This is a genomic window from Sphingomonas ginkgonis, assembly GCF_003970925.1.
GTDB lineage: Bacteria > Pseudomonadota > Alphaproteobacteria > Sphingomonadales > Sphingomonadaceae > Sphingomicrobium > Sphingomicrobium ginkgonis.
Window position 1 is genome coordinate 1637700 of the sequence record NZ_RWJF01000001.1, and the last position, 56045, is coordinate 1693744.

At 67.5% G+C, this 56045-nt stretch carries 53 protein-coding genes and 1 pseudogene (2 of these 54 cut by a window edge); 36 read left to right on the forward strand and 18 right to left on the reverse strand.

The annotated features are described in order from the left end of the window. On the reverse strand, positions 1-1173 hold the 5' portion of the coding sequence (locus tag HMF7854_RS07975; protein ID WP_126718615.1) for a M28 family metallopeptidase. The gene continues 483 nt to the left of window position 1, outside the view; only the first 1173 of its 1656 coding nucleotides appear in the window; it begins with the start codon at positions 1171-1173; its stop codon lies off the left edge, out of view. A gap of 49 nt (positions 1174-1222) precedes the next feature. Then, the gene (locus tag HMF7854_RS07980; protein WP_126718616.1) at positions 1223-2656 is read right to left on the reverse strand and encodes a sigma-54-dependent transcriptional regulator; all 1434 of its coding nucleotides are present in this window, start codon (positions 2654-2656) and stop codon (positions 1223-1225) included. Positions 2657-2798: 142 nt separating this feature from the next. On the opposite strand from HMF7854_RS07980, the gene HMF7854_RS07985 reads away from it, so the two are divergent. Genes HMF7854_RS07985 through HMF7854_RS07995 form a run of 3 tightly spaced genes read left to right on the forward strand, consistent with a single transcriptional unit; the run spans position 2799 to position 5200 of the window. Further along, on the forward strand, positions 2799-2954 hold the full coding sequence (locus tag HMF7854_RS07985) for an aa3-type cytochrome c oxidase subunit IV (protein ID WP_126718617.1): 156 nt from the start codon (positions 2799-2801) through the stop codon (positions 2952-2954). Position 2955: 1 nt separating this feature from the next. After that, complete coding sequence (locus tag HMF7854_RS07990; RefSeq protein ID WP_126718618.1) at positions 2956-4080, forward strand: NAD(P) transhydrogenase subunit alpha; 1125 nt, start codon at positions 2956-2958, stop codon at positions 4078-4080. A 4-nt stretch (positions 4081-4084) separates the two neighbouring features. Continuing rightward, positions 4085-5200: an NAD(P)/FAD-dependent oxidoreductase gene (locus HMF7854_RS07995; RefSeq protein WP_126718619.1), complete on the forward strand. Its 1116-nt coding sequence runs from the start codon at positions 4085-4087 to the stop codon at positions 5198-5200. Here the strand turns inward: HMF7854_RS07995 and HMF7854_RS08000 are convergent. From HMF7854_RS08000 to HMF7854_RS08010, 3 genes and pseudogenes are all read right to left on the reverse strand, one after another. Further along, entirely contained in the window at positions 5177-5653 is a 477-nt protein-coding gene (locus HMF7854_RS08000) for a YbaK/EbsC family protein (protein WP_126718620.1), read from the reverse strand. The two genes, HMF7854_RS07995 and HMF7854_RS08000, sit on opposite strands and share 24 nt — an antisense overlap. Beyond that, positions 5650-6021: pseudogene (locus HMF7854_RS08005) on the reverse strand (secondary thiamine-phosphate synthase enzyme YjbQ); the annotation flags it as partial. The pseudogene HMF7854_RS08005 and the gene HMF7854_RS08000, both read right to left, overlap by 4 nt. Before the next feature lie 443 nt (positions 6022-6464). Next, entirely contained in the window at positions 6465-8780 is a 2316-nt protein-coding gene (locus tag HMF7854_RS08010; RefSeq protein WP_126718622.1) for an EAL domain-containing protein, read from the reverse strand. Between the two features lie 231 nt (positions 8781-9011). Here HMF7854_RS08010 and HMF7854_RS08015 point away from each other — a divergent pair, with 231 nt between their 5' ends. The 3 genes from HMF7854_RS08015 (at position 9012) to HMF7854_RS08025 (ending at position 11721) form a co-directional block, all read left to right on the forward strand. Beyond that, positions 9012-9314, forward strand: a complete 303-nt coding sequence (locus tag HMF7854_RS08015) for an NAD(P) transhydrogenase subunit alpha part 2 (RefSeq protein WP_126718623.1) — start codon at positions 9012-9014, stop codon at positions 9312-9314. Next, positions 9307-10749, forward strand: coding sequence for an NAD(P)(+) transhydrogenase (Re/Si-specific) subunit beta (locus HMF7854_RS08020; RefSeq protein WP_126718624.1), 1443 nt, complete (start codon positions 9307-9309; stop codon positions 10747-10749). Before HMF7854_RS08015 ends, HMF7854_RS08020 begins: the two co-directional genes overlap by 8 nt. A gap of 255 nt (positions 10750-11004) precedes the next feature. Then, positions 11005-11721 (forward strand): aspartate/glutamate racemase family protein, encoded by a 717-nt coding sequence (locus HMF7854_RS08025; protein WP_126718625.1) that lies wholly within the window; start codon positions 11005-11007, stop codon positions 11719-11721. Here the strand turns inward: HMF7854_RS08025 and HMF7854_RS08030 are convergent. Then, the gene (locus HMF7854_RS08030; protein WP_126718626.1) at positions 11718-12179 is read right to left on the reverse strand and encodes a GreA/GreB family elongation factor; all 462 of its coding nucleotides are present in this window, start codon (positions 12177-12179) and stop codon (positions 11718-11720) included. The two genes, HMF7854_RS08025 and HMF7854_RS08030, sit on opposite strands and share 4 nt — an antisense overlap. 213 nt (positions 12180-12392) lie before the next feature. Then, positions 12393-12935 carry a hypothetical protein gene (locus HMF7854_RS08035; RefSeq protein ID WP_126718627.1) on the reverse strand — a complete coding sequence of 181 codons (543 nt, stop codon included), beginning with the start codon at positions 12933-12935 and terminating at the stop codon, positions 12393-12395. Positions 12936-13149: 214 nt separating this feature from the next. On the opposite strand from HMF7854_RS08035, the gene uvrC reads away from it, so the two are divergent. The 7 genes from uvrC (at position 13150) to HMF7854_RS08070 (ending at position 20068) form a co-directional block, all read left to right on the forward strand. Further along, positions 13150-15090, forward strand: a complete 1941-nt coding sequence (gene uvrC / locus HMF7854_RS08040) for an excinuclease ABC subunit UvrC (RefSeq protein ID WP_126718628.1) — start codon at positions 13150-13152, stop codon at positions 15088-15090. Positions 15091-15099: 9 nt separating this feature from the next. After that, on the forward strand, positions 15100-15837 hold the full coding sequence (recO, locus tag HMF7854_RS08045; RefSeq protein ID WP_126718629.1) for a DNA repair protein RecO: 738 nt from the start codon (positions 15100-15102) through the stop codon (positions 15835-15837). 10 nt (positions 15838-15847) lie between these two features. Further along, complete coding sequence (gene apaG / locus HMF7854_RS08050; RefSeq protein WP_239016892.1) at positions 15848-16267, forward strand: Co2+/Mg2+ efflux protein ApaG; 420 nt, start codon at positions 15848-15850, stop codon at positions 16265-16267. Positions 16268-16385: 118 nt separating this feature from the next. After that, positions 16386-16775, forward strand: a complete 390-nt coding sequence (locus HMF7854_RS08055) for a hypothetical protein (RefSeq protein ID WP_185829206.1) — start codon at positions 16386-16388, stop codon at positions 16773-16775. Between the two features lie 90 nt (positions 16776-16865). Next, a complete protein-coding gene (gene guaB, locus HMF7854_RS08060) occupies positions 16866-18356 on the forward strand; it encodes an IMP dehydrogenase (protein WP_126718631.1) in 1491 nt (496 codons plus the stop codon). A 3-nt stretch (positions 18357-18359) separates the two neighbouring features. Beyond that, positions 18360-19535: an RsmB/NOP family class I SAM-dependent RNA methyltransferase gene (locus tag HMF7854_RS08065; RefSeq protein WP_126718632.1), complete on the forward strand. Its 1176-nt coding sequence runs from the start codon at positions 18360-18362 to the stop codon at positions 19533-19535. Between the two features lie 32 nt (positions 19536-19567). Next, positions 19568-20068 (forward strand): tetratricopeptide repeat protein, encoded by a 501-nt coding sequence (locus HMF7854_RS08070; RefSeq protein ID WP_126718633.1) that lies wholly within the window; start codon positions 19568-19570, stop codon positions 20066-20068. Here HMF7854_RS08070 and rsmA read toward each other — a convergent pair. The 5 genes from rsmA to HMF7854_RS08095 all read right to left on the reverse strand — a co-directional run bounded on the left by rsmA (position 20065) and on the right by HMF7854_RS08095 (position 26727). Further along, the gene (gene rsmA, locus HMF7854_RS08075; protein WP_126718634.1) at positions 20065-20886 is read right to left on the reverse strand and encodes a 16S rRNA (adenine(1518)-N(6)/adenine(1519)-N(6))-dimethyltransferase RsmA; all 822 of its coding nucleotides are present in this window, start codon (positions 20884-20886) and stop codon (positions 20065-20067) included. The two genes, HMF7854_RS08070 and rsmA, sit on opposite strands and share 4 nt — an antisense overlap. Then, positions 20883-21905, reverse strand: coding sequence for a 4-hydroxythreonine-4-phosphate dehydrogenase PdxA (pdxA, locus tag HMF7854_RS08080; RefSeq protein WP_239016893.1), 1023 nt, complete (start codon positions 21903-21905; stop codon positions 20883-20885). The genes rsmA and pdxA overlap by 4 nt, the downstream gene beginning before the upstream one ends. Next, positions 21902-23329 (reverse strand): peptidylprolyl isomerase, encoded by a 1428-nt coding sequence (locus tag HMF7854_RS08085; protein WP_239016894.1) that lies wholly within the window; start codon positions 23327-23329, stop codon positions 21902-21904. The genes pdxA and HMF7854_RS08085 overlap by 4 nt, the downstream gene beginning before the upstream one ends. Positions 23330-23438: 109 nt before the next feature. Then, positions 23439-25709, reverse strand: coding sequence for an LPS-assembly protein LptD (locus tag HMF7854_RS08090; RefSeq protein ID WP_239016895.1), 2271 nt, complete (start codon positions 25707-25709; stop codon positions 23439-23441). Positions 25710-25866: 157 nt separating this feature from the next. Next, complete coding sequence (locus HMF7854_RS08095; protein ID WP_126718636.1) at positions 25867-26727, reverse strand: hypothetical protein; 861 nt, start codon at positions 26725-26727, stop codon at positions 25867-25869. Positions 26728-26936: 209 nt separating this feature from the next. On the opposite strand from HMF7854_RS08095, the gene HMF7854_RS08100 reads away from it, so the two are divergent. The 3 genes from HMF7854_RS08100 (at position 26937) to ndk (ending at position 29358) form a co-directional block, all read left to right on the forward strand. Beyond that, the gene (locus tag HMF7854_RS08100; RefSeq protein ID WP_126718637.1) at positions 26937-28409 is read left to right on the forward strand and encodes a leucyl aminopeptidase; all 1473 of its coding nucleotides are present in this window, start codon (positions 26937-26939) and stop codon (positions 28407-28409) included. Positions 28410-28418: 9 nt separating this feature from the next. Continuing rightward, positions 28419-28862, forward strand: coding sequence for a DNA polymerase III subunit chi (locus HMF7854_RS08105; RefSeq protein WP_126718638.1), 444 nt, complete (start codon positions 28419-28421; stop codon positions 28860-28862). 73 nt (positions 28863-28935) lie between these two features. Further along, complete coding sequence (ndk, locus tag HMF7854_RS08110; RefSeq protein ID WP_126718639.1) at positions 28936-29358, forward strand: nucleoside-diphosphate kinase; 423 nt, start codon at positions 28936-28938, stop codon at positions 29356-29358. 3 nt (positions 29359-29361) lie between these two features. Here the strand turns inward: ndk and HMF7854_RS08115 are convergent, their stop codons facing one another. Then, a complete protein-coding gene (locus HMF7854_RS08115; protein ID WP_126718640.1) occupies positions 29362-29628 on the reverse strand; it encodes a PqqD family protein in 267 nt (88 codons plus the stop codon). Positions 29629-29710: 82 nt separating this feature from the next. Between HMF7854_RS08115 and HMF7854_RS08120 the strand changes: the two genes are divergently transcribed. The 7 genes from HMF7854_RS08120 (at position 29711) to asnB (ending at position 37292) form a co-directional block, all read left to right on the forward strand. Further along, positions 29711-30757, forward strand: a complete 1047-nt coding sequence (locus HMF7854_RS08120; protein WP_126718641.1) for an EpsG family protein — start codon at positions 29711-29713, stop codon at positions 30755-30757. A gap of 82 nt (positions 30758-30839) precedes the next feature. Beyond that, positions 30840-31718 carry a glucose-1-phosphate thymidylyltransferase RfbA gene (rfbA, locus tag HMF7854_RS08125; protein ID WP_126718642.1) on the forward strand — a complete coding sequence of 293 codons (879 nt, stop codon included), beginning with the start codon at positions 30840-30842 and terminating at the stop codon, positions 31716-31718. Then, positions 31711-32265, forward strand: coding sequence for a dTDP-4-dehydrorhamnose 3,5-epimerase (rfbC, locus tag HMF7854_RS08130; protein ID WP_126718643.1), 555 nt, complete (start codon positions 31711-31713; stop codon positions 32263-32265). The genes rfbA and rfbC overlap by 8 nt, the downstream gene beginning before the upstream one ends. A gap of 2 nt (positions 32266-32267) precedes the next feature. After that, positions 32268-33326, forward strand: a complete 1059-nt coding sequence (rfbB, locus tag HMF7854_RS08135; RefSeq protein ID WP_126720132.1) for a dTDP-glucose 4,6-dehydratase — start codon at positions 32268-32270, stop codon at positions 33324-33326. Further along, the gene (gene rfbD, locus HMF7854_RS08140) at positions 33263-34201 is read left to right on the forward strand and encodes a dTDP-4-dehydrorhamnose reductase (protein ID WP_275402003.1); all 939 of its coding nucleotides are present in this window, start codon (positions 33263-33265) and stop codon (positions 34199-34201) included. Before rfbB ends, rfbD begins: the two co-directional genes overlap by 64 nt. Next, positions 34201-35304, forward strand: coding sequence for a glycosyltransferase family 4 protein (locus tag HMF7854_RS08145; protein WP_185829207.1), 1104 nt, complete (start codon positions 34201-34203; stop codon positions 35302-35304). Before rfbD ends, HMF7854_RS08145 begins: the two co-directional genes overlap by 1 nt. After that, complete coding sequence (gene asnB / locus HMF7854_RS08150) at positions 35304-37292, forward strand: asparagine synthase (glutamine-hydrolyzing) (protein ID WP_126718646.1); 1989 nt, start codon at positions 35304-35306, stop codon at positions 37290-37292. The genes HMF7854_RS08145 and asnB overlap by 1 nt, the downstream gene beginning before the upstream one ends. Here asnB and HMF7854_RS08155 read toward each other — a convergent pair. Both HMF7854_RS08155 and HMF7854_RS08160 read right to left on the reverse strand, forming a co-directional pair. Then, entirely contained in the window at positions 37289-38965 is a 1677-nt protein-coding gene (locus HMF7854_RS08155) for an ABC transporter ATP-binding protein (protein WP_126718647.1), read from the reverse strand. The genes asnB and HMF7854_RS08155 overlap by 4 nt on opposite strands. Beyond that, positions 38962-39339 carry a hypothetical protein gene (locus tag HMF7854_RS08160; protein WP_126718648.1) on the reverse strand — a complete coding sequence of 126 codons (378 nt, stop codon included), beginning with the start codon at positions 39337-39339 and terminating at the stop codon, positions 38962-38964. The genes HMF7854_RS08155 and HMF7854_RS08160 overlap by 4 nt, the downstream gene beginning before the upstream one ends. 434 nt (positions 39340-39773) lie before the next feature. On the opposite strand from HMF7854_RS08160, the gene dksA reads away from it, so the two are divergent. After that, complete coding sequence (gene dksA, locus HMF7854_RS08165; protein ID WP_126718649.1) at positions 39774-40238, forward strand: RNA polymerase-binding protein DksA; 465 nt, start codon at positions 39774-39776, stop codon at positions 40236-40238. Between the two features lie 125 nt (positions 40239-40363). On the opposite strand, the gene HMF7854_RS08170 is transcribed toward dksA, so the two are convergent. Beyond that, positions 40364-40606, reverse strand: a complete 243-nt coding sequence (locus tag HMF7854_RS08170; RefSeq protein WP_239016899.1) for a YdcH family protein — start codon at positions 40604-40606, stop codon at positions 40364-40366. A gap of 71 nt (positions 40607-40677) precedes the next feature. Here HMF7854_RS08170 and HMF7854_RS08175 point away from each other — a divergent pair, with 71 nt between their 5' ends. From HMF7854_RS08175 to HMF7854_RS08210, 8 genes are all read left to right on the forward strand, one after another. Beyond that, positions 40678-40875, forward strand: a complete 198-nt coding sequence (locus HMF7854_RS08175; protein ID WP_126718650.1) for a DUF465 domain-containing protein — start codon at positions 40678-40680, stop codon at positions 40873-40875. Between the two features lie 91 nt (positions 40876-40966). Continuing rightward, positions 40967-41443 (forward strand): DUF1465 family protein, encoded by a 477-nt coding sequence (locus tag HMF7854_RS08180; protein ID WP_126718651.1) that lies wholly within the window; start codon positions 40967-40969, stop codon positions 41441-41443. A gap of 144 nt (positions 41444-41587) precedes the next feature. After that, positions 41588-43309, forward strand: a complete 1722-nt coding sequence (gene fliF / locus HMF7854_RS15740) for a flagellar basal-body MS-ring/collar protein FliF (RefSeq protein ID WP_239016900.1) — start codon at positions 41588-41590, stop codon at positions 43307-43309. 38 nt (positions 43310-43347) lie between these two features. Beyond that, positions 43348-43830, forward strand: coding sequence for an SsrA-binding protein SmpB (smpB, locus tag HMF7854_RS08190; RefSeq protein WP_126718652.1), 483 nt, complete (start codon positions 43348-43350; stop codon positions 43828-43830). Further along, the gene (locus tag HMF7854_RS08195) at positions 43830-44393 is read left to right on the forward strand and encodes a DUF2062 domain-containing protein (RefSeq protein WP_185829209.1); all 564 of its coding nucleotides are present in this window, start codon (positions 43830-43832) and stop codon (positions 44391-44393) included. The genes smpB and HMF7854_RS08195 overlap by 1 nt, the downstream gene beginning before the upstream one ends. 81 nt (positions 44394-44474) lie before the next feature. Beyond that, a complete protein-coding gene (locus HMF7854_RS08200; protein WP_126718654.1) occupies positions 44475-46556 on the forward strand; it encodes a M13 family metallopeptidase in 2082 nt (693 codons plus the stop codon). A 9-nt stretch (positions 46557-46565) separates the two neighbouring features. Next, a complete protein-coding gene (locus HMF7854_RS08205; RefSeq protein WP_126718655.1) occupies positions 46566-48947 on the forward strand; it encodes a response regulator in 2382 nt (793 codons plus the stop codon). Between the two features lie 52 nt (positions 48948-48999). Continuing rightward, positions 49000-49356, forward strand: coding sequence for a response regulator (locus HMF7854_RS08210; RefSeq protein WP_239016901.1), 357 nt, complete (start codon positions 49000-49002; stop codon positions 49354-49356). A gap of 3 nt (positions 49357-49359) precedes the next feature. Here HMF7854_RS08210 and tyrS read toward each other — a convergent pair whose 3' ends face one another. After that, positions 49360-50580: a tyrosine--tRNA ligase gene (gene tyrS, locus HMF7854_RS08215; protein ID WP_126718656.1), complete on the reverse strand. Its 1221-nt coding sequence runs from the start codon at positions 50578-50580 to the stop codon at positions 49360-49362. 84 nt (positions 50581-50664) lie between these two features. Between tyrS and HMF7854_RS08220 the strand changes: the two genes are divergently transcribed. From HMF7854_RS08220 to HMF7854_RS08230, 3 genes are read left to right on the forward strand one after another with little or no spacing between them, the layout of a single operon-like run. Then, positions 50665-51201: a DOMON-like domain-containing protein gene (locus HMF7854_RS08220; protein WP_126718657.1), complete on the forward strand. Its 537-nt coding sequence runs from the start codon at positions 50665-50667 to the stop codon at positions 51199-51201. Positions 51202-51210: 9 nt separating this feature from the next. Next, the gene (locus HMF7854_RS08225; protein WP_126718658.1) at positions 51211-52413 is read left to right on the forward strand and encodes an exo-beta-N-acetylmuramidase NamZ family protein; all 1203 of its coding nucleotides are present in this window, start codon (positions 51211-51213) and stop codon (positions 52411-52413) included. A 48-nt stretch (positions 52414-52461) separates the two neighbouring features. Further along, complete coding sequence (locus HMF7854_RS08230; protein WP_126718659.1) at positions 52462-54108, forward strand: DEAD/DEAH box helicase; 1647 nt, start codon at positions 52462-52464, stop codon at positions 54106-54108. A 4-nt stretch (positions 54109-54112) separates the two neighbouring features. Here the strand turns inward: HMF7854_RS08230 and HMF7854_RS08235 are convergent, their stop codons facing one another. Continuing rightward, on the reverse strand, positions 54113-55288 hold the full coding sequence (locus HMF7854_RS08235; RefSeq protein ID WP_126718660.1) for a vWA domain-containing protein: 1176 nt from the start codon (positions 55286-55288) through the stop codon (positions 54113-54115). A gap of 91 nt (positions 55289-55379) precedes the next feature. Here HMF7854_RS08235 and HMF7854_RS08240 point away from each other — a divergent pair, with 91 nt between their 5' ends. Then, positions 55380-56045, forward strand: partial view of a methyl-accepting chemotaxis protein gene (locus tag HMF7854_RS08240; protein ID WP_126718661.1) — the start only. The gene runs 732 nt beyond the window's last position; 666 of the gene's 1398 nt are visible here — the first part of the coding sequence; it begins with the start codon at positions 55380-55382; the stop codon falls past the right edge of the window.

Below are 56045 nucleotides of genomic sequence, written 5' to 3' on the forward strand. Positions count from 1 at the left end.
CTCGTGCGGGAAGAGCGGGTGACGGGCGTAGTATTCGCTGCCGAGCAGGCCGCGCTCCTCGCCAGTCCAGGCGGCGAACAGGACGGTGCGCTGCGGCCTGGGACCGGCTCTGAACATCCGGGCGATCTCGAGCATGCCGGCAAGGCCGAGCCCGTCGTCGGCGGCCCCGGGGCGGATCGTCCGGCCCTGCGCATCGGGCTTGCCGACGCCATAGGCATCCCAGTGGCCGCCATAACTGACCGTCTCCGCGGGGAAGCGGCTGCCGCGAATCTGGCCGAGCACGTTCTGGCTAGTGAGATGGGTGAGCTCGACCGCGCTGTCCGCGCTCAGCGTCGCGTGCAGGTCGATCGGCCGGAAGGCGGAAGTCCGCGCCTGCCGCTTTAGCGTGTCGTAATCGAGCCCGGCACGTCGGAACATCGCCTCCGCGACCGGGCGCTGGATCCAGCCCTGAAGCAGGACCGGTTGCTGCGCTCCTGCCGGCAGGACGATGTTGTAGTTCTCGCCGCCGCTGCTCTGGACGACGTTCCAGCCGTAGCCCGCGCCGCCGGTCTCGTGAACGATCAGGGCGCCGATCGCCCCGCGCCGTGCGGCTTCCTCATATTTGTAGGTCCAGCGGCCGTAGTAGGTCATCGTCGGACCGCCGAACTTGCCGGCCACCGGCTCGCCCGGCTTCGCTTCGTAGTCGGGGTCGTTGACGAGGATGACCGCGACCTTGCCGCGAAGGTCCGCGCCCTTGAAGTCGTCCCAGCCGCGCTCCGGCGCGCTCACGCCATAGCCGACGAAGACTAGCGGGGCGGCTGCGATCCGCGCCTGGTCTACCGCCTTCTGGGTGGAGACGTAGACATCGTCGGGAAAGCGCAGGGGAACGGTCTGGCCGTCCTGCGCGATGCTCATCCGGACATTCTGGAGCCGGGTGCGGATCATCGGCACCTTTTGGGTCCAACCGCCATTCTCGCCCGCGGGCTGGAGCCCCGCGGCGCGGAACTGTTCAATCAGATAGGGGATCGTCTTCGCTTCCCCCGGCGTCCCCGGCGCGCGGCCCTCGAACGCCTCGGAGGCGAGCGTCCGGGTGATCTCGGACATCCTGGCGGTGTTCACCGCGGGAGCGGCGGAGGGAGCAGCGGCGGCGGGGACCGATGCGGCGGCGAGAAGCAGAACCAGGGACTTGCGCATCGTTCCTCAGTGACGCGGGAGAGCGCCCGCGTCCAGCCGGAACCGCCGCTCAGGCTGCGCTGTCGATCCCCAGTTCGCTGAGCTTGCGGTACAGCGTCGAGCGACCGATCCCGAGCCGGCGCGCGACCTCGGTCATGCGGCCGCGGTAGTGGCCGATGGCGAGGCGGATGAGGTCGGCCTCGATTTCCTCCAGGCTGCGGAGATGGCCGTCGGCGCGGAACACGGTGATCGGCGAGGCGCCCAACGCCGCCTGGCTGGTGACCTTGCTCAATTCCGGAGCGAAATCGCCCGCCCGTCCGGAAAAACGGGACTGGATGGCGATGTGCGGGAAATCGTGCGCGGTGAGCGCCGACCCGGTGCATTGCAGCGCGGCGCGGAACAGCACGCCGGAGAGCTGCCGGACGTTGCCGGGCCAGCCGTAGCGCATCAGCACCGCAAGTCCGTCATTGCCGATCGACAGCTCGGTCATTCCCGGTTCGCTGGCGAAGCGGGCTAGGAAATGCCTGACCAGTGCGGGAATGTCCCCGCTCCGATCGCGCAGCGGCGGAACGGCGACGATCGTCGACTTGAGTCGCTCGGCAAGACCCGGGTCGAAGTCCGACGGCAGTTCTCCGCTGGCAGTGGCGATGACCCGGACGTCGACGCTGTTGCTGCCGTTGCAGCCGACCGGACGGACTTCGCCGGTCGCCAACACGCGGTCGAGGCGCTGCTGAGTTTCGAGCGGGAGGGAACCGACCTCGTCGAGGAGGAGCGTTCCGCCGTCGCACTGGACCAGCGCGCCGACCTTCTCGTCGAAGGCACCGGGGAAGGCGCCGGCGACATGCCCGAAGAGTTCCGAATCGATGATGTTGGGGGCGATCGCCTTGCAATCGACCTGGCGGACCGGACCACGGGCGCGGGGGCTGGCGGCATGTACCGCGCGCGCGATCGTCTCGCGGCCAGTACCTGCTTCGCCGACGATCAGCAGCGGGAGGCGGCTGCGCGCCGCCTTCGCGGCGACCGCGAGTGCGGCGCGGAAGTCCGGCGCGGCGCCGACCAGCTGCTCGAGCGGCAGCGGCGAGGAAATCTTCTCCGAGATCGGGACGAGCTCGCCGGCTGGCCGGCGGCGGTCCGAGTTGACGGTCAGCGCCTCCAGCAGCCGCTCCGGCGCGACCGGTCGGATCAGGAAGTCGGTGGCGCCCGCGCGCATCGCTTCGACCGCGCGCCCGACGCTGTTGCCGTCGGCAAGCACGATGATCGGGAGGTTGGGCCGAGTCGCGCGCAGGGCCGCGATGCTCCGCGGACCATCGTGCGGGTCCCATGCGCCGATGATGGCGGCACGGACATCCTGTCCCTGCGGGCCGCGCAGCAGCTCGGCCGCACTATCGGGGCAGGAGGCGCCCAGCGTGCTCCACCCCGCCCGGCTGGCGGTGGCGGACACGCGGCGGCGCTCGCCGGCGTCGGCGTCGAGCAGGAGCAGCGATCGAACGGTCTCAGGGCGCATGGAGTGTCCTTTCGGCGCAGGCAACCATAAGCGCGACGAGTGAAAAGGCGGTTAAAGCCTCCGGTGCGGTTGCGCAGGGCTTCCGCTCCCGCAGCTTTGCTTGCTAGGAAGCGGCAAAATTGCATCAACAGGAGGGCAGCCGATGGCAGCCGACACGCACAGCAGCACCACCGAACCCGCCTCGAGCGACATGAAGGCCCATGTCCGGAACTACGAGGGGTTCACCAAGGTCGTGAAATATGGCGCCATCATCGTTTTCGTGATTGCGATGGCTGTCGTCTTCATCATCGCGAACTGACATGAAGATCGCCGTTCTCAAGGAAAGCGGGGGCGAGCCGCGGGTCGCGGCCATCCCTGAGACGGTGAAGAAATTCGTCGGGCTTGGCGCCAGCGTCGTGATCGAGGCAGGGGCCGGACAGGGCGCCGCGATCAGCGACGCCGACTTCGAAGCGGCGGGCGCCAGCCTGGCGAGCCGCGCCGACGCATTGACCGGGGCCGACTTTATCCTAGGCATCAACGGGCCCGAGCCCGCCAGCCTTGCCGGGGCACGCAGCGGCACGCGGCTCGTCGCGGCGCTCGATCCGTTTCGCCGGCGCAGCGACATCGAGGCCTATTCTGCGGCCGGGCTGGAAGCTTTGGCGATGGAGTGGATGCCGCGCATCACCCGCGCCCAGTCGATGGATATCCTGTCCTCCCAGTCCAACCTCGCCGGCTACAAGGCGGTGGTCGACGGTGCCTCGCTCTACGGCAGGGCATTCCCGATGATGATGACCGCGGCAGGCACCGTCAGTCCGGCGCGGGTGTTCGTGATGGGGGTTGGCGTTGCCGGCCTGCAGGCCATCGCCACCGCCAAGCGGCTTGGCGCGCAGGTCAGCGCGACTGACGTACGCTCGGCCACCAAGGAGCAGATCCAGTCACTCGGTGCCAAGCCGATCTTCGTCGAGAATGCGGCGGGGATCGAAGGCGAGGGGCAGGGCGGCTACGCGGGCGAGACCAGCGAGGAATATCGCCGCGCCCAGGCCGAGCTCGTCTCCGGCCATCTCGCCAAGCAGGACATCGTCGTCACCACCGCGCTCATCCCGGGCAAGCCGGCGCCGCGGCTGATCAGCGATCAGCAGATCGCTTCGATGCGGCCGGGTTCGGTGATCGTCGATCTTGCGGCGAGCGCGGGCGGGAACGTCGAGGGCACGGTCGACGGGCAGACGGTCGAGCGGCACGGCGTCAAGATCGTCGGCGCGTCGAACCTCGCCGCGACGCTGGCGTCCGATGCGTCGGCGCTGTTCGCCCGCAACTTGTTCAACTTCCTGTCCGCCTATTGGGACAAGGAGCAGGGCGGCCCCGTCCTCCCCGACGAGGACGAGATCGTGAAGGCGATCCGGGTCACCCACGGCGGCAGGATCGTCAGCGAGCGGCTCGCCGCCTAGCGTCGTGACGGCCACCGCCGACATCCTGGTGGTCGGCGGCGGGATCGCCGGTGTCTCGGCTGCGGCCGAACTGGCGCGCGAGGCCAAAGTCATTCTGCTGGAAGGGGAAAACGCACTCGGCTTCCACAGCAGCGGTCGAAGCGCGGCGATGCTCCATTACGCGCTCGGCAATCCGCTCGTTCGCAAGCTCACGCAGGCGAGCCGCGACCATTTTGCCAGTCCGCCGGACGGATTCGAGAAGCTCGCGGAGCCGCGTGCGCTCCTGATCTTCGCGCGCGAAGACGAGCTCGACGGACTGGCCACGCTGCGGGCCGACCTGGCTCCTTTCGCCGAGATCGAGGATCTCGACGAGGCGGGATTGCACCAGTTGTGCCCAGCGCTCCGCATCGGTGGGGACGACGCGGTGGCGGGTTTTGCTGATCATGGCGCACTGCGGCTCGATCCCCACGCATTGCTGTATGGCTATGCCGGATGGCTTCGGCGTCGCAGCGGGACGATCGCCTCCGATGCCAGGGTCGCCACCATCGCGCGGCAGGGCAGCGGCTGGGTGGTGACGACCGAGCGGGGCGAGCGCTTCACGGCGCCCCTGCTCGTGAACGCTGGAGGGGCGTGGGCCGACCATATCGCTGCGCTGGCCGGTGTGCGGTCCATCAGGCTCGAGCCGAGGCGGCGAACGATCATCACCTTCGATCCGCCCGAGGGGCTCGACGGGCGCGATTGGCCGTTCGCCAAGACGGTCGGCGACGAACTCTACTTCGCGCCGGAGGGCGGCCGTCTGTTCGCGTCCCCGATCGACGAGGTTCCGACCGACGCCTGCGACTCGCAAGCCGACGAACATGAGGTGGCGCTCGCCGCGGCCCGGGTTGAGGAGCGAACCTTGCTGAAGGTGCAACGGGTGGTGCACCGCTGGGCTGGCCTGCGCAGCTTCTCGCCCGATCGCATGCCGGTCGTCGGGTTCGATCCCGACGATCCGGCCTTCCTGTGGCTGGCCGGGCAGGGCGGCTTCGGCATCCAGACCGCCCCGGTTATGGCGCGGATCGCGGCGGCGCTGGTCAGCGGCACCGGATGGCCCGTCGCGTCAGTGACGCCGGACGAGCTAAGGCCCGGACGCTTCCGGTAGCCGGCACACGTCCACCCAGCGCGCGCCAGCGATCTCGGCCAGTCGTTCCGGGGCGACCTCCACCGAGCTGGTTCGCGAGCCGGCGGCAGGGAACACGGTCGCGAATCTCCGCAGGCTGACGTCGCATAGGATCTCGAGCGCGCTCGCCAGCGCGAACGGGCAGACGCCGCCGACGGGGTGACCCGTGACCGCGTGGGTTTCCTCCGGGTCGAGCATGCGGGGCCGGGTCCCACAGATGTCCTTGAACTTGCGGTTGTCGAGCCGCGCGTCGCCGCGGGTCACGAGCAGGAGCACGCGCTCGCCCGCCCGCACCGCCAGGCTCTTGGCGACCCGCGCCGGTTCGATCCCCAGCGCCGCGGCGGCATCGTCGACCGTGGCGGTGCTGGCGTGGCCACCGATGATACGAAGCTCGGGCGCATGGATCCGCAGCCAGGCCGCGACCCGGTCGCTCATTCGCCGATTAGGTGGAGCGCCACCTGCCGTCGCTGCGGGCCGCGGCGGTGCTCGAACAGGTAGACGCCCTGCCATGTCCCGAGTGCCAGTTCGCCATCGATCACGGGGATGGCGAGGCTCGTCTGGGTTAGCATGGCCCGGAGATGCGCGGGCATGTCGTCGGGACCTTCGTCGTCATGCTCATAGCCATCGCCTTCCGGAGCCAGTCGGGCAAGGCCACGCTCAAGGTCGCGCCGGGCAGATGGGGAAGCATTCTCCTGGACGAGCAGAGAGGCGGAGGTGTGGCGGCAGAAGAGGGTAAGCAGCCCGGTACGGACGGCTTGCTGGCGGAGCCACTCGGTCACCGCGCCGGTGACGTCGTGAAGGCCGGGGCGGTGCGGCTACAGACACAGGAGGTGGACGGCTTGCCGCATGGGAGCGCCGTAGCAAGCTCCGTCACCGAGACAAGCAGGCGGTTGGCCACAAACGGAAACAGGCCGCGAAACGCTTCGCAGCCTGTCAACGGACGCGAGCCATGGCTCCGTCGATCTGAGCCGCGGGCCGCCGAAGCGGCCCACGGCGAGCCAATTAGGCGGTGCCGCCGGCGCCGCTGCCGCCCGAACCGATCAGCCAATTCCAGATGTTGAAGCGCTTCTTCATGACAAACCCCTGTCTCGGACGAATTCGTTTCGTCGGCGCTCATATTAACCCTAATCGATATGGTTATCAAACAATAACGACATTGCACCTCGGAGCGGAAACGACGCCAAAGCTTGCTAATTGGTTAACGGCTGCGCGACCAAACGAAACATGAAGCGGTCACGAGCAGCGCTTAGGCTGCGCGGCGGCGGCGTTCCCCGACGAGTCGCTGAATCAATTCTCGCGGCGCCATTGGTCGACCGACCACGAAGCCCTGGGCCATGTCACAGCCCAGTTCGCTCAACATCTCGAGCGTGGCTTGATCCTCGACGCCCTCGGCAAGCACCGTTCGGCCGAGCGAGTGAGCTAGACTGATCGTCGATTGAACCATGAGGCGGTCGCTTCGGGAAAGGCGCATGGCTTTGATGAAGCTCTGGTCGATCTTCAGCTCAGTCGCCGGGATCTTCTTGAGATAATCTAGCGTGGACAATCCGGTGCCATAATCATCGATGGCCAAGCGAACGCCAAGCGCCCTCAGCGTGTCCAGCACGGCGAGATCGCGGCCATTTTCGTCGAGCGCAGCCGTTTCGGTCAGCTCGAGCGTTAGTCGTTGAGGTGGCAAGCCGTGCCGGCGCAGCACTTCTTCGATCATGCGCGGCAGGTCAGGGTCGGCCAGCATGCGTGCCGACAGGTTTACCGCGATGCCGAAGTGAATGCCGCGCTGATTGACAGAGGCGGCAAGGGCTACGGACCGGTTGAGAACGAATAGCGTCAGCTTCGCAATACGATCCTGCTGTTCCGCAGCGGCGATGAACTCGCTGGGGGAGATCGGACCCTTATCAGGGTGGGTCCAGCGGGCCAGCGCCTCAGCGCCAAGTGTGTCCCCGCCGTTGATTCGAACTTGGGGCTGGAAGGCCACCCAGACCTCGCCATTGTCGATCGCCGCATCGAGCTGGCTCAGCAGGGAGAGGCGCCAAGTTGCCTCCTCCTGTCGGGCAGGATCGTGATACTTCCAGCGTAGTCCCTCGGCCCAAGCCTCATCGGCAGCGACCAAGGCACTGCCGAAGCGATTGGTTAGGGCGCGTCCACTGCCCAGTTCGACACCGAAGCTGATTGCAACGTCAAACGACCCGCCGCCTGCGTTCACCGGCTGGCGAAACAGGGAATGGAGCGCTTCCAGATGGTTGCCAACCGGAGCGCCGCTGTCGGTGAACCAGCCGAAGATGCCTTCATCGCCTTGGAAGATCTGGCGTTCCTCATGTCCGACCGTCAGGCGCTTGATGATCTGCGTGATGAATTCCATCTCGGCTTCCCGCGGCATGGCGGACACCACTTCCGCGAAATTCTGCACGCGCGCGGCGATCATGGGCCGCGCTTGATCCTGAGGACTGGCGCGGAGTGCCTCCAGATTTGGGAGGCCGGTGCGGATGTTCGTCAGGCCACGTTCGCGGAACTTCCGCCACGCAAACCAGGCGGAGCAGACAGTCAGCAAGAACAAGGCGGGGACGATCTCGGCCGCAACGGCGAGCCGGTCGAGTAGGAAGCCGCCGCCGATCACGCCGGCGAAGCCCGCCGGGATCAACCAGGCGATGCGTCGCGGCCTGAGGAGCGCAGCAGCGATTACGAGCGATGCCAAAAGCCACGCCGGCAGCCAGCCAACGGCGGCCGGCGGGCCCTTCAGCAGTGTCTCGGCACCGAGAATGTGGACGAGGGCTCCCGGCATGCGGTCGTGACCGGGGATCAGATAGGAGTCGCCGATGCGTTCGGCAGCCGGACCGATAATGGCAACGCGGTTCCTGAAGAAGTCGGCACGCACTCGACCGGAAAGGACGTCGCTCGCGGAAACCGTGGGGATCGTCGCAGGATCGATCGAATAATCCACGCGATAGGGCGGTCCGTCCCCGAGCCTGCCGCTCATGGCCGCTGAGAAACTCGGCACCCGTTCGCCGTTCACCAAGGCGGAGCGATCGATCGACCAGACGGCACCGAGGAAATCATACTCGACCCAGATCCAGCCAGTTTTCGCGTATCGCCGGAACTCCTTGTACGGGAGTGCAAGGGTCTTGGTGCCGCTTTGGTGATCGGAGGAGTATCGTGCGGGAAGCCAAATCTTGCCGGACTTCTTCAGCGCATTGCTGAACGCGAGATCATCCTGCGCGGTGCTGGGACCGATCGGCATTACATCCTGGAAGATCCTCGCGGGCCCGAGGTCATCGACTTTCGACAGCAGGCGGGCCTGAAGCCTCCGCGACCAAGGCCAAGCCCCTTCGTCCGAGAGACTTTTGTCGTCGATCGCCACAAACACGAACTGTCCGCTGGCCGGCTGCTGGCGGACGTAGTTCCGAAGTCCCCAAAGGCCGACTTCGAGCGGGTAACCAATCTGCAGGGCGCCAAACGCCAGGCTCAGCAGCACCATCCACGCGAAATTGCGCAGCGGGAAGCGCCGCTTGGGCAGGGTCGACGAAGATGGCTCCGAGCGCATTCCATCCTTTCTTTCGGCCTGCCGCATTAACCGTCAAAAGGTTAGGAATTCGGAAACCGCGCTCCCGTTGACGAGGCTTTACGAACCCGGAATGAAAACATTTGACGGCTGTCCTTGGCCGCAACTTGTGCCAAGGTGGTGTTGTGTGCGGGGGATCGGCCAAGCCGACGCGATGACGACGGCGGCACGCTGGCCTTCGTACCGGTGCGACGGGTCGCGACGGATCATCCGTCCGAAACGCCGGAGGGAAGGGCGCTGATGGATTTCATCTCGATTTTGTCGATCTTCGTGCTGGCCTGCTTTGTCGGCTATTACGTGGTCTGGTCGGTGACCCCGGCGCTCCATACCCCGTTGATGGCCGTCACCAACGCCATCTCGTCGGTCATCATCGTCGGCGCCCTGATCGCGGCGGCGGCGAGCGGAAGCGCGTCGGCCAAGTGGCTCGGCCTGCTCGCGGTGACGCTCGCCTCGGTGAACATCTTCGGCGGCTTCGCCGTCACCCAGCGCATGCTGGCGATGTACAAGAAGAAGGATCGCTCGGGGGACAAGGCCCATGGCTGAGGCCGCCGCGCACGCCCAGCCGTCCTGGGTCCTTCTCGCCTATCTGATTGCGGGCGTCTGCTTCATCCTCGCGCTGCGCGGTCTTTCGAGCCCGGAGAGCAGCCAGCGCGGCAACCGTCTCGGCATGATCGGCATGGCGATCGCGGTCGGGACGACGCTCGCCGTCCATCAGATCACCTCGCTGCCGGAAATCGCAATCGCGATCGCCATCGGCGCCGCGATCGGCCTCGTCACTGCGCGGCGGATCCAGATGACGGCGATGCCGCAGCTCGTCGCCGCCTTCCACAGCCTCGTCGGCCTGGCCGCCGTCCTTGTCGGCGCCGCCGCCTTCCTCAACCCCGAGGCGTTCGGGATCGCGGTCCGCATCACGCCCATCGCCAGCCCGTCCTTCATCTCGATCCTGCCCGTCAGCCGGATTGAGATGGGCCTCGGCGTCGCGATCGGCGCGATCACCTTCTCGGGCTCGGTGATCGCCTTCCTAAAATTGAACGGCAACATGAGCGGATCGCCGATCCTGCTGCCGGGACGGCACATCATCAACCTCGGCACGCTCGCCGCCATCGTCGGGCTGATCGCCTACTTCACCCAAGACCAGGCGCCGTGGGTGTTCTTCACCGTCATGGCGCTCTCCTTCGCGATCGGCTTCCTGCTGATCATCCCGATTGGCGGGGCCGACATGCCGGTCGTGGTGTCGATGCTGAACAGCTATTCCGGCTGGGCCGCGGCGGCGATGGGGTTCACGCTGCACAATTCGGCGATGATCATCACCGGCGCGCTGGTCGGAAGCTCGGGCGCGATCCTCAGCTACATCATGTGTCGGGCGATGAACCGAAGCTTCATTTCGGTGATCGCCGGCGGGTTCGGCGCGGTCTCGGGGCCGAGCGGCGGCGGCGAGGCGATCGACCGTCCCTACAAGCGCGGCTCGGCCGAAGACGCCGCCTTCCTGATGAGCCAGGCCGACCAGGTCATCATCGTTCCGGGCTACGGCATGGCGGTGGCCCAGGCGCAGCATGCCCTGAGGGAGATGGGCGACCTCCTCAAGAAGGAAGGGGTGCGGGTCAAATATGCCATCCACCCCGTCGCCGGCCGGATGCCGGGACATATGAACGTGCTGCTGGCCGAGGCCAACGTCCCCTACGACGAGGTCTTCGAGCTGGAGGACATCAACTCGGAATTCGCGCAGACCGACGTCGCCTTCGTGATCGGCGCCAACGACGTCACCAACCCGGCGGCCAAGACCGACAAGTCGTCGCCGATCTACGGCATGCCGGTGCTCGATGTCGAAAAGGCGCGAACCGTGCTGTTCATCAAGCGCTCGATGGGCGGGGTGGGCTACGCCGGCGTCGACAATGAGCTCTTCTACCGCGACAACACGATGATGCTGCTCGCCGATGCCAAGAAGATGGTCGAGGAAATCGTCAAGGCGCTGGGCTAGCCGGCTGGCCCGCGCCTGAAAGCGACGGCTCGAGCTGACCTGATCCGGAACGCGGGCGTAACGCTCCGTCGCCGCGCTGCAACAGGTCGGCGTTGCGGCGTTTATTATTGTTCCTGCCGCTTGCCCGCTCGCTTGGATTGAGAGACAAAGGTGGAACGGCGGCGCCGCAAGCGCCTCTTTCGACAGACGTTTCTGGGTTGAAGCCCCCAGCCCGCGCACGCGCCGGCCGGTGGGCTGCGGGTGGAAGGATCGACAGTGAAGAAGCTGGGCATCATCGGCGGGATCAGCTGGGCCTCGACCGCGATGTACTATGAACAGATCAACCGCGCGGTCACGCAGCGGCTGGGCGGATTGCACAGCGCGAGCATCGTGATGGAAAGCTTCGATCTCGCCACGGTCGCGGCGCTGCAGCAGCGCGAGGACTGGGTCGCGATGGACCAGCAGTTCGGCAGCGCGGCGCGGCGGCTCAAGGATGCCGGCGCGGAAGGGCTGATCATCTGCTCAAACACCGGCCACCGCGCCTATGACGCGGTCAGCGAGGCCGCCGCTATCCCCGTGCTTCATATCGCCGACGCGACGGCCGAGCGGATCGCCCGCGACGGCGTCCAGCGGGCAGCGCTGCTCGGCACCCGGTTCACCATGAGCCAAGGCTTCGTCCGCGAGCGGCTCGAGCAGCGCGGGGTTCAGCTGGCGCAGCTCGATCCGGCGTGGATGGCCGAGATCGACCGCATCATCTACGAGGAACTGGCCGCGGGGCGGGTGGTGCGCGACAGCCAGCGCAAGCTGAAGACACTGATCACCGAGCTGCAGAAGAAGAAGGTTCAGGCGGTGATCCTGGGCTGCACCGAACTGGTGCTTGCCGTCGACACCCGCGCCAACGTCCTGCCGGTTTACGACACCACGGCGATCCACGCCAAGGCGGCGGCGGAATGGATGCTCGCCGACGAGGAAGAGGCGCGGGCGGCCGCCTAGACGGCGACGGCGATGGCGGTGATCACCAGCGTGGCGCCATCTGGCAGGTCGACCTCGTCGCCGACCTCCGCTTCCAGCATTGCGCGGGCGAGCGGCGCGGTGAAGGCGATGCGGTCGGTCGCGGGTTCGCTTTCGTCATGGCCGACGATCTCCAGCGTCCGCGCCCGCCCGTCGCGCTCGAAGGTCACTCGCGTGCCGATCGCGACGGTCTCTCCGCTTGGTGCCGGGGCGAGCTGCGCGCTGGCGAGCCGCTGACGCCAGTAGCGGGCGTCGCGCAGGACCGCCTTGCGGTCCTCGTCGCCGAGGTCGGTCGCGAGCGCCGCCTCGAGCATCGCCGCTCGCTCTTCGATCAGCCGCAGCCCGCCCGGGGTGACAAGGTTGGGACCGGGCGGGATCGGCAGCTCGAACCGCGGCTCGAGATGCTCGTCGTCGCTTTCGCGGCGGAAGGCGACGCTCATGGCAGAGAAAGCCCGTTTTGCATGAGAAGCTGAATAGCCGACCGGTTCCGTCCCGGAAAGCAAATGAGCGCTTCAGCTGGGAAGCGGATGTCAGGGATGTAGGTTCTCGGCATCAACAACGAGCGACATTCCACCCTGCCACCATTAGATTACGGCGTCGGGCGGCAGTCTTGCCCAACGGGCGCTTGCGGCTTTGCCGAACGGCGAGGCCGATTACCGGAACTCGCCGGGAGAGCCCCGCCTGGCGGCCGCGACGTCGGCGGCAATGTCTGTCTCGCGCATCCGGGCCGCGTAAGCTGCCAGTACCAAAGCCGGCTCGTGAGGTGCTCCGCCGCGTGCCAACCGCTGGCGTTCCGCAGCCTCGGCCCACTCCTTCACGCAGTCGAGCGGCTCAGCCAGCAAACGGGTGTCAATGCTGTGCACTCGAAGTGGTCCCGTCGTCTCGCGAACAGCGACAACCGTGTGGTGGCTCAACTTGCCGTAACGAACGTCAAGACCGACCTGCGACAGGGCATTCCACGGGATCGTTCGCGAGAACCAGGCAGAGCGAACCTCGATGCCGCCTTCGGAGGTCGCCAGCGCCAGGCAGCCGTGGCGGATCAACCCCAGGGTCATGCCGGCCGTGACCAGCACGAGGTATGACGCTGTGGCAAGGAGCACGGCCGAGGGAACGAAGCCAAGACCAAGAACGCTGGGGAAGCCGCCGTTTGCGTGAATTACAGCGTTGATGATTACCACGAGGGCGGCGACCAGCATCCATGCGCTTCGTCCTGCGAGAGCGATCGGGGAGTAGTCCAGCCGGGGCGACATGGTCGCAGGTCTACACCGACAAGGTTTATGGTAATCTAAGATGCGCTGGTCGACGAGAGCCGACACTGGCGACGGTGTCATCGAGGCTGCACGTCGCCAATGCGGCGGTGTCACCCGGCACCCCTCGCAACGCTAGGGCAAACCCCCTAGATCGCTCCTCGTGAGCAAGGCCGATCGACCCGACCATCCCGGCGCATCCGCGCGGTTCAACGAGGAGCAGGCGACTTATACCGTCCAGGGCGGCGGCGACGCGCCGGACCTGGAGGCGGGGGTCGCGGCGATCCGGAACGTGGTGAAGACGCTTCCGCTGCGCCCGGGTGTGTACCGGATGCAGAACGCCAAGGGCGACGTCCTCTACGTCGGCAAGGCGCGGGCGCTGAAGAACCGGGTGACCAACTATACCCAGGTCGCGCGGCTGTCGAAGCGGCTGCAGCGGATGGTCGCCCAGACCCGGTCGATGACGATCGTCACCACCCGGACCGAGGCCGAGGCGCTGCTGCTCGAGGCGCAGCTGATCAAGCGCTTCCGGCCACCCTACAACGTCCTGCTGCGTGACGACAAAAGCTTCCCCTTCATCCTGCTGCGCGAGGACCACGGCTTCCCGCGGGTGCAGAAGCATCGCGGCGCGCGGCGGATCAAGGGTCAGTATTACGGGCCGTTCGCCAGTGCCGGGTCGGTCACCCGAACGCTCAACGCGCTGCAGAAGCTGTTCCTGCTGCGGAGCTGCTCGGATTCGTATTTCGAGAACCGTTCGCGGCCGTGCCTCCTGTTCCAGATCCGCCGCTGCTCCGCGCCGTGCGTCGGGCGGATCGGGGAGGGCGACTATGCGGAGCTGGTCGACGATGCGAAGAACTTCCTTCAGGGCAAGTCGACCGGGGTCCAGCAGCGGCTGTCGAAGGCGATGGGGGAGGCGGCGGAGAAGCAGGACTATGAGCTGGCCGCCGTCTACCGGGATCGGCTCCGCGCGCTGACCTACATTCAAGGCAGTCAGACGGTCCATGCGGAGGGGCTGGGCGACGCCGACATCTTTGCGCTCGCTTGCAAGGCCGGGCAGATGTGCATCCAGGCCTTCTTTATCCGCGGCGGACAGAACTGGGGCCATCGCGCCTTCTTCCCCGCGCATACCAGCGAGGTGCCCGAGGCCGAGGTGCTGTCGAGCTTCCTCGTTCAGTTCTACGAAGACATGCCGCCGCCCAAGCGCATCCTGGTCGATCGAGAGATCGACGACGAAGAGGTGGTTACCGAAGCGCTGTCGGAGAGGGCCGGACGCAAGGTCATGATCGAGCGCCCGCAGCGTGGCGACCGGCGCAAGCTGATGGAGCAGGCCACCCGCAACGCCGAGGAAGCGCTCGAGCGGCGGATGGCGGAGAGCACCACGCAGGGGAAGCTGCTGCGCGAGCTGGCGGATGCGTTCGAACTCCCCGACCTCCCCAAGCGGATCGAGGTCTACGACAACAGCCACATTATGGGCACCAATGCGACTGGGGCGATGATCGTCGCCGGGCCGGAGGGATTCCGCAAGAACAGCTATCGCAAGTTCAACATCCGGAGCGCGGATACACAGGACGACTTTGGGATGATGAAGGAGGTGCTCGAGCGGCGCTTCGCCCGGCTGGAGAAGGAGGACCCCGACCGCCAGAGCGGCGAATGGCCCGACCTGCTGCTGATCGACGGCGGCAAGGGCCAGCTTTCCGCCGTTTTGGAGGTGATGGAAGGGCAGGGGGTGCACGACATTCCGGTCGTCGGGGTCGCCAAGGGGCCCCACCACGGCCGCGAGGGACGCGAGATCTTCCACCTGCCGGGCGGGCGCGAGATCAGCTTCCCGCCCAACGCGCCCTTGCTCTTCTACCTTCAGCGGCTACGCGACGAGGCGCACCGCTTCGCCATCGGCACCCACCGTGCCAAGCGGGCGAAAAGTCTGACCACCAGCACGCTCGACGAGGTTCCGGGGATCGGACCCAATCGCAAGCGCGCGCTGCTGATGCACTTCGGAACGGCGCGGGCGGTAAAGGGCGCGGCGCTGGAGGATCTCGAGCGGGCGCCCGGGATCAGCAAGGGCACGGCGCGGCAGGTCTATGACTATTTCCACCCGAACGGCTGAGCCGACGGCGTGAGGTTCGCCACCCCGGCCGTCGTCCTCTCCCTCCATGCGCACGGCGAGCACGGCGCCGTCGTCCGCCTGATGACGCCCGAGCATGGCCTTCAGGCCGCCTATGTCCGAGGCGCGCGGGGACGGCGCATGCGGCCGGTGCTGATTGCCGGCAACCTGGTCGCCGCCGAACTCGCCGCTCGAACCGAGGCGCAGCTGGCGCAGGCGACCGTCGAGCTTACCCACAGTCGCGGACCGCTGCTGTCCGAGCCGCTGCCCGCGACGGGGATCGAGTGGAGCACCGCGCTGACCGCGACCGCGCTGCCGGAGAGCCAGCCCTATCCACGGCTTTGGTCGGCACTGGACGCGCTGCTCGCCGCGATCGAGGCGGCGCCGACCGCGAGCGGGTGGGGTACGGCGCTGGTCCGCTACGAGCTGCTGCTGCTCGCGGAGCTGGGGTTCGGGCTCGACCTCAGCGAATGCGCGGCCTCCGGCCGGACCGACGAACTGGTGGCGGTGAGCCCCCGCTCGGGCCGGGCGGTCAGCGCGGCGGAGGCGGAACCCTACGGCAAGCGCCTGCTGCGCTTGCCGCCCTTCCTGCTCGAAGGCGGGCGGGCGGGGTGGGCGGACATCCTCGACGGCCTGGCGCTGACCGGCCACTTTCTGGCGCGCGACCTGCTCGTCGGCAGGGCGGAGGCCGTCATGACGTCACGCGAGCGGCTCATCAGCCGCTTGCGCCGGGCCGCCGGGCTCGACTAGGCCTTCGAACATGAGTGACAAGAGCGGCTTCGATGCGTTGACGATGCTGTTCCCCTACGCGGCGACGACCGGGCCGGTGACGGTGCGCGTCGCGGTGTCCTTCCTCTCGGAACAGTCGGCGCCGGCAAGCGGCCGCTGGTTCTGGTCGTACCATGTCCGGATCGAGAACATCGGCGAGCGGTCGGTCCAGTTGCTCTCGCGTCACTGGAAGATCACCGACGGGCGCGGCGCGGTGCACGAGGTGCGCGGCGAGGGGGTGGTCGGGGAGATGCCGCTGATCGCGCCGGGGAGCAGCTTCGACTATGTCTCGGGCTGTCCGCTGGCCACGCCGTCGGGCGCCATGGCGGGCACCTACCAGATGGTCGACGAGGAAGGCGCAGCGTTCCAGGTCGACATCCCCGGCTTCATCCTGCAGGCGCCGGTCAACTGATCGTAACGGGAGGCACTCCCAGCAACAAGCAACCGCGGCCCGCTTCGCGAGTTGATGCTTGTTAGTTTCGAATGGCGAAACGCGCCGGGCACTGTTTGCCCAACGGGGAGTGAACGTGATGATTCTTCGGGTTGCGGGATATGTTGGAGCAGCCGCTCTCCTGGTGTCGGGCGCGGTCGCGTCGGCTCAGATGACGCCGGGCGCCGAGATCGTCGGCCAGTCGGTCCAGGTGACCGAAGGCGGGGTGACCAATACGGTGATGCTGCAGCCGGGCGGGACCGCCCAGATCATGAGCCCGGGCGGGACGACTGTGAACGGCACCTGGTCGGTCGCCAACGGGCAGCTCTGCCTCGGTGCCAATGGCGCGCAGGAATGCTATCCCTATGCCCAGCCCTTCCAGGCCGGGCAGCCGCAGACGGTGACGAGCAGCTGCGGCGCGAGCGCCACCTGGCTGGCCAGCAATATCAACCAGCCGCCGTCGTCGCGGCCGGCGGGTGAGCGCGGCTAAGCCGCTACCGACCAGCCAAGCGGGGCCGCGACGCCGGAACGGGCATCGCGGCCCCTTGCGCGAATCGCCTTCGCCCTGCCAAGGGCCGATATGGCCGACCTTCCTCGCAGCACCGATTCCTGGCCCGACATACCTCTGGGCCTGACCTTCGACGACGTCCTTCTGCAGCCGCTGGAATCCAGCGTGCTGCCGAGCCAGGCCGACACGCGCACCTATCTGACGCGCGAGATCCCGCTGTCCATTCCGCTGCTGTCCTCGGCGATGGACACGGTGACCGAAGCCGACATGGCAATCGCGCTAGCGCAGCTCGGCGGAATCGGCGTGCTCCACCGCAACCTGACGGTCGAGCAGCAGGCGGCGGCCGTCCGCGCGGTCAAGCGGTTCGAGAGCGGCATGGTGGTCAACCCCATCACCATGCGACCCGACCAGACGCTCGCCGAGGCGCTCGAGCTGATGCGCGCAAACAAGATCAGCGGCATTCCGGTGGTCGAGGCGTCGGGCAAGCTTGCCGGCATCCTCACCAACCGCGACGTCCGGTTCGCCGAGAACCCGCGCCAGCCGGTCAGCGAGCTGATGACCCGCGACAATCTCGCCACCGTGCCGCTCGGCACTGGGCAGGAGGAGGCGCGGCGGCTGCTCCACCAGCGGCGGATCGAGAAACTGCTGGTGGTCGACGGCGACGATCATTGCGTCGGGCTGATCACCGTCAAGGACATCGAGAAGGCGGTTGCTTCGCCCCATGCCACCAAGGATCCGGAAGGCCGCCTGCGGGTCGCGGCGGCGACCACGGTCGGCGACAAGGGCTATGAGCGCAGCGAGGCGCTGATGGACGCTGGCTGCGACTGCATCGTCATCGACACCGCGCACGGCCACAACATCGATGTCGCCAAGGCGGTCGAGCGGGTGAAGAGCGCTTCCAACCGGGTCCAGGTCGTCGCCGGCAATGTCGCCACGGCCGAAGCCGCCAAGGCGCTCGCCGATGCTGGCGCGGACGCGATCAAGGTCGGGATCGGGCCGGGCTCGATCTGCACGACCCGGATCGTGGCAGGCGTCGGCGTTCCCCAGCTCACCGCGATCATGAACGCGGCGCGCGCGGCGTCCGACCGTGGGGTCCCGGTGATCGCGGACGGCGGCGTCCGCACCTCGGGCGACGTCGCCAAGGCGCTGGCGGCGGGTGCATCGACGGTGATGGTCGGCTCGCTGCTCGCCGGGACCGACGAGGCGCCTGGCGAGACCTTTCTCTACCAGGGCCGCGCGTACAAATCGTACCGTGGGATGGGCAGCGTCGGTGCCATGGCGCGCGGCTCCGCCGACCGTTATTTCCAGCAGGATATAAAGGACCAGATGAAGCTGGTGCCCGAGGGTATCGAGGGGCGGGTACCCTACAAGGGGCCGGCGCGCGACGTCATCCACCAGCTGGTCGGCGGCGTAAAGGCGGCGATGGGCTATACCGGCTCGCACACCGTCGAGGAGCTGCAACGCCGCGCGCGCTTCGTCCGGATCACCAACGCGGGGCTGAGCGAGAGCCATGTGCATGACGTCTCCATCACCCGCGAGGCGCCCAACTATCCGACGCGCTGAGCCATGACCCCGCAGGCGCGCGCGCAGGCGGCGATCGACATTCTCGACCAGGTGATCGCCTCCGCCCGCGAGGACGGGCCACCGGCGGACGGGCTGGTTCAGGCTTATTTCCGCACCCGCCGCTACGCCGGCTCGAAGGACCGCCGGGCGGTGCGCGAGCTCGTTTTCCGGGCGATCCGCGCAAGTGCCGAGATGCCCGCCCACGGCCGTCAGGCGCTGCTCGCTGTCGAGGATGCGCGGCCGCTGTTCGACGGTTCGCCCCATGCACCGACTCCGCCGGCCGAGGGAGAGGCGGGCGTGAGCGGCGACAGCGTTGCGGTGCCGGGCTGGCTCGTGCCGGAACTCTCGCCGCTGGTCGGCGCGGAGGAATGGGCCAGCCTCGTCGAGCGCGCCCCGCTCGATCTCCGGGTGAACGTGGCGCAGGCGACGCGCGGCGAGCTTGCAGACGAGTTTGCGGAAGCGGTGCCAACCTCGCTGAGCCCGTGGGGGCTGCGACTTCCGCCCGACCAAAGGGTGAGCGATCACCCTGCCTTCGCCGATGGCCGGGTCGAGGTTCAGGACGAGGGCAGCCAGTTGGTCGCGCTGGCCTGCCTACCCGCGGCGGGACAGCGGATCGTCGACCTGTGCGCGGGCGCCGGAGGGAAGGCGCTGGCGCTCTCGGCTGCAACCGGCAACGAGGCGGAGCTGATTGCCTGCGACACCAGTCGCGATCGGCTTTCGCGGCTCGGCCCCCGTGCCGAGCGAGCCGGGGCGCGGATCTCCACCCTCTTGCTCGATGGCGGACGCGAAGCGGAGCAGCTAGCGCCGCTCGCTGCGAGCGCCGACGTGGTGCTGGTCGATGCACCCTGCTCAGGCAGCGGGACATGGCGCCGCAATCCGGAAGGGCGCTGGCGCCTCACCCCCGAGCGGCTCGAGCGCCTGACTGCGCTACAGCGACACGTGCTCGAGCTTGCCGTTCCGCTGGTGAGGCCGGGCGGGGCGCTGGTCTATGCCGTCTGTTCGTTGCTGGCGCGCGAAGGCGAGGAACAGGCCGCCGCGTTTCTCAGCCGCCATTCAGCTTGGCAGGCGCAGGACGACGTCATGTCCGCTGGTCGCAGCGCGGGTCCGGGGCGTCTGCTCACTCCCGCGCACGACGGGTGCGACGGCTTTTTCGTCGCCAGGTTCACGGCGCCATGCTAGAGGCGGCGGAGCGTTCCGGGTTGGAGATCGTGATGCGGTGGTTGCCTATTGTTGCGGGGGTCGGGTTCGCGGCTGCATCGATCGCCACCTCGGTCAGTGGCCAGCAGGCGGACAACCAGCTGAGCTCGCGCTCGGTCGGGCTGCAGCGCCAGGCGCACGCGGCGCTCGCCCAGGGGCAATTCCAGCGGGCGGACGATCTGCTGGAGACGGCGCTGGCGGTGGATCCGCGCAACCGCGGCGCCTTCGTTGATCTAGCGCGCGTGGCGGAGCGGCAGAAGCTGTTCGGGGAAGCGATCCGCTTCACCAACAAGGCCCTGCTGCTCGAGCCCAATGACGTCGACGCGCTCGCATTGCAGGGCGGCGCGATGGTCGAGCTCGGCGCGACGGCGCGGGCGCAGGCCAATCTCGAGCGTATCCGGAAGATCTGCGGAACCAAGGCCTGCCCGCAGACGGCGCAGCTCGCTTCCGCCATCCAGCGCGGCCCGAGCATGGCCGCCGCCAAGCCAGCGGCGACCGCCCCCAAGCAGAACTAGCCCAGCGCCCGGGCGAGGGCGACGAACTCGGCGACGCTGACGGTCTCGGCGCGGCGCTCGGGATCGATCCGCAGGGTCGCGAGAGCGTCGAGTGCGTCGGGAACGGTCTTGAGGCTGGAGCGGAGCATCTTGCGGCGCTGCCCGAAGGCGGCCGCGGTCAGCTGCTCGATGCGGGCCTGGCGAACACCGGCAGGCTGCTCCGCGGGGACGAGGTGGATGACCGCCGACGCGACCTTGGGCGGCGGGGTGAAGGCCGAGCGATGGACCGCAAGCGCGATCCGCGGCGACGAGCGCCACTGCGCCGCCACCGCCAGCCGGCCATAGGCTTCGCTTCCCGGCGCGGCGACGATCCTGTCCGCCACTTCGCGCTGGAACATCAGGGTCAGCGAGCGCCAGAACGGCGGCCATGCGTCGCCGCCGAGCCAGCGCAGCAGCAAGGCCGTACCGACATTGTAGGGGAGGTTGGCGACGATGTGCGCTCCGTCGCCGGCTTCGGCGCGCTCGTCGATGGTGAGCGCGTCGGCCTCCAGCAGCCGGAGCCGTGCCGGGAAGGCCTGCTCAAGCTCGTTCAGCGCCGGTAGGCAGCGCCGGTCACGCTCGACAGCGACGACCCTGGCGCCTGCCTCCAGCAGGGCAGCCGTCAGCCCACCCGGTCCGGGCCCCACTTCATAGACAACTTGATCGGCCAGCTCGCCGGGAATGGCGGCGATGCGCGCGAGGAGCTGGCGGTCGAGGATGAAATTCTGGCCGAGTGCCTTCGAGGCGGATAACCCGTGGCGGGCAATGACCTCGCGGAGCGGCGGGAGCGCCCCCGTCACGCGCGGGCAAGCGCCATCGAGCTGGCCATCCGGATCGCGGCGGCCATCGCGCGCGGATCGGCGCGGTCCTCGCCGGCGATGTCGAAGGCGGTGCCATGGTCCGGGGAGGTGCGGACGATCGGCAGGCCGAGCGTCACGTTCACCCCGTCCTCGAAGTGCAGCGCCTTCAGCGGGATCAGCGCCTGGTCGTGGTACATGCAGAGTGCGGCATCGTAGCGGGCGCGGGCGGCGGCGTGGAACATGGTGTCCGCCGGATGCGGCCCGGTGACGTTCCATCCCTCCTCGCGAAGCGCGGCGATCGCCGGCGCCAGGATCTCGATCTCCTCGCGACCCAGCGCGCCGCCCTCGCCAGCATGGGGGTTCAGCGCGGCCACGGCAAGGGACGGCTCGGCGATGCCGAAGTTCCGCTGCAGTCCCCGCAGCGTAGCCCGGGCGCGGGCCTCGATCAGCCCTTGGGTCAGCCGCTCGAAGACATCATGCAGTGCGAGGTGGGTGGTGACCGGGACCGTGCGCAGGGTCGGGCCGGCAAGCATCATCGCGACGTTGGAGGTGGAGACACCGCACCGCTCGGCGACAAACTCGGTCTGGCCCGGGTGGCTGAAGCCGATCCGGTAAAGCTGTTCCTTGCTGACCGGTCCGGTGACCACCGCCGAGCAGCTGCCCGAACGAGCGAGGCCGACCGCCAGCTCGAGGCTGTCGAGGGAGCAATGAGCGCCGGCGGTCGTCGGACAACCCGGGACGCTGCTCTCGGCCGCGGGAACGGCGAGGATCGGCAGCGCGTGATCGAAGGTCGCTTCCGCCTCCCGCGGATCGCCGACAACGGCGAGCGGGCCATCCCAGACCTGGGTAATGGAGCGCGGATCACCGATCCCGACGAACGGAGAGAGGTTCAGCTCGTCGCGCCGGTCCCAGCTCTTGGCGAGCACCTCCGGCCCGATGCCGGCGGGATCGCCGAGCGAGATGGCGATCGGCGGCAAGGCGGTGCTCAGGGCCGGGCGGCCCGCGTCGGCGGGGCTCAACGAAACTCGATCACGGCGTCGCGACGCAGGTCGCGCAGGTAGCGGCGCGACCGCAGATTGACCCGCTCCTCGTTGAGCTGGGCGAAGACCTTGTCATAGGTCGGCGCCTCGGTGTCGCTCTGCCCCTCGTCGCGGCCGCAGATAACCAGCACGCGGACGCCGTCCTCGATCGAGCCAAACGGACGGGTCGCCTGACCGACCTGCATCGGGGTCATCATCTGCTGGAGCGCGGGCGGCAGGTCGCGCAGCTTGACCCCGTCGGACGTGACCACGTCGCCGTGGAAGTCCGCCGCGATCTTGTCCGCGCCGCCGCAGCCGCCCGACCCTTGCGCCGCCGCGGCGAAGCGCTGCAGCACCGGCTCGGCGGCCGTCGGGCTCGTCCCCTTGGGGAAGCTGATCGAGATCTGCTTGAGCGCCAGCACCGCATCGCGCGGATCGGCGGTCAGCACCTTGCGGGTGTCCTGCACCGCGAGGATGGAATAGCCGCCCTGCACCTTGACCGGAGCGCTGATCTGGCCCGGGCCCATGGTCCGGAGCACCGCCGAGAGCTGCTCGGGAAGCATTTCCGGGCGCACCCAGCCGAGGTCACCGCCGACCGCCGCGGTCGAGGCTTCGGAGAACTGGCGGGCATAGCCGACGAAGCTGCCACCCTGCTTCAGCGCGTCGAGGATCTTGGCCATGTTCGCCTGCACCTGCGCGTCGTTGCCCTGGTTGGCGGAGAGATAAATTTCGCCGACATGGAATTCCTCGGTGCCCTTGGCGGCGTTCATCCGCGCGATCACCGCCTTCACCTCATCGTCGCCGACGTTAACCGAGTTCTCGATCTTCTGGCGCTGGAGACGCTGCCAGGCGAGCTCGCCCTCGATTTGGCGGCGGATCGAGCGGATCGAGCTGCCGCGCGCCTTGAGGTAATCGGCCATCTGCTCGGGGGTCTGCTTCACGCCCGAGGCGACCCGCTTCACCGTCTTGTCGATGTCGTCGTTGCTGACGTCGATCTTCTCCGCTTTGGCAGCCTGGATCTGCAGCGTCTCGTCAATGAGGTTGCGCAGGACCTGCGTGCGAAGCGTCTCGAGCTGGTCGGCGGGGATCGGCTGACCGTTGGCGATCGCCAGCAGCGCCAACCGCTGGTCGATATCGGTTTGGGTGATCACCTCACCGTTGACGATCGCGCTGGCCTTCACGACCGACGGGATGCCGGCGCCGAACAGGGTCGGGTTCTGCGGAAGGTTGAGGCCGCTGCTGCTGTTGCGGGCACCGGGAGCGGGAGCCGCGGCCGGGGTGGCAACGGGCACCTGGACGGGTGCTTTCGCCGCCGGTGTCGGCGCCTTGCGGACCGGCGCGAGGCGATGCTGGGTGCGTCCGGCGGGCGCCGCGCTCGCACCCGCCGCGGCGGTCAGCACGACCGCGCTTGCGAGCAGACCCAAACGAGTCTTGGCCGAGATGTTCAAGAAGCCAGCAACCACTTCAGAAATCCCTTGTCTTTGAAGAAGATGAGCAATGAGCGCCAGTGTCACGCGGTCGCTGAACCCAAGCTTAGCGGCCGAGTCCCTTGAGGGCGACACGGAACTGGAAGGTACTACCCTGCCGCTGCCCGTAGAGCTGCACATAGTCCTTACGCCACGAGAAGCCAATCGACAGGCAATCGTCCTCATATTCGATCCCGAGGCGATGCCGGACAGGGTCGAAGCCGTCAGCGATCGACAGCGGGTCTTCCTGCTTGTCGGTCAGGTCAATGACGGTCGAGCCGTAGACGGACCAGTGCCGCCGCACCTGCCAGCGTCCGGCAAGCTGCAGCTCCTCCGAATCCTGCAGATCCTCGATCGATTGGGATATGTTGCGGTTGAGACGGATGTAGCCGGCCCGCACATAGGTCGCGTCCGTGCCGATTGTGAGGTCAAGCTCGTTGCGGCGGACACCGAGCGTCTTCTTGTCGAGCCGATAACGGTGGGTGACATCGATGAGCCGCCCGAACTGGATCCGGGTTCGCCCGACGATGTCGGACAGCTGGCCGGACAGGCCAGTCCCATCCGGGAAGATCACATCGCGGCGGTTGAGACGGTAGCTCTGCCCGATCGTCGTGTTGATCGCGAGGTTGGGGCGCTGCAGCGTCCAGTCGAGCCCGTAAGTGACCCGCGAGCCGTCTTCCCACCGGTCGTAGCCAGAGAAGCGGTTGAGCGCGAACAGGTTGCTGTCCTCGAGATCGACCGAGCGGCTGTCCTCGTTGGGGATGGTCAGGTTGGGAACGGCGGGGGTGAGCACGACTTGGACGCGCGGGGAGAGGATCTGCTCGCCACCGAACGCCGGCCCGACGAACGGCCACTTGAGGTCCGCGGCAAGGGCCCCGATCGCGCGCCCGTGCCAGCCATCCTCGCCGCGATAGATGGCTGTGGCGGTGCTCGCACTGTCGCTCGTGTGATAGATGTCGCCGCGACCAAATGCGGTGAGCAGCAGTTCCTGACCGAGCGGAGTGAGCATCCGTTTGTTCCACTCGGCGCTGACGAAGGCACGCTGGCTGTCCTGTCCTTCGCGGCGGAGGATGGCGAGGCTGTTGGCCTGGAGCTGGATCACCCCGCCAAACGCGGGATCCTCCAGCCGCCAGCGGGCATCGATCGCCGGGAGGGCGATCGGAGCCATCTTGTTGTCATCGGTGACCAGCAGCCCTTGGAACGCCCAGGCAGCAATGCTGACGTAACTGTTTGTGTCAATCCGTTCGAGGTTGGTGAAGCTGCGCAGTCGCTCGTCGCGGCTAATGTCGTAGCGCAGCAGCAGCGTCTTGTCGGTGGCGTAGCGGAAGCTGGTGGTGAGGCTCCACAGCGGGTCGAACTGGAACTTGCCGTTGCCCTCGACATAGGCGCGGATGCCGTCGTCCTTCGGGTCTGTCGCCAGCACCCGGCGGTCCCCGTAGGTGAGGAAACCGCCGATCTGATAGGCGCCGAGGCTGTTCAACTCGCGATACTGAGCTTCCAGCGCTGGATAGACAGCGGTGAAGACGCGGGGTGTTACCGTCAGATCGCGGTTCGGTGCGATCTGCCAGTGATAGGGGAGCGCAAGCTCGAACCCGTTCCGACGGGAGACCTTGACGTCGGGGAGGAGGAATCCGTTCATCCCCTGCGAGCGGTCGCCCGTGCTGATCGAGAAGATCGGCAGCAGGGGAAGCGTGATCCCGAGGATTTCGAACCGGCCGCCCGAGAAGCGGATGCGGTGCCGGACGGGATCATTGACCACCCGTGCGGCGCTGATCTTCCAGCTCGGTTCCTTTGCCCGTCCGCATTCGGTCGTGACGGGGCAGGGCGAGTAGACCGCCTTCTCGAGCGTAAGCACTCCGTTGGCGTCCCGCGAGCCGCGCCGGGCCGCGAGCCGGGCGCCGCTTTCCATCACGTAGAGGAGATTGTCGACGGTGCCCTGGCGAAGCTCGTCGGTCAGGTCGACCCGGTCGCCGATGAGCTTGTCACCCTGCGGATTGACCACCACCACATTGCCTAGCGCGACTACCTTGCCGGTCTTGCGATCCCAGCTGATCTGGTCCGCCGCGAGATAGTTGCCCTCGCTCGACATGCGCACCCGGCCGTTGGCGGTCAGGACATCGGCCTGGCTGTCGTAGACCACCACGTCCGAGCTGAAATCAACCGGTCGATCGGTCGTCGCGGCTCCGGCTGTTCCCGGCGCGGCGGGAGCGGGGGCGGGAGCGGGCGTCGGTGCAGGGACGGGAGCGGCAGCGGTCGGCGCGGGCACCGCGACGGGCCCATCACCGGTGACCGGCTGTACCTGCGCGGCCGCGGGGAGAGCGGTGAAGGCGAGTGCCACGGATAGGGCCGACCAGCCATGGCTCGCGTGAAGCAACTTGAAGTCCCCGGCCCGATGCACGTCTTGAGGTGAAGGGCAGCCTATTGCACCCCAGCCGCGCCGCTTCAACCAGGGACCGGCCCCAGAGACCGCTTAGTCGCCGGGATGGAGCCGCCGACTAGCGGGTCGCGCGGCGGGCGGCGGTGCGGCGGAGCGCCGGAATGGCCTGCCGCACGAGCGCGCCAAGTCCGATCGCCTCGCCGCTGAACCGCAGCTTCCAGCCGTCGTGCATGTTGCGCACGACCTCCGCGGGATATTCCGCCTTGAACAGGCTGAGGAGGTCCTGCTCCTCCAGCCGGGCGTGAAGGTAACTGCCCGCCGGCGGCGCGATGTCCTTGAAGAAACCGACGCGCTGAAGGACATTGTCGAAGAGGTGGACGGTCCGGGCCCGCGAGGTCAGCCGCTCGCATTCGTCACGATATTCGGGCAGCACGAGCTTGAACCAGTCGTCTGCCTGAACCGGGCTGTAGACGGCCGGGGACGAGATGGGAACTTCGAGGTGCTGACACTCGATCGCCCGCGGGATGACGTTCTGCGTCGCGGCCCATGGCAGGTCCTTATCGAGGCACGCCTCGGTGAACTCGATTGCCTTGTCGAGGACCGTCTGGTCCGAGACGCGCAGCACGCAGTTGATGATCTGGGAATCGCCCTCACGGACGAACAGGTCGGCCGGCCAGTCATCAAGATCCGGCCGCACGAGCAGCACGTCGCAGTCGATCCAGACCTCGTCGGTCTGCTTCATCATAACGAGCCGGAACAGGTCGGCGAAGTGCGCGACGTTCGGCTTGCCGTTGGTCAGGAAACGGTTGAGATAGGACCGGTCGAGCACCTCGCCCGCGTCACGCACCTCGATGGGCGCAGGCAGCGACTTCGGCTCGAAACTGTAGAGCCGGACATGGGCTCCGCGCCGCGCGAACGAGAGAAGGCAGGCCGTCTCGAGCGCGGTGATCGGTCCATCCCAGAAGCTCGCGACCTTCAACTCGTCCTTCTCCTGATCGTTGCAAGCGGTCCGCGCCTAGTCGGTTCCGACGCTCGCCGCTAGGCCGCGGAGAGCGCGGGACCGACCACTCGCCAGTGCTGGCAATTCCCGCCCGAAGCTCAGTTGGAGACGAATCCGATCGCTTTGCGTTCCGTCCCGACGCGTCCTAAAGGCCACGCCAGACCCGCTTTTCTCGTCAAGGAACCCCCATGCAGATCAATTTCGCCGCCGAGCGTCCCAGCGGAGCCTTCGCCCTTGTCCTTCCGTCGCGGGGTGGCGACCGGCCGGGCGTGGCGGCGCTTGGGAGCCAGCGGGCCGGGATTGACGCTGCCCTGAAGTCGCAGCGCTTCGAAGGCGAGAACGGCGCGGCGGCCGAGGCCTGGCTTGACGATGGGGGCACGCACCGTCGGCTCCTGGTGGTCGGGCTGGGCAGCGATGCCCGGGTCGCCGAAGGAGCGGAGAAGCTGGGCGGGGCGGCAGTGGCGCGGCTGCAGACCTCCGGCGAGAAGGCGGCGGTGCTGGATCTTACCGGGCTCGGGTTCGATGCGGATGCGGCCGCGCGCGTGGCGCTGGGCGCGACCCTTCGGTCGTGGCGCTACGATCTTTACCGCACACGGCTCAAGGACAAGCAAAAGCCGACGCTCGACACGCTGACCATCGTCGGCGCCCCTGCCGAGGCGGAGCAGCGCTGGACGTCGCGTTGGAAGGGCGTTGCCGAGGGCGTGGCGCTCACCAAGGAGCTGGTCACCGAGCCGGCCAACATCATCTACGCCGAGACGTTCGTCGAACGCGTCCGGAAGGCAGCAGCCGGAACCGGTCTCGAGATCAGCACGCTCGGGCAGGCCGAGATGGAAGCGCTCGGCATGGGCGCGCTGCTGGGCGTCAATCAGGGTTCGATCCGCGAGCCGCGGATCCTTGTCATGAAGTGGAATGGTGGAACGCAGGGTGAGGCGCCGGTGCTGTTCATCGGCAAGGGCGTGACGTTCGACACCGGCGGCATCTCGATCAAGCCCGCCGCGGGCATGGAGTCGATGAAGTGGGACATGGGCGGCGCGGGCGCGGTGGCGGGCGCGATGCTCGGTCTTGCCAAGCGGAAGGCCAAGGCGAACGTGATCGGCGTCTGCGGCCTGGTCGAGAACATGCCCTCCGGGTCGGCGCAGCGGCCGGGTGACGTGGTCACCTCCATGTCGGGGCAGACGATCGAAGTGATCAACACCGACGCGGAAGGGCGGCTGGTGCTGGGCGACGCGATGACCTGGGCCCAGCGCGAGTTCAAGCCGAAGACGATGATCGACTTGGCGACCCTGACCGGGGCGATGGTGATCAGCCTCGGGCATGAGTTCGGCGGCATGTTCTCCAACGACGATGGCCTGGCCGCCGAGCTGGAAGCCGCGAGCCGGACGTCGGGCGATCATCTCTGGCGGATGCCGCTGACGGATGCCTTCGACCGGCTGATCGATTCTCCGATCGCGGACATGAAGAACGTCGGCCCGCGCGAGGGTGGATCGATCACCGCGGCGGCGTTCCTCAAGCGGTTCGTGGATGAGGGCGTCCGCTGGGCGCACCTCGACATCGCCGGGACCGTCTGGTCGGACAAGCCGGGCTCCACCTACGAGAAGGGCGCGACCGGGTTCGGCGTCCGGGTGCTCGACCAGTTTGTGGCAGACACTGCCGAGCGCTAGTCGAGGGCCATGCGGGTCGACTTCTACCAGTTGGGCGGGGCAGCGCTGGATGGAATCGTCGGCCAGCTCGCCACGCGGCTGATCGAGCAGGATCAGCGGCTGCTGGTGGTTGCGGAGGACGATGCGCTGCTGGCCCGGCTGGATCGCCAGTTGTGGGATCAGGGTGGCCCAACCGCCTTCCTGGCGCACGGGCGCGCGGGCGGCGCGGACGACGCGCAGCAGCCGGTGCTGCTCGCGACCACTCCGGATGCGGCCAACCGGGCGCGCAACCTGCTGATCGCCGACGGCGCCTGGCGCGAGGCTGCGATCACGTTCGACCGGGCCTTCTACCTGTTCGCCGCCGACACGCTGGAGGGTGCCAGGCTGGCATGGAAGCTCCTCGCCGGGCGCGACGAGGTCGAGCGGCACTTCTGGCGGCAGGATGAGAACGGGCGGTGGCGCGAAGCGGCCTGAGCCTTGCCCTTTGCGCGACCCCCCGCTAGGGGCGCGGCCACTTCCAACACCAACAGGATGGAGACGCCCGGTCATGGCCGCGACGCGCACCTTTTCGATCATCAAGCCCGATGCCACTCGCCGCAACCTGACCGGCGCTGTCACCAAGATGCTGGAGGAGGCCGGCCTGCGCGTCGTCGCATCCAAGCGCATCCACATGACCAAGGAGCAGGCCGAGGGCTTCTACGCGGTCCACAAGGAGCGGCCCTTCTTCAACGACCTGGTCAGCTTCATGATCTCGGGCCCGGTCGTGGTTCAGGTGCTCGAGGGCGAGAATGCGGTCAAGCGCAACCGCGACGTCATGGGCGCGACCAACCCGGCAAATGCCGAGGCGGGCACCATCCGCAAGGAGCTGGCGGAGTCGATCGAGGCGAACTCGGTCCATGGCTCGGACAGCGACGAGAATGCCAAGATCGAGATCGACTACTTTTTCCAGCCGGACGAAATCGTCGGCTGACCCTTATCGCGGGTCCATACGGACCAGCTTCCGCTGCTGAAGGTCGGCGAGCAGGACGCGCAACTCATTGCCGCACTGCTCGTCGCCCACCTCATATTCGGCCAGCAGTCCGGCCTTGATCTCGTCGAAGCTGCGCGGTCTTTCCAGCAGCTTCCAGACACTCGCGGCGACGGCGTTGAAGCCGAAGCAGACGCCATCCTCGGGCGCGAGCGCGACCAGTTCCGGGCCGAGTTCAGCTTCGAGCAGGGCAATATTTCGCCGGTACATCATGGCGATAAGCTAGCCTACGCTTGGCCCGCTCGCCAATCCCCGGCTGGACGGCGATGCCGCAGCCTTTCTATGGCTGTTCGCCGTGACACCTTACTTCCTGATGTTCGCCTTCTTCGTCTTCGGAGCACTGGCGCGGCCCCCGCAACCGGCCGACACGCCGCGACGCGGCGACCTGCTGCTGCTCATCGGAGCCGTCATCCTGATCCTGATGGTCGGGCTGCGCTATCAGGTGGGTGGCGACTGGAGGACCTACGCACAGATCTTCCGACTGACCGAGACGCGCGACCTTCCGGCTTCGCTGACGCTCGCGGACCCGGGTTACATGGTGGTGAACTGGCTGGTCCAGCAGGTCGGCGGCGGGATCTGGCTCGTCAACAGCATTTGCGCCCTGATCTACACCTGGGGGCTGATCCGCTTCGCGCGCTCGCAACCGGACCCCTGGTTGGCGGTCATCGTCGGCATTCCCTACCTGACGGTGGTGGTCGCCATGGGTTATACCCGGCAGGCGGTCGCCATTGGCATCATCATGGCCGGCCTTGCTGCCTACGGGCGATACCGATCGCTGCCGCGCTTCATTCTCTACGTCGCGATCGCCACCACCTTCCACAAGACGGCGGTCCTGTTCCTCCCGCTGGTGATCTTCAGTGCCCGACGCAATCGGCTGTTCAACCTCATTGGCGGTTTCGCGGCGGGGTACATCATCTACGCCAATTTGCTCACCCAGGCGTCGGACCAGCTGATCAAGAACTACGTCAACTCCGACTATAGTTCGCAAGGCGCCGCCATCCGCGTCGCGCTGGACGTCGTTCCGGCAAGCCTGTTCCTTCTCCGAAGCCGGGCTTTCGGCTTCGGTGACGAGGAACGCGCGCTGTGGCGCAACTGCTCGCTTGCGAGCTTCCTGTTCGTGGGAATGCTGTTTTTTCTGCCCTCGACGGTGACCGACCGGCTGGCGCTTTACATCATTCCGCTGCAGCTGGCCGTGCTGTCCCGGGTGCCGGGCGTCTATACCAGCGAAACCACTGGTCGGGTCCTGGTGATCGCCTATTCCTTCGCCATTATGGCCGCCTGGCTGACGCTCGCCTCGTTCGCCAGTTTGTGGGTGCCTTACCAGTTCTACTTTGCACATTGAGGCAAGCCGCCGATAAACCGCTGGCGAGCCAATCAAAATCTTCTACAGGCGAGCAGCATCCATTGAGCGTGAGGGAGTGCCGGTGAAGGGGATCATCTTGGCTGGCGGGAGCGGAAGTCGCCTGTACCCGGCCACCCTGTCGGTCTCTAAGCAGCTGCTGCCCGTCTACGACAAGCCGATGATCTACTATCCGCTTGGCGTCCACATGCTGGCGGGCATTCGCGAGATCCTGATCATCTCCACTCCCTGGGACCTGCCGCGGTTCGAGGCGCTGCTCGGCGACGGAGCGAACTTCGGGATCAATTTGTCCTATGCCGAACAGGCCGCCCCGAACGGACTGGCCGAAGCGTTCATCATCGGTCGCGAGTTCATCGGCGGGGACAGCGTCGCGCTCGTGCTTGGCGACAACATCTTCTACGGCGCCAACCTGTCGCAGTTGGTCCAGTCGGCCGCAAAGCTCGAGCAGGGAGCTACCGTGTTCGCCTATGCGGTCGACGATCCTGAGCGGTACGGAGTTGTCGAATTCGACGCCAGTAACCGCGCTCTGTCGATCGAGGAGAAGCCTGCCAACCCGCGGTCTCATTGGGCAGTCACCGGGCTCTACTTCTACGACAATCAGGTCGTCGACATAGCAGCCAAGCTGGCCCCATCCGAGCGTGGTGAACTCGAGATCACCGACGTGAACCGGGTTTATCTGGAGCGCGGACAGCTGAGCGTATCGCGGCTTGGGCGGGGCTATGCCTGGCTGGATACGGGAACCCACGACAGCCTGCACGATGCGGGCTCCTTTGTCCGTACGTTGGAATCGCGGACGGGCTCCAAGCTGATGTGCCCGGAAGAGATCGGTCTCCAGATGGGCTATCTCACCCCCGAACAGATCCGCGTTCGTGCCGACCAGCTCGGCAAGACCGACTATGCCCGCTATCTCCGTCGTTGCGCCGACGAAGTCGCCCATGCTTGAGGTTCGGTCGCTCCCGCTCGAAGGTTTGCTCGAGCTGGTGCCCACCCGCTTTGCCGACGAGCGGGGATTCTTTTCCGAGACTTACAACGCGCAGGTCTGGCGCGAGTCCGGGCTGGTGTTCGACTTCGTCCAGGAGAACCACAGTCTGTCGCGGTCGCCCGGCGTTCTGCGCGGACTCCATTATCAGCTTCCGCCCGCCGCCCAGACCAAAGTCGTTAGAGTGACCCGCGGCCGGATCTTCGATGTCGCCGTCGACATCCGCCGCGGATCCCCCACGTTCGGGAAGTGGGTGGGCATCCAGCTTTCCGCCGAGCAGTGGAACCAGCTGCTTGTCCCGGTCGGATTTGCACACGGGTTCGTCACCCTCGAGCCCGGCACGGAGGTCCAGTATAAGGTGACCCACTGTTACAGTCCTGCCGACGAGCGGGTGATCCGGTTCGATGATCCGGCGATCGGAATCGACTGGCCGGTCGATTCGGTTGAGGTCACGCTGTCGGCTAAGGACCGTTCCGCGCCCCTGCTCGCCGACGCGGAGCTGTTCTCATGACGATGACCGTCATGGTGACGGGCGGCGCCGGCTTCATCGGTAGCGCGGTGGTGCGGCTGCTGGTCGGGCGCGGGTTCCGGGTGATCAACCTCGACAAGCTGACCTACTCGGGGAACCTCGCCTCGCTGAGCTCAGTCGAGGACCGATCAAACTACCGGTTTGTGCAGGCCGATATCGCAGACCGCGCGCGGGTTCAGGCGTTGCTCGAGGAGGAGCAGGTCGACGCTATCATGCACCTAGCCGCCGAGAGCCACGTCGACCGCTCGATCGACGGCCCCGAGGTGTTTGTCTCGACCAACATCGTCGGGACCTTTCATCTGCTCCAGGCGGCGCTGGGCTATTGGTCGGCGCTGAAAGGTGAGAGGCGCGAGCGGTTCCGCTTCCATCATGTCTCGACGGACGAGGTGTTCGGCGACCTGCCGCTGACCGGGCCCGAGCGGTTTCGCGAAGATACGCCGTACGATCCCTCGTCGCCCTACTCGGCTTCGAAGGCAGCGTCCGACCATCTCGTCCGGGCCTGGCACCGCACCTACGGATTACCGGCGGTGATGTCGAACTGCTCGAACAATTACGGGCCGTTCCACTTTCCGGAAAAGCTGATCCCGCTGATCATCCTCAATGCGCTCGAGGGCAAGGAACTGCCGGTCTACGGGGCGGGCGAGAACGTGCGCGATTGGCTGTTCGTCGAGGACCATGCGCTGGCGCTGGAGGCGGTGCTCACCCGTGGACAGGTCGGGGAAAGCTACAATATCGGCGGCGACGCCGAGCGGAGCAATCTCACGGTCGTCGAAACGATCTGCGATCTCGTGGATCGGCGCGGGGCGCTCCTCGGCGGGAAGCCCCGGCGCGCGTTGATCCGCTTCGTGGCGGACCGGCCGGGGCATGATCATCGCTATGCAATCGACGCGTCGAAGATCGCCCGGGAGCTTGGATGGCGGCCCGAGCAGAGCTTCGATGCGGGGCTGGCGACCACGATCGACTGGTATCTGGCGAATGAATGGTGGTGGCGGCCGCTGCGCGAGCGGTGTTACGCCGGCGAGCGGCTCGGGGTCGCAATTTGAGGATCTTGGTGACCGGGCGGCAGGGGCAGCTCGCGCGTGCGTTGGCCGAGGCTTCCGAAGCCGATGGCGCGATCCAACTGCTGTTCGCTGGCCGACCCCACGTGGACCTGGAGCAGCCGGGCCAGCTTGCGGCGGCGATCAAAGCGGCGGCTCCCGACCTGGTCATCAACGCCGCCGCGTACACCGAGGTCGATCGCGCCGAGGACGAGCCTAAGCGAGCAATGCGGGTCAATGGCGCCGCCGCGGGTGAGGCGGCCGAAGCCGCTCGTGCGGCGGGTGCTCCGATCATTCAGATCTCGACCGACTATGTGTTCGATGGCCAGGGCTCGGGTGCGTGGCGCGAGGAGGCGCGGGTCGGGCCCTTGTCTGTGTATGGTCGAACAAAGCTTGCAGGCGAGGAGGCCGTGCGTGGGGTGAGCCCGGATCATCTGATCGTCCGCACCGCCTGGGTCTACAGTTCCTGGGGCCGAAACTTCGTCCGCACCATGCTAGGCGCCGCTGCCCAGCGCGACACGCTAACCGTGGTCGACGACCAGGTCGGCTCTCCGACGAGTGCGGTGGATCTTGCCGGCGCGCTGCTGACGGCCGGTCGACGGGCGCTGCGCGGGGAGGGGCTCGGAAGAACCTATCACTGTGCGGGAAGCGGAGAGACCAGCTGGTTTGGTTTCGCGACCGAGATCATGCGGACTGCCCGCGAGGCCGGGCTGCCGACTGCTGCGGTCGAACCGGTACCGAGCTCGCGCTGGCCGACCAAAGCGGTGCGGCCGAGGAACTCCGTGCTGGACAGCCGTCGCTTTGCCGAGACATTCGGAGTTCGGCTGCCGGAATGGCAGGAGTCCGTAGCTGCGGTGGTCGGGCGGCTGGCAACGGCCTGATGCGGGTTCTCGCCTTCACCAAATATGATTGCGAGGCCGCCAGCACGCGCCAGCGCCTGCTCCAGTACCTACCTACGTTCGCCGCGGCGGGCATTGAGGTGGAGGTCCAGCCGCTGCTCGGGAACGACTATGTCCGGCATCTGGCTTCCGGCGCAGGCTACTCCCGAGCAGCGCTGGCGCGGTCCTATGGCGAGCGCGCGAGGCGGCTGCTCGCCCGACCCGACTACGACCTGCTCTGGGTCTACGCCGAGCTATTTCCCTATCTTCCCGGACGAGCCGAGCGCCTGGCGTTCCGCAGCGGGCGGCCGCTGGTCTACGACTGGGATGATGCATTCTTCGAACCCTACCGCGATCCGCGCCGCCCGTGGCTGATGCGGCTGCTGCTGCAGAACAAGCTGCAACCGCTGATCGCCGGGGCCGGAGCCTGTACCTGTGGTAACGAGTATCTCCGGGACATCGCCGCACAATGGTGCGAGCGCGCGATCATCGTACCCACGGTGGTCGACACGAACCGCTACGAGCCGATTGCGAAGCTGGTTGCGGGTGACCCGGTAGTCATTGGCTGGATCGGCTCTCCCACGACCTGGCCCAACGTCCGCCCATTGCTTCCGCTCATCGCCCGGCTGCGGAAGCAGTGGAACGTTCGCCTGCGAGTTGTCGGCGCTGGAGCCTCAGCCGAGCGCGACCGGATCGATGGCGTCGACTTCATCGAGTGGAGCGAAGAGAGCGAAATCGCCGAGGTACAGGCGATGGACATCGGGATCATGCCACTCGACGATTCACTCTTCAACCGTGGCAAGAGCGGTTACAAGCTGATCCAGTACATGGCCTGCGGACTGCCGACTGTCGCCTCGCCAGTCGGGGTTAACCGAGAGATCGTCACGCCGGAAACAGGGTTCCTCGTCGACGACGAGGCCGGGTGGGCCAATGCGCTGTCGGCGTTGATCCGGGACGCCGACCTGCGTCGGCGGATGGGCGCGGCAGGACGGGCGCGGGCGGTGGAGCGCTATTCGCTCGCGTCGCAGGCTCCGACCCTGGTTGAACTCTTCCGTGATCTCACCTCCAGTTCCGTCGCCTCCCGGACGAGCGAAGCAATTAGCTGATGTGCGGGCTGCTCGGCATTTTCTCGGGAGGGCAGCCGGCGCGCGAAGCGCTCGCAACGATGGCGGGGACGTTGGCGCATCGCGGTCCGGATGACGAAGGCCTGTGGCTCGACCCGGAAGCGGGGATCGCGTTCGGGCACCGGCGGTTGGCCATCGTGGACCTGTCGCCCGCCGGCCACGAACCCATGCACAGCGCCTCGGGGCGGCTGACGGTCACCTTCAACGGGGAGATCTACAACCATCTCGAGCTGCGGCGCGAGCTGGAACGACGCGGACAGGCGCCGGCGGCAGGATGGCGTGGGCACAGCGACATCGAGACGCTGGTCGAGGCGGTCGAGCATTGGGGGCTCGAGACGGCGCTGACCCAGGCCGTCGGCATGTTCGCGTTGGCGATGTGGGACCGGCGCGGCCGCCAGCTCCACCTCGTCCGCGACCGGTTCGGCGAGAAGCCGCTCTATTACGGCTGGGCAGGGCATGACTTCGTCTTCGCGTCCGAGCTGAAATCCCTGCGCGCGCACCCCGCGTTCGCCGCGCCGATCCGGCGAGAGTCGGTCGGGTTGCTCGCCGCACGCAACTACATTCCGGCGCCGCACAGCATCTACGAGGGCGTGTTCAAGCTCGAGCCGGGCTGCGTGCTGACGCTCGACCGGGCGGCGGCGGCAAACCCGTTGCGCGATCCGCCGCGCGTCGGTGGCAGGTCAGGAGGGGCGGTGCTCACCCGCTACTGGTCCTACCGGCAAGTGGTCGAAGAGGGGTTGGCCGATCCGATCCTTGATGAAGCGGACGCACGCGACGCGCTCGAACACGCGCTTGGCACCGCGATCGCCGGGCAGGCGGTGGCAGACGTACCCGTCGGAGCCTTTCTCTCGGGCGGCATCGACAGCTCGGCCGTGGTCGCCATGTACCAGCGACACAGCAACGTGCCGGTGCGCACCTTCTCGATCGGGTTCGAGGAGAAGGCCTACAACGAGGCGCCGTTCGCCCGGGCGGTCGCCGCCGAGCTTGGCACGGTCCATCACGAGCAAATCGTTACCGACCGCGACGCTCGCGACGTCATCCCGCTCCTGCCGTCCATCTACGACGAGCCGTTCGCCGACAGTTCTCAGATCCCGACCTATCTGGTGAGCCGGTTCGCCCGCTCGCAGGTGACCGTTGCGCTCTCGGGCGATGGCGGAGACGAGCTGTTCGCAGGGTACAACCGGCACTTCCAGGCGCCACGGCTCTGGCAGAGTCTGAGCCGGGTACCGCGGCATCTGCGGCAGCTGGCCGGCGCTCCGCTCAGCCGGTTGTCGTCGGACCTGCTGGGGCAGGTCGCGGGACTCGCCGGGCAGCGGCAGGGTCATGCCGGTGCCAAGCTTAAGAAGGCGCTTCGGGTCGCCGGGAGCGCGCGAAGCTTCGACGATGTTTATTCGAGCTTTCTCGACGAGTGGAGCTTCGAAGCCAGCCCGGTGCGCGGTCTGACTGGAAAGCGCCACGCCTGGGATCTGGACGCCGGAGCGGCCGCACCCGACGTGGTGCGAACCATGTATTGCGACGCGGTCACCTATCTGCCCGATGACATCCTGTGCAAGGTCGACCGGGCCGCAATGGCGGTCAGCCTTGAAACCCGCGTGCCCTTCCTCGACCATCGCCTCGCCGCGGTGGCGGCCAGGATCCCGATCGGCATGAAGGTGCGCGACGGTGTCGGGAAGAGCATCCTGCGCGAGCTGTTGTTCGACATGGCGCCGCGAGCCCTGTTCGAGCGACCCAAGGCCGGTTTCGCGGTGCCGATCGGGGAGTGGTTGAAGGGGCCCCTGCGACCCTGGGCCGAGAGCCTCCTCGATCCCCGCCGGCTGGCGAACGAGGGCTGGTGGGAGCCGGCGCTGATCAGCCGCCGATGGCAGGATCATCTCGCCGGGCGGCGAGACTCGACACCGGCGCTTTGGGCCGTGCTGATGTTCCAGGCGTGGCTCGACCAACCGGCTGCGGAGCGCTCGGCCGCAGCCTAGGCGATGCAGCCATGCTCGAGCCGGATGACCTGGTCGCAGCCCGCCACGCTGCCTGGTCGGTGCGAGATGATCAGGATGGTCCGGCCTTCCGCTTGAAGGCTGTCGAGCACGCGAATGACCGCCTCCTCGGTCTCTGCGTCGAGCGCGCTGGTCGGTTCGTCCAGGATGAGCAGCGGGGCTTGCTTGTAGATGGCACGCGCGAGGCCGATCCGCTGGCGCTGGCCACCGGATAGCCTCACGCCTTGCTCGCCGGCGAACGTGTCGAGGCCGTCGGGGAGGGTGGCGAGCCAGGGTCCGAGTTGCGCCTGTTCGAGGGCGCGCATGACCGCCGCGCGATCGATTGGATGGTCGAGTCCGGCCATTGCGACGTTGGCGGCGAGGCTGGCATCGAACAGGAATACCGATTGGGGGACATGGGCGATGTTGGCCTGCCATGCCGGCAGCAGCGCCGGGCCGATCCGGACGCCATCGGCGCTCATCGTTCCGATATCGGGGGTGAGCAGGCCCATGATCAGATCCGCCAGCGTGCTCTTGCCCGAGCCGCTGCGACCGACCAGCGCGGTGCGGCTGCCGACGGGGATCGTCAGCATTACTCCATCAATCGCAGCTTCGGTACAACCTTCGTAGGCGAAGCCTATGTCCTCGAGCCGGAGCGCGGTCCGGAACGGCAGCGGCTGCTCCGGCCGGGCGGCGGCATGATCGGGAAGCGCGAGCAGGCCGACGACGTCGGCAGCGAATTGCCAATGGCCGCCGACCGCGGCGACAGCGCCGTAGATCTGTTGGAGCAGGGGCAGGAGCCGCTGCGCGCCAAGCGCCAGCGCGCCGAGCGCTGGCAGCGCGGCGCCGAGGCCGCCTTGGCGCGACGAGAAGAGCACTGCGACCGCGGCGAGCAGCAGGATGCCCAGTGGCTCGATGAGGAAGCGGGGAGCGGTTCCGAGCAGCGTGACCCTGAGCCGCGCGTCGACGATCTGGCGGTCGACCCGGCGGAACGCTTCCACATGCTGTTCCTGCGAGCCGTCGATCAGCACGTCGCGAATGCCGCCGAGGCTCTCCTGGACGAGCTGGATGCGGCGGTCGTAAGCGCTCCCGAGCTTGCGACTGTCGGCCGTGAGCGGACGGCGCGCAAGCAGCGACAGAGCGCCATAGGCGAGCGCGAGCAGCACGCCAGCCACCAGCACGAGCGGCCCGCTGATAACGAGCAGCCCGGCGACAATGCATGCGGCGAGGACAAAGGCCACCAGCGCACGCAGCGATGGCAGGAGCACGACAAAGGTCAGCACCTGCACCTTCTCGAGCGCCGCCAGCGCGCCGCTGGAATGATGACGCAGGTGCCAGGCGTAGGGTTGGGCAAGCAGGCGTCGCTGGACGAGCAGGTCGAGATCGTGACCAGCCTCGAGCACCGTCCGGTTGCTCTCCCATTCAAGCAGAAGCCGGATCGCCGAAGCGGTGACGACCGCGCCGACGAACAGCATGGCGGCGGCGAGTGGCGGAAGCGTGGGGAGCAAGTGAAGCCGCTGCGTGGCCGCGCCAGTCAGCCCGGAGACGAAGGGGACGACGGTACCGAGAGTCACCAGCTCGGCCGCGCCCCCGAGCAGCATGAGCAGGAGCAACAGCAGGAGCTCGCGTCGGCGGGCTGCGGGAAGGGCGGCCAGCAGCGAGCGCAGCAGCGTCATGCTGTGGGGGGCACCGGCGCTTCGGCGCCGCCCGGCGAAGGATCATCCGCGGCAAACCGCTGGATGAAGAGGGCGGGGCGGCAGCGGACCGCCAGCAGCAGCAGGGTCGGCAGGATCATCGTCAGCAGGATGTCCTTGAACCCCTCGCCATATTGGTGCGCGGGGTCGGGCCAGCGCTCGACCCAGAGGTCGTTGATCTCGTTCAGAATCTCGAGGCCGAACACGATCAACCAGGGCCGCCAGCGGCCGATGTCGGTCCGTAGGAAAAGCGCCAAACCCAGTTGCAGCCCGACGCCGACGAGGACGTGGAGCGCATCCATGTCGAAACCGGTCGCATGTTCGAGGAACTGCTTGAACGGATACCAGATGGGCATCGCAGATCAGCGATCGATCGCTGCGGCAAACGATTTCCGGATAGGCATCGGCGATTGCCTCCTCACCGGATGCGCCGGGAACAGTGGTCCTGCCGTCGCAACTTGGCCGAATTGTCGAGCGAGCCGCTCGGCTACTACCCGCGCCCCGAGGTCGAGGCCAAGTTCAAAGATGCCGCTGACCACCATTGTCTTTCCTATGCTGGGATGATTGCTGCAGCGCAACAGCAGGCGGTTGCGCTTTTCTTGCCACATCTTGGGACGGCCGAGAGCCAAGCCTTGCGTCAGTTCTTGTTAAGGCACGGACCCTTAAGTATAGGCGCTGACGGGGTTCCCCGACTCCTGGGTTTAAGTCCCGGAAAGTCGGGGGAGAAATCGTCTCCGGCCGATCCGGTGACCCGGCGCGGCGGCGGCGGGCGTTTGGGGAGGGACCGGGTATGGCAACCGCACTTGTCGATGTCTTCCAGCAACAGCCGGAATCGTTTGATCGTCTGATCCTGCCAATGGACTATCGTCCACATGAGGACGAGGAGTTCATGTGCGACCGGCATCGTGCTTATTTCCTCCGCAAGCTGCGGGACTGGAAAGAAGCGATCGTCGAGGAGTCGCGGGCGACGATGGCTCAGCTGCAGATCGACTCTCTGCGCGAACCGGATCTCGCGGACCGTGCGTCTAGCGAGACCGACTGGGGTATCGAGCTCCGGACCCGCGACCGGCAGCGCAAGCTGATCGCCAAAATCGATGCGGCGATCCGCCGTCTCTACGCCGGCGAATATGGCTATTGCGACGTGACCGGCGAGCCGATCTCGCTTGGCCGGCTCGAGGCGCGGCCGATCGCCACCATGACCCTCGAGGCGCAGGAAAAGCACGAGCGTATCGAGCGGATCAGCCGCGACGACTGACGCTGTTCGTAAAAGCGGCGCGATCCCCGGGGAACGCGCCGCTCGATTGGTCAGGGGATGGTGATCCGGGCCGCTTGGATCGTCACTGGTTCGGCCCGGCTTCCCTCAGGTCGCCGAAGAGACCGTCAGTTCGGGGCGATCCCGAGCATATGGTCCTTGATCATCAGCTTTTCGCGCTTAAGGCGATTCAGCAATTCATCGTCTGGATGCCGCCGGTGCTCTTCCGCGTCGATCATCGCGTGGAGCGCGGCATGCTTATTTGCCAGCGCGTCTGCCTGTGGTTTCTCCATCGGGTCCGTCCTTCCTTGAAGAGTGACGATGCCCGACAATAAACCACGGATCGCCCCTTTTGTCGCGAGTCGAATCATCCATTCAGCGTCTCAATTCCCCGGCCCGTCGTTGATGACGAAGCGGCCTTGCTGAGCTAATCGACGAAGCCATGAACGACGACGATCCCTCCGCCAAGATCGGCGAATTGCGGGCCGAGCACGCGTTTCTCGACGAGCGGCTGCGCGCGGTTCAGGCCGATCCAGAGGGCGATATGCTGGAGGCCGCGCGGCTCAAGAAGCGCAAGCTGCTCCTCAAGGACCGGATCTCGCTCCTGCTCGACCGCTCAATCCCGGACATCATCGCCTGAACCGCCCAACCTGTCCCGCTGGGGCACAGCGGCAACGGTTTTCAACCGAAGGACGTTTTCCGGCTCGTTCGACAATGCCAGAATGAATTCCATGGACGAATCGCCCATCCAGGCCCGGATCACCCCGAGGCTCATCGAGTCGCTTTACACCGAGGCGATGGTGCTGGCCGACGAAGCGCGTGCCTACTTCGACGACAATGGGCGGTCCGAGCGGTCGGAGCTCGACCCCTTTGTGCGGGTCGGGTTCGCCTGCGAATCGCTCAAGGTCACGACTCGGATCATGCATATCGTCGCCTGGCTCCTGACCCAGCGAGCGATCGAGAGCGGCGAGATAGAGCCTGGTGCAGCGAAGCGGCCGGAACGGCGGCTCGGTCGAGCCGGAGAGAGCGATAGCGAGATCTTCCCCAAGCTTCCGCCCGCCGCGCAGCGGCTGATCGGCTCGAGCATCGATCTCTATAATCGCGTTCGGCGGCTCGACGAGGAGGGTGTGCAGGACGCGCCCCCGAGCAGCCCGGCTCGTGCGCTGATGGGTCGGCTAGAACGCGACTTCATCTGGCAGCGCTCCTGACCGGACGGATTGATAGCCTCCGGGCCGACTAGGCAAAAATTACCGGCGGGAAAAAGCTGCCGACCCCTGCCACCCTATAATAAGCTTCGTGCGGCCCCGTGCCGTGCTTGCATGGAGCAGGGGTAGGCCAGGGTGAGAGAGGTGGTGGCGAAGATCGGCGCGGCGAGGCTGGCGCTGATCGGGGGAATCGCCATCGCCGCACTCGTTTCCCTGGCCTATTTCCGGCTCGGCGCGGACTCGGGCCCGATGGCCTATCTCTTCACCGATCTTGAGCCCTCGGCAGCGCAGTCGATCGCCGACAAGCTGTCGGCTGAAAAGGTGCCGTATCAGATCTCGCCCGACGGAACGGCGATCATGGCGCCGCAGTCCAGACTGGCCGAGCTTCGCATGAGCCTCGCCGGCGACCGCTTGGGCGGCAAGGTTGGCTATGAAGTGCTCGATCAGCAGCAGCCGTTCGGCGTCGCCGCCTCGCGCGCCAGGCTCGACGAAACGCGCGCGATCGAAGGCGAGCTGGCCCGCTCGGTGCGGACGCTCGACCATGTACAGGGCGCGCGCGTGCACATCGTCATGCCGGAGACCTCGCTGTTCTCGACCGAAAGAAGGCGCGCCACGGCCGCGGTGACGGTGAAGACCAGCTCGCGCCTGTCCGGCGAGAATGTCCAGGCCATCCGCTATCTCGTTGCCTCATCGGTGCCGGAGCTTGCGCCGGACAGCGTGTCGGTGATCGACCAGACCGGCGCATTGCTCGCGCGATCGGGCGATCCTGACGCGATCAACGCGGCTGATGCTGACGAGCGGCAGCAACAGGTCGAAGCCAAGCTCCGCCAGCAGGTCGAGAGCCTGCTCGAGCCGATCGTCGGGGTCGGCAAGGTCCGGGCGGAGGTCGCCGCGCAGATCGACCGTGACCAGACCCGGGAGGAGGCAACCGTTGTCGACCCCGACAAGCAGGCCATTGCGCACCAGGTCAGCGTCGAGAGCAACGATCAGGACAGCCAAACGAGTGGGAGCGTCGGCGGCCCGGCCAGTATTTCGACCCAGTTGCCTGAGAACCCGAAAGCGGGCGCAAGCGCCGCCGGCGGCGATGGCAGCCAGTCGAAGAAGGCGGAGACCAGCGAGGACACGACTTGCGACCCGGAGAAGGCGCAGTTCACCACCTTCGTCAACTGGCAGATCCGCGGCGAGCTGCAGGGGCTTCGTTTCCGCCTCATGACCGACCAGCGGCCCTCGGCCAAGAAGGTGGAGGCGACCACCGTCTCGCTCCACTCGGTGGCGCTCGGCACCGAGGGCGAGGAGACCACGCTGGAAGCACTGATCGTCGACGAGGAGGCGCTCGAGCGGGTCGAGGCGGGGGCATCGGCGCACCTGGCGACCAAGGCCGCGACGGCGCTGGTCGACGGCTACATCAGCCGCAATCGCGAGGCGGCGGTGCAGGCGCTGCGGCGGCAGCTGCCCAAGCGCGTGCTGGCCCGGCTGCGGAGCGACGGGCCGCGGCTCAAGAGCGCCATGCTCGGGCTCGACCCGGCCGACCTCGAGCGGATCGACCGCAAGCTGGAGCGCGATCGCCACATCCTGCTCAACCGGGTGTTCGGCAATCTCGAGGACGAGTTCGACCTAAGCATCAGCCGGGAACAGGTGCGCCAGACGGTCCGCCGAGCGGCCCGGCAGATCGCCGAGCTGGCCGGCAGCGAGCCGCGGTTCCGGGTCATGGCCGAGCTCGCCGGACCGCAGTTCGCCGGCCATGCCGCGCACGCCGAGGCGGAGACCGTCACGACCAGGCCGCCGGTGATCGAGGGCATCCGGCGCCCGGCACCGGCGCTGTCGCTGGTGTCCTCCTCTCCGTTCCCGCGCCCCCGACTGGCCGCGTGACGCTTGCCACGCGGGGTGCGGCAGCCTAGCTGCGCCCCGTGTCCAAGCCTTCCCCAGCTCCGTTCGACAAGGCCAAGATCGTCGCCGAGAACCGGCGTGCCCACTACGAATATTTCGTGGAGGAGCGGTTCGAGGCGGGGATCGAGCTGCGGGGGACCGAGGTCAAGAGTCTCCGCACCGGCCAGGGCTCGATCGCCGAGAGCTATGCGGCGGTCGACGGGGAAGAGGTGTTCCTCGTGAACAGCTCCATCCCCGAATACAAGAACGGCAGCTGGCTGAACCACGAACCGCGCCGCCGCCGGCGGCTTCTGCTCCGCCGACGTGAAATCAACAAGTTGCAGGGCGCCGTTGCGCGGCAGGGGCTTACGCTGGTGCCCCTGTCGGTGTATTTCAACGGCGCGGGCAAAGCCAAGGTCGAGCTGGCTCTGGCGAGAGGCAAGAAGGTGCACGACAAGCGCGAGACGGTGAAGGAGCGCGACTGGAAGCGCGAGCAGGGCCGGTTGCTGCGGGACCGCGGCTAGTGAGCGTGCTCGCGGCCGGCACCAAGTTCGTCCGCCGCCATCTCCCGCGCCGGGAGACGATCCACCAGTATCGGCTGCTTCGGCCCTTCGCGCGACACCTGTCGCACCCCGCGCTGTGGCGGCTCAACCGCCGCTCGGTTCCCCGCGGCGTGGCGATCGGGCTGGGGATCGGGATCATCATCCCGTTCATGCACACGGTCGTCGCGGCGCTGATCGCCCTGCCGGCCCGGGCCAACATCGCGGTGGCGGCCGCCTTCACGCTGTTGGTCAACCCGTTGACCATCCCGCCGCTCTATTACGCCGCCTACCGGGTCGGCCGGTGGGAGCTTCATACCGACGTCATCGTCGATCCTGCGCAGGTCGACCGGCTCGGCAGCGAGCTCAGCCGTTTCCTCTTCTGGCTGCATGCCGCGTCCGGGCCGATCGCGCTCGGCATCCTGACCATCTCGCTGGGAGCGGCGCTGTTCGGCTATGCCGGAAGCAAGCTGGTGTACCGGCAGCTGGTGCGTCGCCGCTGGCGCGAGCGGAGGCTGTCCCGGCGCGGGCCGTTCGTCGACGCATGAGCGCTGTTCGTCGACCAACCCGACCCCATTTCACAACCATTCGCCGAGAAGCCGACCGTTGATTGGCTGGAGAGAAGCCCGATGAAATCCCTTTCGATGTTGCTTGCCACCACCGCGCTGCTCGTCGGCTGCGCCAGTCAGTCCGAACGGCCGATGGCCATGGCTCCCGCTGCGATGCCGGCCGAAGCGGCGGCACCGGCGCCCATGCCCGCCGCCGCGCCCAAGCCACAGTATGGCAGCTTCGGGGTCGACACGGCCGGAATGGACCGGGCCGTGCAGGCCGGCGACAACTTCTACCAGTTCGCGAACGGCACCTGGGCACGGACGACCCAAATCCCGGCGGACAAGTCGAACTACGGCATGTTCACAGTGCTCGACGACCTGTCGCGCGACCGCACCCGCCAGATCATCGAGGAACAGGCGAAGGACCCGAACAGCCGCATCGGCGCCGCGTACCAGAGCTACATGGACGCCGCCGCAGTCGAGACCAAGGGACTCGCCCCGTTCAATCCCTGGCTGAACCAGATTCGCGGGCTGAAGTCGCGGGCGCAGTTGCCCGACCTCTACGCCGCCGCGGCGCAGCTGCAGATCGGGACCCCGTTCGCCAGCTTCGTCGGCCAGGACGACAAGCAGCCCGACCAGTATATCCTGTCATTCGCCCAGTCCGGGCTCGGGATGCCGGACCGCGACTATTACCTGTCCAAGGATCCCAAGCTCGCCGAGACCAAGGCGCGCTATCTGCAGCATCTGACCACCATGCTGACGCTGGCGGGCGAGCAGAACGCCGCAGCGCGCGCCCGGGCGGTGCTGGCGTTCGAGGACCAGATCGCCGCGGCGAGCTGGACCAAGATCGACAGCCGCGACGCGACCAAGACCTACAACAAGTACAAGCTGTCGCAGCTGAAGACGCTCGCTCCCGGCTTCGACTTTGGGCGCCTGATCGAGAAGAGCGGTGCGCAGGGCGTCGACAATCTGATCGTGGCCCAGCCGACCGCGGTGACCAAGATCTCGCGGCTGGTCGGCGCGGCGCCGCTCGGCGTGCTGCGGGACCAGCTGCTTGTCCGCTCGCTCGATGCCTATTCGGCCTACCTTCCGGCCTCCTTCGACAACGAGAATTTCGCCTTCTATGGCACGACTTTGTCGGGCACGCCGCAGCAGGAGGTGCGGTGGAAGCGGGCGGTGAATTTCACCACCGGCGCGCTCGGCGACGATGTTTCGAAGCTCTACGTCGCGCGCTACTTTCCGCCGGAGACGAAGGCGGCCGCCGACCAGCTGGTCAAGAACGTCATCGCCGCAATGGACCGGCGGATCGACAAGCTCGACTGGATGAGCGCCGGGACCAAGGTGAAGGCGCACGCCAAGCTCGCCGCCTTCACCCCCAAGATCGGCTATCCGAGTCAGTGGCGCGACATGAGCGGGCTGCAGATCGACCGGGCGGACCTGCTCGGCAACGCGATGCGCTCCAACCGCTTCGACTATGACTACAACGTCGCGAAGCTCGGCAAGGCGATCTACAAGTGGGAATGGGGCATGACCCCGATGACGATCAACGCCTATGCCAATTTCGGCATGGTCGAGATCGTCTTCCCGGCCGCCATCCTGCAGCCGCCGTTCTTCGATCCGAACGCGGATCCGGCGGTGAACTATGGCGGGATCGGCGCGGTGATCGGACACGAGCTCAGCCACCACTTTGACGACCAGGGCGCCAAGTACGACCTCAGCGGCCGGCTGACCGACTGGTGGACGCCGGCGGACGTGGCCGCGTTCAAGAGCCGGCTCGACAAGCTGGGCGCGCAGTACGACGCCTACGAGCCGCTGCCGGGCATGCACGTCCAGGGCAAGCTGACGATGGGCGAGAATGTCGCCGACCTGGCCGGCCTGACCGTCGCGCATGACGCCTATCTCGCCTCGCTGAACGGCGCCGCGCCGCCGGTGATCGACGGGACGACCGCGGACCAGCGCTTTTATCTCGGCTGGGCGCAGGTGTGGCGGCGCAACTATCGCGAGGCGAACCTGCGCCAGCGGCTGCTGACCGATCCGCACAGCCCGAGCGAGCAGCGCGGCAACATCGTGCGCAACATGGATCCTTGGTACTCGGCGTTCGACGTCAAGGCGGGGCAGAAGCTGTATCTCTCCCCGACCGACCGGGTTCGGATCTGGTAAGGGGACGGGATGCTTCACGCCGAGCTCGCCGCGATCGATGCGGAGCCGCTTGATCACGGCGGGCCTTGGCTCTTCCCCTCGATCGCCGGGGCGGGGCTTGCCAGCCTTGCGCTGATCGCCTGGGTGGTCGGATCGCCGCTGGTCGCGGGCGTGCTGGCGGTTGCTGCGCTGGGCGCGATGGCCGGGCTGTGGGTTCTTGCGCAGCGATCGGCCGTGCCTCCGATCGTCGCCGAGCCGCTGAGCGGAGGCCCGTCCGCGGACTTCGCACTGGTGGGCGCCGCCTTGTCGATGGTGGGCGATCCGGCGGCGATCACCGACGGAATGGGCACGCTGCTTTCCGCCAACGGCCCGTGGCGGGAGCGCTTCGGGCCGACGCCGCCGCGCGGCATCGGGCGCGACGATCATGCGCGCGAGGGGATCGAGCTGGCGCGCACGCTGGCGTGGCGGGACGGCTCCGGCTGCGCGGCGAACATCGATACGGCCTCGGGGTCGATCGCGGTCGAGACCGAGCGGGTCGGGGTCAACGGCGACCAGCTGATCTGGCGGGTCCCGACCCGTCCTTCGCTGGACCCGATGTCGCGAGCGGTGTCGCAGATCTCGGGCACGCTTGGCGAGCAGCTCGCCTCCGCCGGGGTGATGGCGGCGCTGGCGGACGACCAGGGCAAGCTGCGAGCGGCCAATGCGCCATTCTCCGTGCGCTGCAAGCCGGCGGACGGCGCCAACCTCGAGGAACTGCTGGTCCCGCTCGAGGGTGGGTCGGTGCGTCTCGCGAACGAGGGAGACGGCGGGCAGAACCTCCACGCCATCCATGTTCCGCTCGATCCCAGCGGGGAGGGCCGGGCCGGGACCTTCCTGCTGTTCCCGGCCCCGGAGGCCGCTAACGTCGCCAGCACCGGCAATGTGCAGGCCCTGCTCGACGTCCTGCCGATCGGCCTTGCGCTGGTGAACCGCGACGGTCGGTTCATCACCATGAACAAGGCGTTCCAGGTAGCCGGCGGGATCGGCGAGCGGCCGCCGAGCTTTCCCGGCGATCTGGTGGTGAAGGAAGACAAGGCGGCGGTCGCGGACGCGGTGCGCCGCAACGCCCGCGGGCCGGCCATGTCGGGCGATCTGGCGGTCCGGCTGAACCATCTGCCGGGAGAACCGGTCGCGCTGACGATCGCCGGGCTGCGCGGGCTCGGCGAGGCGGTGGTCCTGCTGCTGCTCAAGGACAATAGCGAGGAGGCCAAGCTCAAGCGCCAGATCGCGCAGGCGACCAAGATGCAGGCGGTCGGACAGCTCGCCGGCGGCGTCGCGCACGACTTCAACAACATCCTGACCGCGATTATCGGCCATTGCGACCTGATGCTGATGCGCCACACGCCCGGCGACAGCGACTATGACGACATCCAGCAGATCAAGTCGAACTCCAACCGCGCGGCGGGGCTGACCCGCCAGCTGCTCGCCTTCTCGCGCCAGCAGACGCTGCGGCCGCAGGTGCTGCAGCTGCCTGACGTGGTCAGCGAAGTATCGCACCTCCTCAAGCGACTGCTCGGCGAGACGGTGGTGCTGAACGTCAAGCATGGACGGGACCTCGGCTCCGTCCGGGCCGACCCGGGCCAGCTCGAGCAGGTGATCGTCAACCTCGCGGTAAACGCCCGGGACGCGATGGCGGGAACGGGCGGCGGCACGCTGACCATCCAGACCTATCCGGTGCGCGCCGACCAGGTGGCCGAACTGGGCTCCGAGATCCTGCCGATCGCCGACTATTCGGCGCTCAGTATATCCGACACCGGCTGCGGAATCCCGCCCAACGTGCTCGGCAAGGTATTCGAGCCGTTCTTCACCACCAAGGAAGTGGGCAAGGGCACCGGGCTCGGGCTCTCGACCGTCTACGGCATCGTCAAGCAGTCGGGCGGCTTCATCTTCGCCGAGAGCAAGGTCGGGGAGGGGACGAGCTTCGTCATCTACCTGCCTGTTCACCGCGAGGAGAAGAGCAGCCGTCGCGAGGCGCCGGTCGAGAAGGTCAAGCAGGAAGAGCTGTGGGGCACCGGCACTGTCCTGCTGGTGGAGGACGAGCCGATGGTCCGCACGGTCGCCGAGCGCGCGCTGACCCGCCAGGGCTACCGCGTGGTCACCGCCAACAATGGCGAGGAAGCGCTCGAGATCCTCGACAAGGGTGACGAATTCGCGCTGCTCATCAGCGATGTCGTGATGCCGGCGATGGATGGGCCGACGATGGTGCGCGAGGCGCGCAAGAGCCGTCCCGACCTCAAGGTGCTCTTCATGTCGGGCTATGCCGAAGAGCAGCTCCGCAAGTCAATCGACATCGCCAATGTCGCCTTCCTGCCCAAGCCTTTCTCGGTGCAGGAACTGGCCGAGGCGGCGCGGCGCACGCTGGCTGCTAAGTAGGTTGATGAGATTTGACTAGGCGAGTTGCCGTTTGCCGCTTATTTGCCGGCCTGTGACCGACATCCGTTCCATCCTGATCGTCGAAGACGAACCCCTGATCGCCATGATGCTCGAGGATTTCCTCGACAGCCTCGGCCACCGGGTCGTGGGCATCTGCGACACCGTCAAGGACGCGCTCGGGCATGTCGAGAAGGGCGGCTTCGACTGCGCCGTGCTCGACGTCAACCTCAAGGGCGAGAATGTCTGGCCCGTCGCCAAGGCGATGCGCGAGAAGGAGCTTCCGTTCGTGATCGCGAGCGGCGGCCATGTCGAACCGCCGCCGGCCGAGTTCGCGCAGGTGCCGATGATCGAGAAGCCCTACACGATCGACCGGGTCACGCCGGCGATTGAGAAGGCCATCGCCGGCTAGGCACTAGCGCTTCAGCAGCCCGTGGCGCTTCTTGCCGAGGCTGATCTTCACCGGCTCGGCGCCGACCTCCACCACCAATGCAGGGTCCGCGACCGGGCTGTCGTTGAGGCGCACCGCGCCCTCGGCGACCTTGCGCTTGGCCTCGCCGTTCGAGGCGCAGAAGCCGAGCCCGGTCAGTGCCGCGAGCAGCGTGACGGTGCCGCCTGTTGCCAGCGAGGGGAGGTCGGCACCGGCGCCGCCGTCCGCGAAAGTGGCCGCCGCCGTCGCTTCGGCCCGCGCCGCCTCTTCGCGGCCGTGGAGGAGCGCCGTCGTTTCTGTCGCCAGGACGATCTTGGCCTGGTTGATCCCGGCGCCCGGGAGCGCCTCCAGCCGCTCGATCTCGGCCAGCGGAACGTCGGTGAAGAGGCGGAGGAAGCGGCCGACGTCGGCGTCGTCGCAGTTGCGCCAGAACTGCCAATAGTCCCATGCGCTGAGCTGCTCCGCGTTGAGCCAGACCGCGCCTGCGGCGGTCTTGCCCATCTTCGCGCCGGTCGCGGTGGTGATCAGCGGGGTGGTCACGCCGTAAAGCTCGGCTCCGTCGATCCGCCGGCCGAGCTCGATCCCGTTGACGATGTTGCCCCACTGGTCCGACCCGCCGAGCTGCAGCCGGCAGCCGGCGCGGCGCGACAGCTCGAGGAAGTCGTAGGCCTGGAGGATCATGTAATTGAATTCGAGGAAGGTGAGCGGCTGCTCGCGTTCCAGCCGCAGGCGGACGCTGTCGAAGGTCAGCATCCGGTTGATCGTGAAATGCCGCCCGACGTCACGCAGGAACGGGACATATTCGAGCCGGTCGAGCCAGTCGGCATTGTCGAGCAGGATGGCGTCGGTGGGTCCGTCGCCGAAGGTGAGGAAGCGCTCGAACACCCGGCGGATCGAGGCAATGTTGGCGTTGATCTGCTCGGCCGTCAGCAGCTGCCGCCCCTCGTCCTTGCCCGACGGATCCCCCACCTTGGTCGTCCCGCCGCCCATCAGCACGATCGGCCGGTGCCCGGCCTGCTGCAGCCGGCGGAGGATCATGATCTGCACCAGGCTGCCGACGTGGAGCGAGGGCGCGGTGGCGTCGAAGCCGATGTAGCCCGTCACCACCTCGCGCTGGGCGAGCGTGTCCAGCGCCGCCGCGTCGGTGAGCTGGTGGATGTAGCCGCGCTCGTCGAGCAGGCGGAGGAGGGAGGAAGCGTAGGACATCGGCGCGCCGCTTAACGCCTATTGACGTCCTTGTCGAAGCGGACAGGGATACTCGGACGGGCCAAGACGCGGTAAGAATGGGCCATGCGGCTCGAGCTTCATTCTCACCCGGCGACCCCGCCCGCACAACCGTTCGCCGTCTGGGCCAATGCCGAGGCTTCCGCCGCGTTCGGGGAGAGCGCCACGCTCAACCTCTGGTTCGGAGTGGGAGCGCCGGCCGACCGCTTCCGCATCGCCGCGCCGTCCGACGACCCGCAGCGGCGCGACGGGCTGTGGCGGACGACCTGTTTCGAGGCGTTCCTGCGCGACGAGGCGGGCGCGGCCTACCGCGAGTGGAACTTCGCCCCGTCGGGCGACTGGGCTGCCTACGACTTCAGCGCGCGGCGGGAAGGCATGGCCCAGGCGGCGGTGGCGAGCGCGCCCTATCTGCGGGTCGAGGACAATCTGACCTGGTGGGGGCTCGGCGCGACGATCGCGATCCCGAGCGAGCGGAGGTTTGCGCTGGGGCTGACCGCGGTCATTGAGGAGGCGGACGGCACCATCTCCTACTGGGCGCTGGCGCATGGCGGCGAGAAGCCCGATTTCCACGACCCGGCTTGCTTCGTCGCCCGCCTTCCGTAGACGAAGCGAATGACCCTGTTCGGTATCGACCGGCTGCTCGCCGATCCCCAGCTTCGCAAACCCCTGGAAGGCCGGCGCGTCGCGCTGCTTGCGCATCCCGCCTCGGTCACGGCCGACCTGACCCACAGCATCGATGCGCTGCTCGCCGCGGGCGTGAACGTCACCGCGGCTTTCGGGCCGCAGCACGGGCTGAAGGGCGACAAGCAGGACAATATGATGGAGACGGCGGACGAGGTGGATCCCCGCTTCGGGATCCCCGTCTTCAGCCTCTACGGCGAGGTCCGGCGCCCGTCCGGCCAGTCGATGTCGACCTTCGACGTGGTGCTGGTCGACCTGCAGGACCTCGGCTGCCGCATCTACACCTTCGTCACGACGCTCCTCTACATGCTCGAGGCGGCGGCCGAGCATGGCAAGTCAGTGTGGGTGCTCGACCGGCCCAACCCGGCCGGACGGCCCGTCGAGGGCACGACGCTGCTGCCCGGCTGGGAAAGCTTCGTCGGGGCGGGGCCGATGGTCATGCGTCACGGCCTCACCATGGGTGAGATGGGCCGCTGGTTCGTTCGTCATTTCAACCTCGACGTCGACTACCAAGTCATCGAGATGGAAGGCTGGCGCCCCAACGAGGGTCCCGGCTTCGGCTGGCCCGAGGAGCGGGTGTGGATCAATCCTAGTCCGAATGCCGCCAACCTCAACATGGCGCGGGCCTATGCCGGCACGGTGATGCTCGAGGGCACGACGCTGAGCGAGGGCAGGGGCACGACCCGCCCGCTGGAGCTGTTCGGTGCGCCCGACATCGATGCCCACGCGGTGCTCGAGACCATGCGAGGGGTGGCGCCCGACTGGCTAGAAGGGTGCGCGATCCGCGAGATCCACTTCGAGCCGACGTTCCACAAGCATGTCCACCAGCTTTGCAGCGGGCTGCACTTGCACGCCGAGCAGCGCTTCTACGACCATTTCAGCTTTCGCCCGTGGCGGCTGCAGGCGCTCGCGTTCAAGGCGATCCGGGCGATCCAGCCCGACTACCCGCTGTGGCGCGACTTCCCGTATGAATATGTCTTCGACAAACTGGCGATCGACGTGATCAACGGCGGTCCCGCGCTGCGCGAATGGGTCGACGACGCGAGCGCCGAGCCGGGCGATCTCGAGCGGATCGCCACGGCGGACGAGGTCGCCTGGCGCGAGGAAATCGCGCCGCTGCTGCTCTACCGCTAGGGATTCTCGGCCTTTCGTTGGCCCCAATTGGCCGCTAAGGGCGTCCCCATGCCCCACCAACAGCTTAACTCCGCGCTCGCCGCGGCGCTCGACGCGCGCGGCTACGATGCGCTGACCGAAGTCCAGCAGGCGGCTTCCGACCCCGCCGCCGCCGGCCGCGACTTGATCGTTTCCGCCCGCACCGGCTCGGGCAAGACCGTCGCCTTCGGGCTGGCCATGGCGACGGACCTGCTCGCCGAGCCGCTGCCGGCGTTCGTCCAGGCGCCGCTCGCGCTGGTGATCGCCCCGACCCGCGAGCTGGCGCTGCAGGTCCGCTCCGAGCTCGACTGGCTCTACAAGGAAGCCGGCGCTCGCGTGATCAGCTGCGTTGGCGGCATGGACCCGATGAAGGAGCGGCGTGCGCTGCAGGCCGGCGCGCACATCGTGGTCGGAACGCCGGGCCGCCTGCGCGACCACTTGGAACGCGGTGCGCTGGACCTGTCGAGCCTTCGGGTCGCGGTGCTCGACGAGGCGGACGAGATGCTCGACATGGGCTTTCGCGAGGAGCTGGAGGAAATCCTCGACGCGACTCCGGAAACCCGCCGGACCCTGCTCTTCTCGGCGACCATGCCGCGCCCGATCGTCGCGCTGGCCAAGCGCTACACCCGCGACGCGCATCGGATCGAGACGTTGGGGGAACGTGCCGGCCATGCCGACATCGCCTACCAGGCGGTGACCGTGGCCCCGGCGGACCTCGAGCATGCGGTGGTGAACGTCCTCCGCTTCCACGAAGCCGAGACCGCAATCCTGTTCTGCGCGACCCGCGAGGCGGTGCGGCGGCTCCACGCCACGCTGAGCGAGCGCGGGTTCAAGGCGGTGTCGCTGTCGGGCGAGATGAGCCAGTCGGAGCGCAACCATGCGCTGCAGGCGCTCCGCGACGGACGGGCGCGAGTGTGCGTCGCCACCGACGTGGCCGCGCGCGGGATCGATCTCCCGTCGGTCAGCCTCGTCATCCATGTCGAGCTGCCGCGCGACGTCGAGGCGCTGCAGCACCGCTCGGGCCGTACCGGCCGCGCAGGGCGCAAGGGTACGGCGGTCCTGCTCGTCCCGTTCCGTGCCCGGCGGAAGGTCGACGCACTGCTCCGCCAGGCGAAGATTCAGGCCGAGTGGCTGCAGCCGCCGAGCGCAGACGATATCCGCGCTCGCGACCGCGACCGGCTGTTCGCCGCATTGGCAGTTCCGCCGGAAGCGGACGATGACGACCGCGAGTTCGCCCGCCAGCTGGCGGAGGCGCTGACTCCCGAAGCCATGGCGCTCGCGCTGGCGCAGGCGCTCAAGACCGATCTGCCGGCGGCCGAGGACATCCTTCCGCAAGGCGAGCGACAGGACGGGGCCAAGCCTGCGCCGCGCGAGGGTTTCGAGGGCAGCCGCTGGTTCCGGATCAACGCCGGGCGGCGGCACAATGCCGACCCGCGCTGGCTGCTGCCGGTGATCTGCCGTTACGGACACCTCACCCGCGGCGACGTCGGCGCGATCCGGATCGCGGCCAACGACAGCTACTTCCAGGTTCACGAGCGCTCGACGGGCACCTTCCTCGAGGCGCTTCGGCGGACCCGCCAGGCGCGCGAGGAATATGGCATCGTGATGGAGCCGGCGCCGCCGATGGACCAGAACGCGGGACCGCGCGAGCGGCGCCCGGCGCACGGGCGGGGCTGACGAGCTATTTCTTGCGCGACAGCTCGCGCATCGCCGAGTCCAGCCCCTCCAGCGTGAGGCCGTACATGCGGTCGTCCATCAGCTGGCGGATCATGGCGGTGGAGGCGCTGTGCCCCCAGTAGGCCTCCGGAGTCGGGTTGAGCCAGGCGACGCTGGCGTAAGTGTCGGTCAGCCGCTGCAGCCAGACGGCGCCGGCCTCCTCGTTCATATGCTCGACCGACCCGCCGGGCATGCTGATCTCGTAGGGGCTCATCGCGGCATCGCCGACGATCACCAGCTTATGGTCGGCGCCGAACTTGTGCAGGATGTCGTGGACCGGCGTGCGCTCGGTCCAACGGCGACGGTTCTCCTTCCACACGCCCTCGTAGATGCAGTTGTGGAAGTAGAAATGCTCGAGATGCTTGAACTCGGTCCGGGCGGCCGAGAACAGCTCCTCGCAAAGCTTGACGTGCGGGTCCATCGAGCCGCCGACGTCGAGGAATAGCAGCAGCTTCACCGCATTGTGGCGCTCGGGGCGCATGCGGACGTCGAGCCAGCCCTGGCGCGCGGTGCCGTCGATCGTGCCTTCGAGATCCAGCTCGTCGGCCGCGCCCTCGCGGGCGAAGCGGCGCAGGCGGCGGAGGGCGACCTTGATGTTGCGGGTGCCCAGCTCGCGCGTGTCGTCGAGATCCTTGAACTCCCGCTTTTCCCAAACCTTGATCGCGCGGCCATGGCGTCCCGGGCCGCCGATGCGCACGCCTTCCGGATTGTAGCCGCCGTGGCCGAAGGGCGAGGTGCCGCCCGTGCCGATCCACTTGGAGCCGCCCTCATGCCGCTCCTTCTGCTCTTCCAGCCGCTTCTTCAGCGTCTCCATGACCTCGTCCCACGAGCCGAGAGCCTTGATCTCCTCCATCTGCTCGGGGGTGAGATATTTTTCAGCGACCAGCCGCAGCCATTCCTCGGGGATCTCGGCGCCGGGCTCCGCCGGCTGAAGGAGGCCCCTGAAAACCTCGGCAAAGACCCGGTCGAAGCGGTCGAGCTGGGTTTCGTCGTGAACGAAGGTCGCGCGGGCGAGATAGTAGAAGCTTTCAGGGTCGGCTGCGACCACGCCGGCGTCGAGAGCCTCTAGAAGGAGAAGATGCTCCTTGAGGCTGGCCGAGAGGCCGCCGCGCCGGAGCGCCTCGACGAAGGAGATGAACATGAGGCTGCCTAGCCCGCCGCTCTGGTTAACGAAAGAGTAGGAGCTTGCTGCCAGAACCGCCCGCGAATGTCGTTGGAGTGAAAAGCGAACCATGGCCACTGCTGGCATCGAACAGGTGACCGAAAATGCGATCCGGGCCGTGGCCCGCGATTGCGGCTCGCTGGCGATCGAGTGCAGCGACGTGGCCGGCTATGTGCAGGACGTCTCGACCCGGATCAGCGAGAACCTGCGCACGCTCGACACGCTCGAGGAGGTCACCACGCGGTTGCTGGCGGACCAGGCGCGGGTGTCCGACTCCACCGACGAGGCGCGGCTCCTGTCCGAGCAGGCCAAGGCCAAGCTGGAGGCGGGGCGCAGCGCAATCGAGGACACGATCGGCGGGTTCAAGGGGCTGACCGAGCTGATCGTCCGCCTGGGCGAGCGAATGGCGGGCTTCGCCACCGCGATGAACCAGGTCCAGACCGTCAGCTCGACCATCGAGACGATCGCGCGCAAGACCAACATGCTCGCGCTCAACGCCACGATCGAGGCGGCCCGCGCCGGCGACGCCGGACGCAGCTTCGCCGTCGTCGCCGCCGAGGTGAAGAAGCTCGCCCACGACACGCGCTCGGCGACCAGCCAGATCGCGCTCACCATCGGCGAGCTGACCCGCGAGGCCGGGGCGGTCACCAGCGAGATCAAGACGGGGGTCGAGCGCAGCCGGGCGGCGCAGCTCGGGTTCGGGCAGATCAACGACACGGTCCGCGAAGTGACCGAG

Bases quoted from the DNA above. Each gene is read 5' to 3' on its own strand.
- apaG (WP_239016892.1), top strand. From the start codon at position 15,848: ATGAGTGACAAGAGCGGCTTCGATGCGTTGACGATGCTGTTCCCCTAC.
- rfbC (WP_126718643.1), top strand. From the start codon at position 31,711: ATGCTTGAGGTTCGGTCGCTCCCGCTCGAAGGTTTGCTCGAGCTGGTG.
- HMF7854_RS08155 (WP_126718647.1), bottom strand. From the start codon at position 38,965: ATGACGCTGCTGCGCTCGCTGCTGGCCGCCCTTCCCGCAGCCCGCCGA.
- HMF7854_RS08070 (WP_126718633.1), top strand. From the start codon at position 19,568: ATGCGGTGGTTGCCTATTGTTGCGGGGGTCGGGTTCGCGGCTGCATCG.
- HMF7854_RS08160 (WP_126718648.1), bottom strand. From the start codon at position 39,339: ATGCCCATCTGGTATCCGTTCAAGCAGTTCCTCGAACATGCGACCGGT.
- HMF7854_RS08010 (WP_126718622.1), bottom strand. From the start codon at position 8,780: ATGCGGCAGGCCGAAAGAAAGGATGGAATGCGCTCGGAGCCATCTTCG.
- tyrS (WP_126718656.1), bottom strand. From the start codon at position 50,580: ATGTCCTACGCTTCCTCCCTCCTCCGCCTGCTCGACGAGCGCGGCTAC.
- HMF7854_RS08220 (WP_126718657.1), top strand. From the start codon at position 50,665: ATGCGGCTCGAGCTTCATTCTCACCCGGCGACCCCGCCCGCACAACCG.
- HMF7854_RS08030 (WP_126718626.1), bottom strand. From the start codon at position 12,179: ATGAGCGTCGCCTTCCGCCGCGAAAGCGACGACGAGCATCTCGAGCCG.
- HMF7854_RS08055 (WP_185829206.1), top strand. From the start codon at position 16,386: ATGATTCTTCGGGTTGCGGGATATGTTGGAGCAGCCGCTCTCCTGGTG.
- HMF7854_RS07980 (WP_126718616.1), bottom strand. From the start codon at position 2,656: ATGCGCCCTGAGACCGTTCGATCGCTGCTCCTGCTCGACGCCGACGCC.
- rfbD (WP_275402003.1), top strand. From the start codon at position 33,263: ATGGTGGTGGCGGCCGCTGCGCGAGCGGTGTTACGCCGGCGAGCGGCT.
- asnB (WP_126718646.1), top strand. From the start codon at position 35,304: ATGTGCGGGCTGCTCGGCATTTTCTCGGGAGGGCAGCCGGCGCGCGAA.
- HMF7854_RS08205 (WP_126718655.1), top strand. From the start codon at position 46,566: ATGCTTCACGCCGAGCTCGCCGCGATCGATGCGGAGCCGCTTGATCAC.
- HMF7854_RS08200 (WP_126718654.1), top strand. From the start codon at position 44,475: ATGAAATCCCTTTCGATGTTGCTTGCCACCACCGCGCTGCTCGTCGGC.
- HMF7854_RS08035 (WP_126718627.1), bottom strand. From the start codon at position 12,935: ATGCTGGTCGCCGCCCTCGTGGTAATCATCAACGCTGTAATTCACGCA.
- HMF7854_RS08105 (WP_126718638.1), top strand. From the start codon at position 28,419: ATGCGGGTCGACTTCTACCAGTTGGGCGGGGCAGCGCTGGATGGAATC.
- HMF7854_RS07990 (WP_126718618.1), top strand. From the start codon at position 2,956: ATGAAGATCGCCGTTCTCAAGGAAAGCGGGGGCGAGCCGCGGGTCGCG.
- HMF7854_RS08175 (WP_126718650.1), top strand. From the start codon at position 40,678: ATGAACGACGACGATCCCTCCGCCAAGATCGGCGAATTGCGGGCCGAG.
- HMF7854_RS08000 (WP_126718620.1), bottom strand. From the start codon at position 5,653: ATGAGCGACCGGGTCGCGGCCTGGCTGCGGATCCATGCGCCCGAGCTT.
- HMF7854_RS08020 (WP_126718624.1), top strand. From the start codon at position 9,307: ATGGCTGAGGCCGCCGCGCACGCCCAGCCGTCCTGGGTCCTTCTCGCC.
- guaB (WP_126718631.1), top strand. From the start codon at position 16,866: ATGGCCGACCTTCCTCGCAGCACCGATTCCTGGCCCGACATACCTCTG.
- HMF7854_RS08230 (WP_126718659.1), top strand. From the start codon at position 52,462: ATGCCCCACCAACAGCTTAACTCCGCGCTCGCCGCGGCGCTCGACGCG.
- HMF7854_RS08065 (WP_126718632.1), top strand. From the start codon at position 18,360: ATGACCCCGCAGGCGCGCGCGCAGGCGGCGATCGACATTCTCGACCAG.
- HMF7854_RS08235 (WP_126718660.1), bottom strand. From the start codon at position 55,288: ATGTTCATCTCCTTCGTCGAGGCGCTCCGGCGCGGCGGCCTCTCGGCC.
- HMF7854_RS08015 (WP_126718623.1), top strand. From the start codon at position 9,012: ATGGATTTCATCTCGATTTTGTCGATCTTCGTGCTGGCCTGCTTTGTC.
- HMF7854_RS08225 (WP_126718658.1), top strand. From the start codon at position 51,211: ATGACCCTGTTCGGTATCGACCGGCTGCTCGCCGATCCCCAGCTTCGC.
- HMF7854_RS08145 (WP_185829207.1), top strand. From the start codon at position 34,201: ATGCGGGTTCTCGCCTTCACCAAATATGATTGCGAGGCCGCCAGCACG.
- HMF7854_RS08180 (WP_126718651.1), top strand. From the start codon at position 40,967: ATGGACGAATCGCCCATCCAGGCCCGGATCACCCCGAGGCTCATCGAG.
- HMF7854_RS08100 (WP_126718637.1), top strand. From the start codon at position 26,937: ATGCAGATCAATTTCGCCGCCGAGCGTCCCAGCGGAGCCTTCGCCCTT.
- ndk (WP_126718639.1), top strand. From the start codon at position 28,936: ATGGCCGCGACGCGCACCTTTTCGATCATCAAGCCCGATGCCACTCGC.
- HMF7854_RS08170 (WP_239016899.1), bottom strand. From the start codon at position 40,606: ATGATTCGACTCGCGACAAAAGGGGCGATCCGTGGTTTATTGTCGGGC.
- HMF7854_RS07985 (WP_126718617.1), top strand. From the start codon at position 2,799: ATGGCAGCCGACACGCACAGCAGCACCACCGAACCCGCCTCGAGCGAC.
- rfbB (WP_126720132.1), top strand. From the start codon at position 32,268: ATGACCGTCATGGTGACGGGCGGCGCCGGCTTCATCGGTAGCGCGGTG.
- HMF7854_RS08115 (WP_126718640.1), bottom strand. From the start codon at position 29,628: ATGATGTACCGGCGAAATATTGCCCTGCTCGAAGCTGAACTCGGCCCG.
- dksA (WP_126718649.1), top strand. From the start codon at position 39,774: ATGGCAACCGCACTTGTCGATGTCTTCCAGCAACAGCCGGAATCGTTT.